The organism is Vibrio sp. Vb0304 (assembly GCF_033338995.1).
Taxonomy (GTDB): domain Bacteria; phylum Pseudomonadota; class Gammaproteobacteria; order Enterobacterales; family Vibrionaceae; genus Vibrio; species Vibrio alginolyticus.
On the sequence record NZ_JAWOTT010000001.1, the window covers coordinates 1,107,049 to 1,164,719 of the forward strand.

A 57,671-nucleotide genomic window follows, 5' to 3' on the forward strand; every position below is an offset into this window, starting at 1 on the left:
ACGTGCGTTGCAGAAAACCAAGGCGTATCACCGCTCAACAATCCCGATGGCAAGACAGTTTTGAACTTAATCGGCTGCGTATAAAGTGTGCCTGACACCTTCTCGCCATCCGGCGCCGACACCTGAACGCCCACAGCGACAGGTGGAATCACAAAATCACCAGATGCTTGTGGATACAAAGTCACTTCCCAGCGTTGACGCGACCAAGTTTGTCCCTCTTTTTGCTCAGTAAAGTTGGTTGCTAGTTGATTACGCTGTTTGGCGATAACATTGGGTATTTCAATATTGCCAATTCTCGTACCACCCGTAAACCAACGCGGCGTTGCCACTTCGATGGTTAAAATAACTTGCTCATTGACGCTAAAACTTGGTGTTTTACGCTTCTCTCCAGCCGTTGGTTGTTTACCAACCCACGCTTGTAACTCAACACCATGCTCTCGTTGAACGTCACGAATATCTTGAGCCAACACACTACTGCTCAGGAGGAAACCGAAACAGATAACTAACCACAAGGGTAAAGCAAAGGGCGTAAAACGGTGGCTTTTCATCATTGCACCGCCTCCTCTGTATTTTCGTTCGCAGTAGAAGTTGATTCTCCGGTTTCTATTGAACGCAATTGAATCTGAAACTTCGCATTTAAGAAGTATTTAGGATCCGCTTCGACTCGCTTTAACCATTTGTCGGCTAATTCTTGGCTACCTAAGATGTCGTCTGCACTTAACGTCTCTTTAATCATCAACTCCGCTGACGTTTTTTCATCCGCCCCTTCTGCGGTTTGAGGGTTATCGCCTAGCTCGGTTGATGCTTCTTGCTCCGTTCCTGCCTGACTCTCACTCATCCGGTTGATGTCCTCTACAATACCACCAATCACTTTCAAGTTATGCTCAACATCCGGTCTTAGCCTCTCGCTTAATGTTGGCTTGTTGGCTAGGGATTTTAACAAGTCACGTGCAGCCAAATATTCACGCTGACGCGCCAATGCACTCGCCGCATTATAAAGACCGTAATCTCGAACCTCTTCGGACGGGTCGTTTTGCATTTCCAAAAACGCACTGTGGGCGAGTTCAAACTCGCTAGCGTAGTAGTACGCCGTCCCTTTGCGTAATGGATCGACAAAGTGTTTCGCGGCTTCTAAATACGCTTGTTGGTTGAACAAACGCTGTCCTTGTTGATCTGGCGTTAGCCACAAATCCCACCACCATTGCGTCACCTTGTCGAAAGCCGTCACTTTTTGCACAACTTGTGGCTGCTCGGCTTTAACTGAAATGTTCTCGGCCAATGCACTTGTTGGCATCAATAACGTGCCGCTCACCATTACAATCACGCACCACTGCACTAACCACCCTTTTCTAAACCACAGCATCATGATCAGCGCGATTGGGAACAGAAGTTGATACCCCATGTCTTTCCAAGGCATTGAAGATTCGCCATTAAGCTGCATATTGCGCTCAACGTATCGATTCAGTTGCTCGATATCACTATTATCGACGGTCACTTCCACCAATCGACCGTTAGTCTGACTAGCCAGTTTTTGTAGAGAATCCAAATCCATTGGGTTGTTACTCACAATGTCAGCATTCCCTGCCGCAAGAATTAACAGTTGATAAGGTTTGCCCGAGAAATACGCTTGGTATTGCTCAATCGTGGCTGGATTAACGCCATCACTCACCAACAGAACAGTGGAGCCTGGTTGACCTTGCAATTGTTGGTCAATTAACGGCAATGCTTTTTCGGCAAGCTTACCTTGCACGGGCATAATTTCTGGCGTAATGGCCGCCAAAAACGGGTCAAATACTTTGCTGTCTTGAGTTATAGGCATCGCGACATGAGCACTGCCCGCGAACACGACTAAACCCGTTTTTCCGCCTTTTCGCGCGGCTAGCAAATCGCGTATTTTCTGTTTGGAACGCTCAAGGCGGCTTGGTGGGAGATCTTTTTGCAGCATCGATTCGCTGTTATCAAGCACCACCAGCAGAGAGGCTTTATCTTCGCCAAAGGGGGAAGATTCACGTTGCCACGTTGGGCCTGCACAAATCACAATGGCGATGAACACAATCAGCATCAAGAGCTTAAGCGGCAGTTGCTTACGCCAACCTCGCTCACCTATCGTCAAAGCATTGCGTAAATGTTCGGGCAGAATATCCTTCCAGCTTGGCTTGCTTTCTTCTCGCCAGCGTAACCACACCAAGAAAAACATGGGGACCAAAGCCAGTAACCACAGTGGTCGAATAAAATGAAACTGCGTAAAGAATTGCGTCCAACTAAGAGAATCAAACATCGCTCTCTCCTAATGATGATCGTGTAACAGCCCTTCTTTTGAGTGTTGCGACGCTGAACGCGAGCAAATGCATGATGACCACTAACGCCATCAAGTAATGATGAAGGCTTTGTTTTGGGCGGTATGTAGTGCTTTCGTAAAGTTGAGGTTCCAGTTTGCCAATTTCGTCGTAGGCAGCCGATAGTTCATCACGGTTGAGTGCTTCAAACGCTTCACCGCCGGATTCTTTCGCAATGCGATGAATTGTGTCCATATCCAACGCGGTTTCACCTATCGTTTCCGGATCACCCATCGCAATCACGTGCACTCTCACGCCTTTGGCTTTCGCAACTTTCGCCGCATCAATCGGTTCAACAAAACTGCCCGTGTCGTTACCATCGGTTAATACAATCGCGACTTTTTCACGGTTTTGGTCTTGTTCTAAAGCACCACGCGACTTATCGCTTTGCTCAAAAACTTTAATCGCTAAGCCAATCGCATCACCAAGATGGGTACTCTGCCCTGCCATTGCCACATCGGTTTGGTTAAGCAGTTCGAGCCACACTTTTTGGTCTGCGGTAAATGGCGTTTGCACGAAAGCAGCATCACCAAAAAGCACCAAGCCTAATCGGTCACCTTTACGAGACTGAACAAACTCCGACAGCACTTCTTTTGCCGCATCAAGACGAGAAATTTTTTCGCCTGTACGTGAGGTGAAATCTGGCTCGGCCATGGAGCCCGAAAGATCCACCACCACCATCACATCGCGACCTAAACTCTCGCGAACTTGAGGCTCGCCTAACACGGTGGGTTTTGCCATCGCACACACCACCAAAAGCCATGAGAGAATTAACGTTGCTCGTTGCCACCAACTCGGGGTCAACTGGCTTGCACCTTCTGATGGCGTCTCGCCAATCGCTTCCACCAGCTGACTAAAAAACGGCACTTTGATCGCCATTTGCTTAGTGCGATATGCAGGCACCAAGTAGTACACCACCAACGGCAAGGGCAAAACCAGAAACCACATTGGGTGAGCAAATTCAAAACCAGACAAACCAGTTATCGATGCAAGAAGATCATTCATGTTGACCTCCCTGATGTGATTTGCGTTTCAATCGTGGTGATTTCTTTGCCGCGCTTTTTTGAGCATCACCACGGTGTTCACTCACCCAGTTTTTCGCACGAGCAATTAGCGTTAGACGATCTTCGTTGGTTAGCATAACGCTTGGGTCGACAATACTTTGTAGCCAGCGCTTTGAAAGCTCATCGTTAAAGACCACAAGCGAGTTTGCTTGAGAATCTTCGGTTTGCGGATACAGCGCATCGAGCTTGCGCAGAAAGGCGGTATCAAACAATTTCGCGTTGCGGCTATCAATATGAATCAGCACTACTTTAAGCACAGAGAACAATACTTTTGGCATGTCTTTGTCGCTCGATTTGATTTGCGAAATCGCCAGTAGAGCTTCTTTTCGGTAACGATTATGCCACCATTGCCGAGCCAATCGATATACGACATACACCAATGCAATGAGCACAACCGCCGCTAAAATTTTCCAGCCAATAGTTTGCGGGTACCAACTCACGCTGGGTGGTACAGCCACATCATGCAGCTCTCTGAGTATGTAGGTACTCGGAGGCGTAGGAAGATCACTCATTTAACGCCCTCCTACCAGTTTTTGGAATTGTTTAATGTGCTCACCTGTCGTATCGAGTTCGATGTGCGGAAGGTGTTTCATCGCCATAAGTTGAGAGAGTGATTGACGCTGTAAGCTAGTTCGAGCCTCAAGCTTTGCGCTCGCAGCTTCTACCTTTGCTTTGCTGTCTAAATTGAGTTGATACTGCCCATCACCAACCACCCATTTCGATTTTGCCAAATCGTCTGGTAACGTTTGTTCTAATGGGTCACTAACCATCACTGCGAGAACATCATTGTGCTGTTGCAGCTGTTTAAGGTGATCAAGATGGTGCTCCTCGCAGTCGCTCCAGTCGCTGATAAAAATCAAAGTGGATTGCTTGAGCTTCATGCGTTTAATAAGCTCAATCCATTGACTGAACGTTACTTTTTCGGAATTGCGGGAGTCCACATTGAGCGATTGATTGGCTTTAGCGAGACGTTTAAGTTGCGCCAGAAGATCGTTTTGCGAACGCTGTGCCTTGCTGTGAAACAACGCCTGCTGGGATGCGATGACAAAACCGACTCGGTCGCCATCTTTTAATACTCGCCACCCACACATCGCTGCGATCTCTGCCGCGACAACTGATTTCATTACTTGCGTCGAAGCAAAAAACATTGTGCTTCTCTGGTCGACACACACGATTACGTTGCGATCTTTTTCTTCTGTATAGCTGCGCACGTGCGGCTTACCTGTACGCATCGTAACTTTCCAATCAAGGTTACGAATATCGTCACCCAATTGGTAATGGCGCAGCTCTTCGAAGTTCAATCCACGACCGCGAAACAACGAATTGTGTCGGCCAGAGAGTACGCTACCCGCTTTTAGATGAGGAAGTAAACTGAACGATTCTGCTTGTGCTTGCAGACATACTAAACGAGCATAATCGCAGTACAAACGGGGATCCATCCCCTGTGATGTTGGCGCAAGAGTTGGCTTAGCCATAATGCCTCCCACTTACCCAATTTCTACACAATCTAGCAGCTCTTGTACGACTCGTTGATGATCGACCCCATCTGCCAGTGCATCGTAGGTCAAAGAAAAACGGTGGCCCAATACAGACGGAACCATGGCACGCACATCGTCAGGAGTAACGTGGTCACGTCCTTGCATCCACGCATACGCACGAGCGCATTTGTCGAGTGCGATGGAAGCACGAGGACTAGAGCCAATCTCAATCCATTTTGCTAAGTTTGAATCGGCATAACGCTCTGGCTTACGAGTCGCCATCACTAACGCAACGATGTAGTTTTCCACTAGGTCTGATACCACGATGTTTGGTAACTGACGACGCGCTTCTAGCACCACGTCTGGCTCGATGTGTTTTGGCGTAATAATTTCGCTGCTGGTTTCCGCCCCCAATTCTTCACTGCGCACCAAACGAATGATGTCACGTTCGGCGTCATCTTCTGGATAATCGACGGTAACCTTCATGATAAAGCGGTCCATTTGCGCTTCTGGCAGCGGGTACGTGCCCTCTTGCTCTACAGGGTTTTGCGTTGCAAGCACCATAAATAAGTCTGGCAATACGTGAGTTTTATCGCCTACCGTGATTGTGCCTTCGGCCATGGCTTCAAGCAGTGCCGCTTGTACTTTGGCTGGTGCACGGTTGACCTCATCAGCAAGTACAATGCTGTTAAAAATTGGCCCTGGCTGAAAGTGTAGTTGCGGCTTGCCATCCAGCTCTTGATAAACCTCAGTGCCCGTCACATCAGATGGTAAAAGATCCGGCGTAAACTGGATTCGACCAAAACTGGTGTTTAACAAGTTCGCCAACGATTTTACGGAACGTGTTTTTGCCGTTCCCGGTAAACCTTCTAGCAGAATATGCCCATTTGTTAATAACCCGATGACTAAAGCTCGAACCACGTGGCTTTGTCCAATGACGCTTTTTTCTGTTTGTTCGATGAGTTCTTTTATCGCTTGTTGTGCGTGGTTCATAGGATACCTTTTCAATGGTTTAAGCCGTCTTTTCGATAGTTAAGTATAAGAACAAATGAAATAACTTAAGGTTATATTCACTATGTTATCTTTGCGGTTCTTGAGATTGGAGAAGTTGTGCAAGACCAACCAACATCGGTAACGCATAATCAAAGAACATTTTGACTCCCGAACACAAATAGTTTAGACCACTCTCACCATTCGGCGTTTTGATCAAACGGTTTTTTGGGCACTCACCCCAACAATAAGGCAAGTAAGGGCATTGCTTACAATACGTCGGCAATGAATCGCGTTTTGCCATGCCAAAAGTATATTGTCTTGTAGAGAAGGCCATTTCATTCAGTGAGTGTTCATGAATGTTGGCGAGTTTGTATTCTGGATACACATAGTGGTCGCAACTGAACACGTCGCCATTGTGCTCAATCGCCAACCCTTTGCCACAAAACTCCGCCGTCACGCAAAGCTGAGACGGTTTCCCCATTACTTGCGCCACCGCGGTTTCAAACAGATTAACCAGCACACGGCCAAGATCGTTATTCACCCACTCTTCAAAGGTCGCCATTAAAAAGCGTCCCCAGTCTTCAGGATCGACTGACCAATCCGTTACAATCGACATTGGATGCCCCGGTTTAGCCAGATCACTGCCTTTGGTTGGGATCATCTGTTCGTTCCAAAACTGCGGCGCGGTTGTTTGGAAGTTGTTGGCTTCTACCACCGGCGCAAACTGAATATAAGTCACACCCAATTCTTGGGTTAAAAATCGATATACTTCGAGCGGGTATTTCGCATTGTGACGATTCACCGTGACCAACGCGTTGAATTTCACGCCATGCGCTTTGAGCTTATCTACCGCTTTCATCACGAGATCAAACGTTGGCTTACCGCTGCGGGTTTTGCGATATTTGTCGTGCAGCTCTCGTGGTCCATCAATCGACAAGCCAACTAGGAAGTTGTGCTCTTTTAAAAACGCACACCACTCATCGTTTAGCAAAATGCCGTTGGTCTGAAGGTCGTTTTCAATGCGAACGCCTTTCGGCTGATATTTCTTTTGCAAAGCTACGACATTGCGGAAATAGTCCAACCCAAGCAGCGTCGGCTCCCCGCCCTGCCATGAGAATACAATTTCTTCGCCATCCTGACTTTCGATATAGCTTTTCACGAACGCTTCCAGTGTTGCGTCGTCCATTTTTGGCTGCTTTTCTTGGTGCAGTAGATTTTCTTTATGCAGATAAAAGCAGTACTGACAATCGATGTTGCACTTTGCTCCACCTGGCTTTGCCATCACATGGAATCGACGGTCATACGCGCCCAGAACAGGCGCTTTAGACGCCGTTTTAAGAGGAACAATAGGCATAGTAGTAGAATGGCGAGGGGAAATCTTACTCATACGTTTCTCACTATTACATATACCCAAATAACCTCGTGAGCGCTGTACAGCAAAAGTGAAGCTATTTGGGTATATAGCGCTCCAAAAAGCGCTATATAATCTTAATTTACTTAGAAGACTTAGGTACGAACGAACCTGCTTCCATACGAGGCGGGAATTCTTTGAATGTACCCATCACCTCTTTCACTGTATCCATTGCTGGCATCATTAAGAATGAACGCTCGTACATCCAACGAGAATAACCCATGCCTTGATCGCCTCGTTCAAATGGATCAATGCTCAAGTCAAAGATCAGTGGCACACGAAGTTTAGTGAACGGCTTACGCCATACATCCATACCCGTTTCATTCTCTTGAATCATAAAGTGGAACTTGTACTTTCCTTGGCGCAATGCCACAAGATCGCCGTCGTCGCTCCAGTAAACGAACTCATTTCGTGCGGATTTGTCTGACTTACCCGTTAAATATGGCAGTTGGTTGTAACCGTCTAGGTGAACTTTGTAGTCCATATCGCCAACTTTTTTGCCTTTTAGCAGTTCGTCTTTAACTTTGGTATCACCTGCCGCAGCAACTAGTGTCGGGAAAAAGTCCTCTAATGACATCATGCCGTTGAATGTTTTACCTGCCTCAATTTTTCCAGGCCATTTAATCAACATTGGCACACGGAAACTCCCTTCCCAGCCAGTGTTTTTCTCTGAGCGGAACGGTGTCATCCCTGCATCCGGCCACAAATCAACCATAGGGCCGTTGTCAGTGGTGTAAACAATGATTGTATTGTCATCCACACCTAACTCTTTGATCTTGTTAAGTAGCTGACCGATTTGGTCATCGTGCTGCTTAACACCATCCGCGTAGAAACCGGCACCTGTTTTACCTTGGTATTCTTCAGGAACATGTGTGAAGTTGTGCATGCGAGTGGTGTTAAACCAAGTAAAGAACGGCTTGTCCGCTTTTACTTGCTTTTCTATGAAGCTCTCTGCGGCATCAAGAAACTCACCATCAACATTTTCCATACGCTTACGCGTTAGTGGACCGGTATCTTCGATTTTGCCGTCAGCGTAAGAATGGATAACGCCACGAGGGCCAAATTTCTTCTTGAACTCCGGATCTTTAGGGTAATCCACGTTCTCTGGCTCTTCTTCTGCGTTCAAGTGGTATAGGTTGCCGAAGAATTCATCAAAACCGTGGTTGGTAGGAAGATGCTCGTCTCGGTCACCTAAATGGTTCTTACCAAATTGTCCGGTTGCGTAACCCATTTGTTTAAGCACGGTTGCAATCGTCGGATCTTTTTCCGAGATACCTTCCGGAGCGCCTGGTAAGCCCACTTTTGATAGACCTGTACGTTTTGGCATTTGACCAGTGATGAATGCAGAACGGCCTGCTGTCGAGCTTTGCTGTGCGTAGAAGTTAGTGAACTTCGCACCTTCTTTAGCAATGCTATCGATGTTTGGCGTGTTGTACGCCATCATGCCTTGGTTATAGGTACTAAGGTTCCAGTAACCAACATCATCACCAAAGATGACAAGAATGTTGGGTTTGTCCGCTGCATGTGCAACTGCAGATGCAGCGCCCAAAGCTAACGTACATGCGTTAAGTACGAGTTTTTTACTGCTCGTTTTGGTCGCATTTTTCATATTATCTCCAAGAGTTCGCTAGTGCGTAAAAAACGGTATTCGCTTTTCAATACCATTGTTGATATAAGATAAAGCACTAATTTCAGGCGATAAATGCAGTCAAAATTAGTTAACCTATAAATTAAATTTATGAGTGACGTTATGGACTTGAATTTGATCCAAACTTTTCTTGTTGTTGCGGAGTTTCAATCTTATACAAAAGCCGCGGAACAATTAGGGCTTACACAACCTGCTGTGAGCGCTGCAATAAAGCGTTTAGAGCAAGTCGTAGATAAGCAATTATTCGTTAAAAAAGGACGAGGTATCGCACTAACCTCCACCGCTTATCAATTACTGCCGCAATTCCAGCAAGCGGTTAGTATTATTGACAATGCGATATCTGATAGAAATCATTTTGAAGTGTGTTGTTCGGAAATTTTGTTGCACATTATGGACCCGATAAAGAACACTATTTTTTATGAATCACCACCCGAAAAATTCCTATTATTTGAGCTGTTAAGACAACAAAAAGTCGATCTAGTAATCGATACGGTGATCACGAAAGATGCAGCGTTTATTATTGAAGATGCCTATGAGGAAGAAGCCGTGGTTATCTGTCGTGAGAACCATCCCCGTGTACACGGCACGCTCACAAAAGAGCAATTTTATGAGGAAACTCACTGTTTATTTTCAGGAAAATGGAACAACATGTCGGGGTTCGAGCAACTAGCAAAGGAAACAATTCAAGAAAGAAAAGTCGACTTGATCACATCTTCGCTAGCGGGCATGGCGCTGTATGTCGCCCAAAGAGACAGTTTAGGGATCGTTTCTCAATCTTTTGCAAACAAGTGGAGCAAAGCGCTCAAACTTCAAATTTTGCCCTGCCCCATTTCGATACGCTCTATCCCTTACAAGTTCGTTTACCATAAGCGAGAGGTAAACAACCCAGCCCACATCGCTCTACGTGAAAAAATCAAAGCCAACTTAACGGCAGCCCACTACGAACCAATTTGTTTATAACTCTTGTCAATTGAAGCGTTAGGCGTTTTCGTCATCAAGCTTTCTACAAACCTGAATAGATAGAATTTTACAGATAAAAAAGAGGCTCACGTTAATGAGCCTCTTTCTATATGTGATACTTCACTTAGCTTTTCCTACTTATTTGGGTTCTCTTTTAGTTTCTCCATCACTTGATCGAGCGAGAAGCTTGCTGCTTTTTGCCTTGGTGGGAACTCTTTAAACGTTTCAAGGAATCTGCCTACGTAAGCTTGCGCAGGAACAAGCATGTAAGCACGGTCTAGCATCCAATCGTAGTAAGTGTTAGAAGTGATATCAGCCACTTCGTAAGGATCCATACGCAAGTTGAAGATCTTAGGAACACGAAGTGTGGTGAATGGTTCAGCCCAAATACGCAACGTGCCTTTTGCTCGTTGCTCCATAAAGACCAGCTTCCATTTGTTATAGCGAAGTGCAGTTAAGTCTCCATCATCTGAGAAGTAAAAAATTTCTTCTCGTGGGGCCTTATCCTCTTTACCAGTCAAATATGGTAGGAAGTTATAGCCGTCTAGGTGAACTTTGAATTTCTTACCATTCGCACTATAACCTTTGAGCAATTTCTCTTTGATATTGTCATCACCCGCGGCAGCAACAAACGTTGGCATCCAGTCCATGTGATGCATGATATCATTCGAAACAGAGCCAGCTTTAATTTTACCTGGCCAACGTACCATCGCAGGAACTCGGTACGCACCTTCCCAGTTGGTATTTTTCTCTCCACGGAATGGCGTTGTACCTGCATCTGGCCACGAGTTCATGTGTGGGCCATTATCGGTGGAGTAAAAGACGATTGTGTTGTCTTTAATACCCAAATCATCCACTTTTTTCAGTAGCTGACCTACATGGTTATCATGCTCGACCATACCATCTGCATACTCGCTGATACCTGTTTTTCCAGAGTTCTCTTCTTTCACATGAGTACGGAAGTGCATACGAGTTGCGTTCCACCAGACAAAGAAAGGTTTTTCAGCCTTGACGGCACGATCCATAAAGTCGAGTGCCGCATCTAACGTCTCTTCATCCACGGTTTCCATGCGCTTGCGAGTTAGAGGCCCTGTATCTTCAATTTTGCCATCAGCGTACGAACGGATAACGCCGCGCGGACCGAACTTTTTACGAAACTCAGGATCTTTAGGATAATCGACGTTTTCTGGCTCCTCCTCGGCGTTCAAGTGATAAAGGTTGCCAAAAAATTCATCGAAGCCGTGATTAGTAGGAAGGTGCTCATCTTTATCACCTAAGTGGTTTTTACCAAATTGCCCTGTCATATAGCCCATCGGCTTCAGCATTTCGGCAATGGTTGCGTCCTCTTCCTTCAAGCCAAGATCAGCACCTGGAAGCCCCACTTTACTCAAACCTGTTCTAAGAACGGTTTGGCCCGTAATGAAAGTAGAACGGCCCGCTGTACAAGATTGCTCACCGTAATAGTCAGTGAACATCATGCCTTCTTTGGCGATACTGTCTATATTTGGTGTTTTGTACCCCATCAAGCCAAACGTGTAAGCACTGAGATTGGACTGGCCAATATCATCACCCCAAATGACGAGAATATTTGGTTTCTCTGCTGCGATACTGCTACTTGTCGCACCGATTAAAGCGGCGGCAAGAATCGCTAATCGGCGTTTAACGCCATATTTCGCTGTCATATAAACCTCTGTGTGTATTAGAAAAGTGCTTCCTGCAACAGAATGTATAGTTCACAAATAGCGGATAAGCGAATTTACTAAATGAGAATTCTTTCTATCTTTGCCTAACATTACACCGTTATTTGTAGCTAATACGCACTCCAATAGCACTTTAGTTCAGAGCGCCATCGCACCATTCATCACTACTGTTAATCTCAAGTATTAAGATTGTCTACGCATATCACAGTGCTCATAAAGTACCTGATTGCTTTTACATAAATATTAATGATAATACGTTTTACTACTATTAATAATTAAGGTATCCGTGTGCTTGACTCCAAGGTTTCAAATGGAAAAACTTCCCAATGCCAACACAACGGCGTTCACCATAATGATGAAGAGCTATTACTAGATAAGCGCACTCACTCTGTGGTACTCAATTACTTGCCAAACAAGAAATCTGTTCAGTTAACAAGCATTCAATTTAAGCTGCTGCAAACTCTCACTCACCATCAAGATCAAGTACTTAGTAAGCATTTTCTTTACGAAACAGTACTAAAACGTGAATTTACTGAACATGATCGAGCACTCGATATGCACATGAGCAGAATGAGAAAGCGTCTAGTTCACGAAGGCGTTCCAACAGACAGAATTCAGACAGTCCACCGCCAGGGTTACATTTTCAAGCGCTCAGACAATCAACAGAAAAATTAACGCTAATTGACCCAACTTTTGGTAATTGACCGCTTATTTTGCTTTAATTAATGCAAATTCTAATCACGTAAAATAACTCAATGAATTTGCGCTTAATTTTTACACTTTGCATTGCTACTTTGTTTGCCGGCTGTGCAACCTATGCTGGTCTTAACTATGACCAACTGTTTGGTCCACAGCTCGTGCGTGAACGCACAGTTGACGTGGAAACCCCTCAAGCAAACTTCTTCCAAAGCGAAGTTAAACCCATTATGGATAACCGCTGTGTCGTCTGCCACGCGTGCTACGATGCACCATGTCAACTTAAGCTCTCTTCTGTTGAGGGCATTGACCGTGGTGCGAGTAAAGCACTGGTATATGAAGGAACAAGACTCACAGCCGCAGCACCAACACGCTTATTCGAAGATGCAGAAACAACCCAAGAGTGGCGCGATGCGGGTTTTCATCCGGTTCTCAACGAACGTGATCAAAGCATGGCAGCCAACATTGATGCAGGCCTTATCGCACGTTTGCTACAACAAAAAGAGCGCCACCCATTGCCTGACCAAGTCCAGTTAGAAGGCTTTGACTTTTCGATAGACCGAGAGCAAACCTGTCCGACGATTGAAGAATACGAGCAATACGAAAAGGATAACCCGACCTGGGGAATGCCTTTTGGTATGCCAAACCTATCAAACAGTGAATACCACACACTCATGACTTGGTTGGAAAACGGCGCAATAATGAACGTTCACCGACCTGTTAGTGAGAAAGAGCAAGCGCAAATAGATAAGTACGAAGCATTACTTAACCACTCTGATTTGAAAAATCAGCTGATGGCTAGGTATATATATGAGCATTTATTTTTATCTCATCTCTACTTTTCGGAACTCGATGAAGATCCCCGATTCTTCACGCTCGTCCGCTCTGCTACACCACCAGGACAGCCCGTCAAACGTATTTCAACGCGTCGCCCGTACGATGATCCAGGGGTTGAACGTGTGTTTTATCGAATTATTCCAGAGCAAGGGACCATAGTAGATAAAACTCACATGCCATTCGCGTTAAACAAGCAACGCATAGAGAACTGGAAAACTTGGTTTATTGATGCTGATTACATGGTTAGTCAGCTACCGAGTTATGAACCAGAAGTTGCTGCAAACCCGATGACATCATTCATCGACCTTCCAGTGAAGTCGCGCTTTAAGTTCATGCTAGATAATGCACAAAATACAATAATGGCATACATCAAAGGCCCAGTTTGTCGTGGCCAACTGGCATTGAATGTTATCAATGATCGCTTTTGGGTGTTTTTCCTTGATCCAGATAAAGCAGACATCCCAGAAGTAAATGAGTTTTACCGATCTCAGGCTGATAATCTAAAACTACCGGCAGAGCAAGAAAGTAACACGCTACCTGTTACCAACTGGGTCAAGTACGCGCGTCAACAAGCTCGCTACCTAGAGGCTAAATCTGAGTTCACTAATAACTGGTTTAAAGAAGGTGAAAACCTATCCACCGATGTAATTTGGGATGGTAATGGCACCAACCATAATGCGGCATTAACGATATTCCGCCATTTTGATAGTGCTTCTGTTGTTCAAGGGTTAGTTGGTGAGCAGCCTAAAACAGTGTGGATTCTTGACTACGCGCTACTAGAGCGTATCCACTATTTGCTTGTTGCTGGGTTTGACGTTTACGGTAACTTCGGCCATCAGCTCATGACACGAATGTTTATGGACTTCTTGCGTCTAGAAGGCGAAAGTAACTTTATCTCTTTGTTACCCGCCGATATGCGCCATGAACTTCAATCTAGCTGGTATAAAGATCAAAGCCCGCAGTTGAGTGACTTTTTACAACGAAATGTGAAGCCGTTTAACCAACCAACCAGCGTTCAGTATAAGAGTGACGATCCAAAAACGGAGTTGGTGGAGTTGTTGAGAGAACATGTCTCAGGTGTGCTTCTGCCTCGCTACGAAATTCAAGATACGGCTCTTTCTGCGAGTAATGAAAAACAACTAAAACGCATTGACCACGTTCGTGGTGAAGGCCTGAAAACCGTTCCGCAAATCACTATGCTTATGGTGAGAAGTCAATCAGGGGAAGATGAACTGTTCACCTTACTTCACAACAATGCACACACAAACATCTCTAGCTTGTTTGATGAAGAAAGTAACCGTGACTTTGCTAACGATGACATGACCATTGTACGCGGCGTTGTGGGAAGCTATCCTGCGGCATTTTTCTCGATCAACGAAAACCAAGTAAAAGATTTTGTCGATCAATTTAGTGCCATCCAAAACGAGTCCGATTACGTTAAGTTATTGGATAATTTTGCGATTCGTAGAAGCTCAGAAAAATTCTGGTCATTTAGCGATCGTTTACACAATTGGTACCGTACAAAACAACCGATCGAATTTGGATTACTTGACTATAATCGTTTTGAGAATCGATGATGATTTAAGGGGGTTCTCATGGGTATCCGAGATAACATTGCCGCTCTTGAACAACAGATTTACGTTGCTTGTTCTGAGGGAGACTACGAAACGGTCAATATGCTTGAGCATCAACTCGAATACTTGCGTGGCAAAGTGGAACATCCTTTTGATGATGACCCTTATGCCCTAGACACTCGATTCGAGTGGGAAGATGACATGACCGAATAGAAAAAACCTCCGGAAAGCCGGAGGTTTTTTTATTTTCAATGCTCGATGGATTACTTCGCCATTAACTCATCCAGAGCTTGAATTGATGCAGACACTTGAGAAACTAAATCATCTTTAGTCGCATTATAGGTATCTAAAGGTTGAGCCGCGGCTTCAATTGCTTGGCAAGCGTTCATTAATGCAGTTAGTCCTAAACTTCCCGCGCTGCCCTTTAATTTATGGGCAAGGTTCTTTACTTCTTTACTATCATTGTCCTCAGCAGACGCTTGCAGTTTGCTTAATACATCAGTGCTGGTGGATCTAAACAGATTAATAATGTGCAACATCTTATCTCTGCCCAAGATTTTCATATCGGACTCAATCACGCTCGGATTAATGATAACCACATCGGGTTCCTTTTTTTGGGGCGCTTGAACGACCTTTGATTGTAGCTCTTGTTCTTGAGGCGAAATTTGATCAAACGGGGTACAGTCGGCATTTTGTGGCAACAACAACGGCTTTCCGTCTAGCACATCCTGAATCAATGCCGCGAGTGCCTCTTTTGCCAATGGCTTAGGCAAGTATCCGTCAAAACCAGCGGCTAGATAGCGCTCAACTTCTTCCGCAAAAACGTGCGCAGACACTGCAATCATTGGCGTGACGGCAAGCGCTTTATTGGCCGGCTTATCACACTCAATCCGCTTTAAGCGTTGGATCAACTCAGTTCCATCACAATCAGGGAGGTTGATGTCGACTAAAGCGATATCAAAATCCTGTGTGCTGATCAGTTGCTCTGCTTGTGAGCCGTTTTCCGCCATCACGACTTGATGCCCCATGCTTTCTAGAAAACCTTCCGCGACCACTCGGTTGACTTCATTATCTTCTACCAGCAAGACCTTTGCTTTCACTTTGCAACGTGCGGTTGCCACGGTTCCTGTTTCAACAGGTTCGCTTTCCTCTAACGGAATAGAGAACCAGAATCGGCTACCATTTCCCTCTTCGGAATCGATTTCTAAAACACCGCCCATCGCTTCAATGATTCGCTTACTGATGGCAAGTCCAAGCCCCGTACCTCCAGTTTGGCTCATCCCACCTTCAGCTTGCGTGAAGGCATCAAACAACGTTCTCTGGTATTTTTTGGCAATTCCTATTCCAGTGTCTGATACTTCAAACAGGACTTGCGACTCGTCCTCAGGGTTCAGGCTAACGTAGATATCAATTTCTCCTTCGTCAGTGAACTTAATCGCGTTACCAACAAGATTGTTCAGCACCTGACTGATTCTGGTGACATCCCCTTTCCAGTAGCGACTAACATCACTTTCAATATGGTAGGAGAACAGCAGCTTCTTCTCTTGTGCTCGACTGTTCATTAACTGGAAAGTGTCCTCCACCATTTGGTGTAAATCAAAGCCCATGTGACGAATTTCTAAATGCCCCGCTTCAATCTTGGAGTAATCCAGTACATCATTAAGGATCGCGAGCAACGTTTTACCACTACGATTAATGATTTCCGCATAACGCTTTTGAATTGGGTTGAGGCCTGAGTCAATCAACAAGCGTGCTGTCCCCAACACTCCGTTCATTGGCGTTCTTATCTCATGGCTCATCGTCGCCAAGAATGCCGATTTTGCTCGGCTCGCTTGCTCTGCTTGCTTGCGAGCTTTAGCGTGATTCAAAACCTCTTCATTCAAACGGCGGTTTGCTTGTTTTAACTGCGAAGTGCGCTGCTCAACGAGCTCTTCTAAATGCTCTTTATGCTCCTCAAGCTCTCGCTTGGCTTGAGCTTCACCCTCTGCTACCACTTTTAGTGCTTGCGCGGTATTACGAGCCGTGATGATGGCCTGCCCCATATGCGCCAACTCATCTTTGCCTTTCACTTCCAACTCAACCGCTAAGTTACCCTGCGCCACAGACAGCAACGCAGCGGAATATTCCGCTAACCGCTTCACAACAGAAAGGTACACCACACGCCATAAAATCAGCACCAATACAATCAAACCAACAATTGAAATAACGGTTAGAGACCACTGAGCGAATTTCAATGTGCTGGTCAATTGGTCTACAGCGACGGTAGTGGTTTTGTTTGAATCATCAACCAATTTGTTGACCGTGCCATTAAGCTCTGAGAACAACTCTAATGTCTTTTGCATCAGCTGTTGTGACTGTTCGTTATTCTCGTATTGCTGCATCAGTATAGAAAATACGACCTGACGCTTACCAAGCTCTATGAGCAGTTGGCTCATTTGCTTAGAGCGCGTAGGATCTTCCACAGCGAGTACACGGCGTTGCATGATTTTGAGGTTGCTATCGAAATCACTTTGAACCTGTTGAATTCGCTCAATATTCGTTAATGTCCGAGCCTCTTCAATCTGATTCAACATTTTAAAGGCCAACAAGTGCAGTTCATGCAATCGCTCAGTCAGATCAAGATCGACCTCCACCAGTGCATCTAGCGCCTGATAAACTTGCGATTTTTTATTCGATTCTAATAAGTCATAAATATGCGTGACGTTAGCAACAGCAATGGTGCTTGTATTCTGAACTTGCGTACGAGTTAGTTGTTCTAGCTCTTCACTGAGCAGACGCATTTCTTCAACACGAGTATCTATCTCTTTTGCAAGCCACAGCTTTTTTTCAACCGAAACACCGAGTTCTGCCAAATTGTCGATAACGTTCTGGACGTTATTCTCTAAAGCTTCTAACAATTGAGAATCGAACGACTCACTCCCGAGCTCCTTGATGTGAGTGAGTAAAGACTCGAGCTGTTCGAACAGCACTCGCCCTGACTCCTTTCTTTCCTGCTCGTTTCTTGCGTTCGACAACATTTGTACAGACGAAATAATACGAGTACTCAACTCAGATACTTGCCTCGCCTCAATCATGGCGGGAATCGCAGAATCCACGACATTTCTTTCGGTTTTGGCAACCAAAGAAAATCCAGACACACCAATAAGTGCCGATAACATGACCAGTATTGCCATCGCAATGAAAGACAACAAAAGTTTACGACCGATGCTTGCAGTTGCTAGCAGCATATTTTCATGACCTTAATGTTCGTGTTCAGCGACATATTACGTTATATTTTGCAGTGTTTACTTAATCTATGCCAACGAACTTCATTTCATGGTTAAAAATCAACACGCATTTCGCACATTTTTCAAACATTCTGCAGCCACTTTAACCCTCGTTGCTTCTTTGCCAGCGGTTGCCGCAGAGAAAATATGTGCAATATACCCTCACCTAAAGGATTCATACTGGTTGTCAGTAAACTATGGAATGGTGTCCGAAGCGAAAAGAGAAGGTGTCGAGCTACGAGTCCTTGAAGCGGGCGGCTACCCAAACAAAACCCGTCAAGAACAACAACTCGCACTGTGTAACCAATGGGGAGCAGATGCGGTTATCCTTGGGACCGTGGACCCACAGGCTTACGAGCATTCACTTAAAAATTGGGTAGGGAATACTCCCGTTTTTGCTACTGTGAACCAACTCGACTTGGATGAAGAACAAAGTGAGTTGCTAAAAGGGACTGTCGGTGTTGACTGGCATTGGATGGGATACGAAGCGGGTCAATATTTGGCAGCTCGCCATCCAAAAGGGTCAGGAAAAACCAACATTGCCTTACTTTTGGGGCCGCGAACTCGTGGTGGTACGAAACCCGTTACTGCCGGATTTTATGAAGCGATACAAGGAAGTGATATCAACATTGTTGACTCATTTTGGGCAGACAACGACAAGGAGTTACAACGTAACCTGGTTCAACGTGTGATCGATATGGGAAATATAGATTACATTGTTGGCAGTGCAGTGGCGATTGAAGCGGCCATCAGTGAGCTGCGCAGTGCAGGCAAAGCTGAGGAGATCGGTTTAGTTTCTGTGTACTTAAGTCATGGTGTATATCGAGGCCTGTTACGTAACAAAGTGCTCTTCGCACCAACAGATAAAATGGTGCAGCAAGGTCGGCTTTCCGTGATGCAAGCAACGCATTACTTAAGAGGTGAAGCTTATGACAAACATGCCTCACCAACCATCAAACCACTGACTCCGAAGACGCTTCATGGTGACACGATCGAAGAATCGTTATCTCCGTCAGAATATAGGCCGACATTCCGTGTTAAGGCTGTTGATTGAAAGACCAAAAACGTGTTCTATTGAGTCACAACAATTTTAAAATCATACAAACGGAAACATCTTGATGCAAAAAACCATTCGTACCATGCCAACCCATAAACATGTGGCTTTGGTCGCTCACGACAACTGCAAACCTGAGCTACTTCGCTGGGTAAAAGAAAACAAAGAAAAGCTACAGAGTCACTTCCTTTACGCAACTGGCACGACAGGACACATGCTGAGTAAAGAAACTGGACTTGCGATCAAGAGCATGATCAGTGGTCCGATGGGCGGTGATCAACAACTAGGCGCTCTCATTTCAGAAGGCAAAATCGACGTTCTCGTTTTCTTTTGGGATCCACTGAATGCCGTACCTCACGACCCAGATGTTAAAGCGCTTCTTCGTATTGCTAGTGTTTGGAATATTCCTGTAGCAACGAACCGAGCCACCGCTAAGTTCCTGTTTAACTCCCCTCTTCTTGAGCAAGAAGTAGACATCGAAGTTCCGGATTACGAAGCCTATCTTGCTGAGCGCATGTAAGCTTTGATGCCAACCAAATAAAGCAAAGGCGATACCAAGTATCGCCTTTGCTGTTTTTAACATTCTAAACGTTGCATTTAACGGGAAGTCACGATGGGATAATCACCATTAACGAGCTCTTGAACGAATGCAGATCCCGCGCCAGTATGCGTGATCCAAACCTTCTCTTTCGCACGTGTAATCGCCACGTAAAATAGCCTGCGCTCTTCTGCGTAAGGGAATTTGTCTTTGGATTCCGTCAACGCACCATCAATGTGAATTTGCTTCTTCTTAGCGGGGAATTGCCCCTCATCCACAGAAAGAATAATCACAAAGTCAGCTTCGCGTCCTTTACTCGCATGGCAAGTCATAAAGCGAATATCGAGATTAGGGAAACGTCGCAACCAATCGTCGAACAAATCGGGCTTATGATAATGGTTACGTCCTAGCAATAAAACTGACTTGGTTTGCTTGGCTTGTTGATTCAAGTGATCCAAGATCTTTTCCACTTGATTGCTCGGCGCGGTATGTACGCTCTTCTGCTTGCGTTGTATGTGGCTGTTTAGTGTTTTCGGCAACTGCGATGGGTTTTGCTGCACGAATGTATTCGCTACATCACCAATCTGATTGTTGAAACGATAAGTTGTATCTAAGTGATGAACGGTTGAGTGAGCAAAGCGTTCTTTAAAACCAGTGATAAGATCGACATCCGCTCCTGCAAACTGATAGATAGCTTGCCAATCGTCGCCAACAGCAAATAACGTCGCACCTGCTTGTTTCTGAGTGGATTCACACAGTGCTTCAATCAATGCCAGACGGTCTGGAGAGATATCTTGATACTCATCGACCATAATAAAGCGCCATGGCGAGACAAACTTTCCTTTATTCACATAATCTGTCGCACGACTGATCATGGTTGGGAAATCCACTTGGTTGCTTTCTTTAAGCATTTTCTGCCACGCTGTAAAACATGGCCAGCATAAGGCGAGTTCACTATTTAAACGCGTATAGTCTTGGTGGTTTACGAGCTTTTCTTGTACTTGCTTTTTGGTCAACCCTACCGCCGCTAAATGAGACAGCTGCGAATCTAGCCAAGCGATCAGTTTTGGATTTTCTGAATGGCTTCCTAACTCATCATCCCCTTTTAGGTACGCAATCGGCCATTTGTCTAAATGTTTTTGCCAACGTTTAAAGTTGGTGGGTGTCATCCAATGTTTTTTCAACCAGTCTACACACCATGCCGTTCGTTGATTTTCGTCCAACGCTAAAGGGCTAATTTCGACAGGTTGCTGTTCGACTTGTTTAAGAATATACAAGCCCAACTGATGGAATGTGTTGACGCGCACACCGTCTGCCGCCATGCCCACTTTATCTACTAAGCGTTCTTTCATTTCAGTCGCCGCATCACGACCGAACGCTAACATGAGAAGCTCTTCTGCTTGAGCCTGATGGCTTTGCAACAAATAGGCAACTCGTGCGGTTAAAACGCTGGTTTTGCCCGAGCCGGCACCAGCAAGAACTAAGTTGTGGTCGTCGTTGAGTAATACCGCATATTGCTGGGATAAATTCAAAGGAGAGGATTCAATTTGATTAAACAGCACTTCCCAATTTGGACGTTCTGCTTCTAGCCAATCGCGATTACGCTCACCAAGCGCCTCAGAGGTATCAATGAGCCAAGGCTCTATTTGCGACATACGATTCGGCATTCGCATTTTGGCTTCTTCTAGGGTGGTTTTCATCTCGCTTAACTCTTGGTTAAGACTTTCAACCCAGGAGACCACTTGAGAATGCGATAAGTAAGCAGGCAAGTGCTTTAGTTTGTAAAGCTCTTCTTCCCACTTAGGTAGATACTCAGCCAGTTTTCGGCACTGAGTGTTGTGCCACTCTTGATATTGACGAACGGCCTCAAGCGCGAACTTTCGGCATTGTGGCCACGGTAAACCTTGGACTAGCCAGCTTTGTTGTTTGCCTTCGTGTTCATGAGCAAAAAACTGTAAAGAGCTCCATAATAACCCACGCTTTACGCTAACTTTGCCATTCCAGATCGTAAAAGGAATATGTTCTTCACTGCCTATCGAGCTTAATAAAACACTGTTCTCTTTTATTTCGACGTGATGGTACTCATTTTGAATAAAAAACTGTGCTTTGCTAGTGGCAGTAAGCTGCATGAAACGTGCGCCTTTTAGTTTAGAAGTTGTCGATTTATATCATTTTAAGGCGCTAAATTGTAGCAACGGCGAGCACCTAAGTAAGCTTCTTCTTCTATTCTTTAATAAAATTCACATTACTGTCGATTTAATAACCTAAAGCTGAGGTTATTTGAAGCTGGCTTTACAATCCTCAATACATGACCTGGCAGTTTTAATATAAGTCAATGACATCCCTGCTGATTTTATCAGCAACCACGAATTTTTCTTAAAGTAAATCATAAACGCGCTATAGTGGGTCTGGTAGTATTCCCCCTGTTCTTCATCGGAAACATAAGGCGCATTGTGCAAGCAACTTCTAAATTTCGGCTATATTGGGCAAACAAGACGATAAATTACAGCGTTCTTATCCTCATTACCTTACTGGGTGTGGTTATCCCAACTTGGTACTTCGAGCAAAACACGCTGATAACGCCATTAATATTAGGCGTTATTGCTGCTGCTTTGGCTGAAAGTGATGACAGTTTCACTGGACGCATCAAGGCTCTGATTCTCACCGTTCTCTGTTTTGCGCTTGCTGCTTTTTCAATTGAAATCTTGTTCGATACCCCATGGGCGTTTGCGTTGGGATTATTTATCTCAACCTTCGGCTTCATCATTCTTGGGGCGATAGGTCCTAAGTACGCGAGTATTGCTTTTGGTTCGTTGCTGATCGCTATTTATACTATGCTTGGCGCACATGAAAGCACCAACATTTGGTTTCAGCCACTACTGCTTTTGACTGGTGCCGCCTGGTATTACTTCATGTCCATGATTTGGCAGATATTTTGGCCTCTTCAACCGGTGCAACAAAGCTTAGCCAATGTGTTCTTCCAAATGGCGAATTATCTTGATGCGAAAGCCAAGCTTTTTCACCCTGTGACCAACTTGACGCCACAACCGCTGCGGATTGAAGCTGCAAAATGCAATGCTGCCACGGTTACGGCACTAAACGCTTGTAAAACCACATTACTTAACCGATCGAAACGGGGTCACATTGATGGGCCTAGTGACCGATTTTTAAATATTTATTTCATCGCTCAAGACATTCACGAACGCGTCAGTTCTAGCCATTATCGCTATCAGGATTTAGCGACCGAATTTGAACGTTCTGATGTGCTGTTTCGTTTTAAATATCTTTTGGAGTCTCAAGCCCAAGCGTGTCGTGATATTGCACTAGCCATTCAGCTAGGAAATGAATACTCCCATACCGATCAATCTATTCTGGCATTAGCTGAAGTACAAAACTCTCTTGCTTATCTAGAAGAACAAAAGCAAGGGCACTGGAAACGTCTGCTGATGCAGTTAACATATTTATTCAATAACTTAGCGACGGTAGAAAAACAACTTAATAACATTAACAACCCAGATGTTGAAGGCCTCGAAGAAGATACCCTCGCCGATACCAACCCACACACGCTAAAAGCGATGTGGCAGCGTATATCAGCAAATTTACACAAAGATTCGATGCTGTTTCGGCATGCATTACGTATGTCAATTGCCTTAACGATTGGCTATGGAATCATTCAAATATTCAACATCGACCGAGGTTACTGGATACTCTTAACCACTTTATTCGTATGCCAACCGAACTACAGTGCCACTCGCCAAAAATTGACGGCGCGAGTAATAGGTACATTAGCTGGTTTGTTGATTGGTGTACCATTGCTGACTTTTTTCCCTTCTCAAGAAAGCCAGTTAGTATTTATCGTTATCTCTGGTGTGATGTTTTTCGCCTTCCGGATGAACAACTATGGGTACGCGACTGGTTTTATTACACTGCTCGTCCTCTTCTTATTTAATCAACTAGGTGAAGGTTACGCAGTTGTCCTTCCTAGACTAGCAGATACCCTCATCGGGTGTGTGCTTGCAGTAGGAGCTGTATTAGTTATTTTGCCCGACTGGCAGTCGAGAAGGCTTCACAAAGTTATGTCGGATGCGATAGAGGCGAACAAGCAGTATCTCGATCAGATCATTGGTCAGTATAGAATCGGCAAGAAAGACAATTTGAGTTACCGTATCGCTCGCCGCCAGGCCCACAATAATGATGCCTCACTCTCTTCTGCGATTAGTACGATGCTGGCGGAGCCTGGCAAATATCGCGCAGCTGTTGATGAAAGTTTTCGCTTCCTAACGTTAAATCACGCAATGTTGAACTATATTTCTGCATTAGGCGCGCACAGAACTCGCATCGAAGATGAGTCAATTCATAAACTCGTTTTAGATGCTCACCGTTGTATTCATCAGCATCTGGATGTACTTCATAAACAGCTTCACCAGCATTGTGAGGAGTGTGACCTATCTAATATTGATGATGCTGGACTCGAGCAACGCTTAAACGAATGGCGCGATGAAGACGACAGCTCTGCCCGCATGGTATTGCAGCAACTTCATCTTATCTATCGCATGCTCCCAGAGCTTCATTCACTTGCTAGTAAGTTTGCCGTCAGGGTAAGTTAGTAACATTCAAACCATATGTAAGAGGGAAGCGCTATATCGCTTCCCTTTTTCTTTTTACGTTTCCATCTACCCCAAAGTGGGTAATTATGTACCTTCTTAGGAAAGATCTGACGTATCACTTAACACACCTTGACAATATTCGGACAAAAAGCAATCGATCAAATTCTAATCTATTTTGGTTGAATAAATATGTTGTATCCAAAGGATGAAGAATTTCGGGCAACGACGGATAAACCGAATCACGACGAAGGTATTGAGATGAACGCACAACAATTTAATGAACTTAAGCAAAAGCTCAGTGATTTAACGGCAAGTCAGTTAAAGTCATTACAAGGTGAGATCAGCGTGAAACTAAATAAAGCGCAAAAACCGGTTCTATCTGGTGAAGAAAGAGAAATGCTTGCCAAACTGTTTGCCTAATCAAGTCATTGATATAAAACACTTGAACGTTTTATAAACTCCACCTATGCTCTCACTATCATAATGTTGGGAGTAGTGATATGCCTGTATCGGGAATTCAATCTGGATACCACATCGTTCAGATGTCACAACAAATGGCCGAGAAAGCTGCACATGGCATTAGCAATAATGTAAGTAAGGTAAAAGAAAAGCTTTCTGATCACAACATCGATTTAGCTGCGGTTGCGGATGTCGCAATAACAGCCTCAACACCTAGCCTTCCCTCTCAAAAAGTTGAATCTCTCAGCAACCTCGCACAAGCCGCTGGTTATAACCGAGTTGGCGCGTCTGTCATAGAGAAAAACAATGAAATCATTGGCAGCTTGCTAGACATCCACGTTTAGGCGATTTAACGTCAAATTATCGCTATTTTAATTTCCAACTATCACTATAACGTCGTAACAAGATAACCCCTTTGCTTCGCTCTTTATTTCTATTTCGATTCAAATACTCCTGTTTAAAATCAAGCTTTCCCGAAAAAAATGGGCGGCTTATCAGAGCCGCCCATTTTTGTGTTGTATACAGGTTTATCCGTTATCAATAACACCGTTGTTGAGCAATGACTCTACAATCTCGTTGGAGCTAAGACCGTTGAAGTCGATTGAAGTACCTAAGTTTTCCACGACAATAGTCTGTTGAACATTTGCATCCGTCGTAATGTTCAGAGAAACACTTTCCGTCGATGCATCGTAGTCTGCCGAAATGTGACCAAGCAGATCATCCATGTCGATCATTGAGTTATTGAGATCAGAGATAACTTCACGTAAATCGATACTGTCTTCGTTAACAGTGAAGTCAGTAATGGTATCCACTGCCCCTTCATCAACGGAATCTACCGTCCACTTGAAGATATCGCTGCCGTCTCCACCCGTTAAGATATCTGAACCTAAGCCACCGATAAGCACGTCATCACCATCACCACCCAGAATAACGTCGTCACCGTCTCCACCAATCAAGTTGATACCTGTGTCTCCGCCGACTAAATAGCTGTCGTCCACTGCGGTTGACTGGTCAATATCGTCGCTATCACTACTCACATCCAAACTAATTTGGACAGGTGAAGACTGCGCTTCATCGCCATTAGATTCCGTTGATATCGCCGTAAGCGAAATATCGTAAGAACCGACATCAATACCACTGTTAGTATCTGTTGCGACAATTTCTAGCGTATCAATTTCATCGCTTGGTACTGTCCAAGTGGTACCATCGAAGCTAATACCTGATGGAGAAACGCCACTTGTTACCTCAGCACTAGCTGGTACGCCCGTTAGCTCCAAAGACAGCACCTCGTCAATATCAGTAAGCGCCGCCATGATTCCGACAATCGCTAAACCTTGACTGCTCGCGGTTTGGCTAGTCGCAATTTGACGAATGTAATTAAACTGAGGATTGATACTCAATGTAGGTGCATCAGCTACAGGTGTCACATTGATAGTGAAGTCTTGATTCGCTTCCAATGCGGTACCCGATGCATTTTCGAAGTACACGCCGTTGTCTTCGACTTTCACCGATAAAGTGATTGAAGCTGCGTTGACATCTCCTGCATCCACAAATACACCCTCAGAAGCGTCTGTTGCTCCAAGAACGGAGTTAATATTATCTGGTGTGCCCATTAGGGTTATTTCACCAGCCATCCCCGCCCCAACAGTCACACCACTACCTGTTGGCGGCTCGACACGAAGGTCGCCCTCGGTAACTGTAAGAGTCACGGTCATGATTTCATTCGCCTGTGCACCAGTGAAGTCGATGTCACTTACACTAATACCCGTTATTTTCTGGCCATCGGCTTCGTTGATCGTATCCGTTACCGACGTTGCAGTGATTTCAGGTGCGTCATTGGTCGCTTCAACATTCAACACTGCTGTGCCCGCGATTGTAATTGGGTCTGGAGCGCCGTTAGTGGTTCCGTCATCTGTGATTTCATAAGTGAAATCAACGTCACCAAAGAAATCTGCTGCGGGTTCAAACGTCCACTCTGTCGCACTCACTTGAGTCAACGTGCCGGAAGTTGGGTCCACTAACGCAACATTATCGACGGTCAAGTTGTCTGACTCAGGATCACTTGCGTTGCTCAGCAACTCAGTAGCCGTAATAGTTACCGAACCACCATCTTCTTCGGTACTACTCAACGTTACCTCTGATGTTACCGGTGCATCGTTCACCTCAGTGACTTCGAAGGTCGCCGTTCCTGACACCGTTTGAGGATCTGAAACACCGTTCGTTGTACCGTTGTCGGTAATGTCGTAGGTCAGATCGACCTTGCCGTTGTAGCCAGGCGCAGGAGTAAATGACCATGTACCTGTTACGTTGTCGAAATCCAATGTGCCGCTGCTTGGATCAACCAACTGGACATTGCTCACCATCAAGGTGTCGTTTTCAATATCAGACGCATTCGCCAACAAATCAGCTTGGGTAATATCAACCGCCGTACTGTCTTCTGCGATATCAGAAAGTGTCACTTCAGACGTCGTTGGAGCATCATTGACTTCCGTTACGTTGAACGATGCGCTGCCGTTAACCGATTTAGGATCGGATGCACCATTTGTCGTGCCATCATCTGTAATGGTGTACGTGATTTCAACTGGACCGTTGTAATCTGGTGCTGGGGTAAATTCCCACTCTCCCGTGCCACTGTTGAAAGTAATGCTGCCCGAATTCGGATCCGTTAACTGAACATTGCTAACCGTGAGATTATCGTTCTCTACGTCTGTCGCATTCGCAATAAGATCCGCTTCAGAGATGGAGAACACACCACTGTCTTCTTCAATATCCGGTAGCGTCACTGGCGTAGTTTCTGGGGTATCATTCACCGCTGTTACTTCAATATTGAAGCTGCTGCTGTTGGTATTTAGGGTGTCATCTACCCCACCAATTACGATACCTTCATTACCTTGGTCATCGACTGTCACGTCCACCTGAACGTCACCAAAGAAGTTCAGGTCTGGATTAAACTCAATCAGACCGTCTGCAATGGCATTGTTTAGATCGGCCACTGTGCCTTTCAGTTCAACGGAGTCCGTACCATCACCGCTCACGGTTAGGTTGTAAGTAGTGATGAGCGTTGGATTAAGCTCCAAGATACCGCTGTCGACGTTCACATTGAGTACATATTCAGCATTCGGATCATCGAGTACGGCATCAATATCGGTAATGCTGAAACCATCAAGCAGCATTGGCGTATCTTCTGGTGTTTCCACATCCACGGTATTGACGAACTCTGGACGATCGTTCACTGCTTCAACATCAACAGTGACATCAAACTCCTCTGCGGAGCCCAAGCTTTGACTGCCATCGAGCCCAGTATCAACGGCTTGCACTTTGAAATGCAGCGAACCATCCCATGAGTTATCGTTGCGATCCCCAGAATTAAACACCACTTGATCCAAGTCTTGAGCATTGATTTCTAAGACAAAAATGCCACCGCCTTGGTCAGTAAACACTGTCCCATCAGGTAATGAAACACTCGCCCCATCAGGGACATTGGAGACCTCAACTCTCAGCGTCTCTGGATCATTTTCCTGGTAGTTTGCACCATCTCCGATGGACTCTTTGTTATCAACTACTAACGCATTTACATTAATAACAATGTCTTCGCCCTCATTACCTGCAGCCGAAGTGTCGGGGTTCACATCAACATCATCACCAATAGGATTGACAATAAGCGTAAAGTTGTTGTTTCGTTCCGTTGGAACTTGTAGCAACTCCTCTTGAATGAAGACCGTAATACCTATCTCAGCCTCGCCACTAAAGTGTTTTGGCGGTTTAATTTGGATGTCACTCAGGTCAATGGACGTCTGAGTGAGATCTTTTAGTTGAATACTCCATTCGCCCCCACCGTTGTTCTTAACAACATAATCAGAGGAATTGGATTTAACGATAAAGTCATCAGGAAGTCCCGTTAACTTGAGTGAAACGAAACTCTCAGAACCGTCATTATCGTTCAGGCTGATCGAAACACCAGAGCCCGATTGATTCAGCGAAATTAAAGTATCTTCGTCACCAATCACCGTGATTGGCTGCGTCGGATCGGCACCTGTAATGGTAATGTCATCAACGACTGGCGTAACTTCAAATGTGACTTCGTCAGTGAAGGTTCTTACATCTATATTATCGCCAGAGTTATTCAAGATAGACTGATCAAACACAGCTTCATCAGTAATTTCTCCCTCGATATTAATCTTGACGGTATTTTGGCCACCACCTACGGGGTAATTTTCTTTTGGCTTAAACAGAACATTGTCAAGCGCACCAGCTAAAATCTCAGCTTCATTAAACTCAATACTGGTTCCTAAGCTGTTACCATTGGCATCAACAAACTCACCTAATGTTGTGTCATCAAGCTCTAACTTGATGTTCGTTAGTGTTTCTCGACCACCTTGAGTGTTGTTAAATTGATCGGCAAAATCAACACTCAAGTTAAGTTGGATTAAGCCATCTTCGTAACCGACACCATCCGCCGTGGGAACGTCGTTATTTAGATCAGTTACAGGTTGTTTGTTTGCATCCAAGCCGAAAGTACCAACGATATCTACTTTTACATTCGGTGTGACATCGCTATCCAACGGCTGATCCCCGGCTGAACTCGGAACGTCTGCAACCGGTAAAACCTGAACTGGAAACTGGACATTATTTTCTTTTTCATCACCGGACTCAGTGTCTTTAGTGACAAACCGAATTGGTAATTCGAAATCACCTGCGTAATCTTCTGCCAAGTGCATCGTCAAGCCATCAAGGCCAGTAATATTTCCACTCGCATCGATATGGGCTTGGAACACGTATTTACCATTGACAAAATCAACATCCGTCCCCGTGATCACCAAACCAGGAGGAATGCCAGGAGCTGTCGGGTCGACGATAATAGTTAAGACATCTTCCACACCATCTGCATTAATCGCATCGACTTTCGACGTCAACTGAGCACCAAGGTTAATAGAATTGTCTTCCAACGCTTGAATTTGGACATCATCAGCCACCTGAATCTCTGCCGCTACACTCATTTTCGGTGTGAGGACGGTTGGAAACTCTAGTGTCACATCCGTTTGACGCACGACCGTCGCATCTTTTTCGTTGCCCAAATCTTCGCCCAAATCATTCACTTCTGCGTAAATGGTTAAGCCAATTTGAGAGAGACCACCGTTATCGCCATCGTCACTGTCATCGTTTGGTGTTAAATCAAGTCCAGACGGCGCTTTAATTGAGAAGTTGTCTTCATTAGTTACTGTCCAACGACCTCCACCTTCATTTAGTGCACCGACGATAACCAATTGGTTGAGGATCTCAGGGTCCACATTGTGAAATTGAACAACAAGTTGAGTCACCACTTCATCTGAAGACGCATCAAACTCTTGGTATTTAATGATATGAGCGCCAGATTCGCCCCCCATAGAAGTGTTGATCGTAAAGTCAATGTTACCTTGATCATCTGACTTCACGATATCGGTAGCACCACCACCACTTTCAGTGACAAGCAGACGGGTTTGGTCATCTATTGCCCCCGTATTATCCTCTGGCTCAACGATTGGATTAACTTGGACATTCACCGTACCATTGATGGTTTTCTCAGCGATACCTTCACCGGGATTCGAAGCGTCAACATATTCATGGTCAATCTCTTTCACAGTGACGGTCGTGGTCAAGTCAAAGTCAGTACTTGAATCCTGCTCCAACTGGACTTGAACATAGCCACTTTGAGAGATTTTAGCGGAAAAATCTTGCTCTGATTCACCGGCTTGCGGTGAAAGCGTTAGTGTTCCAGAAACAAGCGCTTGTGCCACACCATCTACATAGACCGTGCTGCCTGGAGGAAATCCCGAGATGGTTACATCACTAAAGAATTCATCGGTATCAGGGCTTTGTACGAGCGTCGGTTTCCAATCGATGTCAAAGCGCGTATCTTCATCTCCCTCCGATCGAACAACGTAGTTATCTTGAGCATCAATAACGGGTTCGACCTTGATCCTTACCTCTCTTTCAATCACACGACTATGACCATCATTCTCGGTAACAATGATCGTCCCTGTAATCGCAATGTTTTCAGTTGAAGAGGCTTCCGGAATAATTTGAATACCGGAATTAAAATTCAGCCCAGTGATGTTTGCTTCGTAAATCGGTTGACCGTTACCATCATAGCCAACAAAAGTGAGGTCAACGCTTGAACCGTCTGAATCTACGACACGAACACCATCGGGGATGTTGGACAGGATAACAGTAATGGCTTCTGAATCATCCTGTGGTCTATCGGCAACTTCACCAGATACAACCGAGAAGTTGAGGTTTACAACACCATTCTCTTCAATAGTCGTCTCTATTCCGGCCACATCTCCGTCTACGAATCGGTTCCAAACGTTCCCCGCGTCAATTAATACCGTGTCTGGTATGTCAGCAACACCTTTTACACCAACGATGACGGTCTTACTGCCCAGTGACAACACATCTTCTGTCGTACCGGTAGACAATGATGCTGTGTCTTTCACAATGCCTTCGACATTGAAAGTAAAGTCATCATTGCTGTGCAAAGGAGGAAGAACTTCGACGTTCGCTAATTCAGACTCTGGAACTTCGTAATAAAGTACATTGCCGCCTGAATCGGTCACTTCTACTATCTGACTTGGGTTTGCTGAGTCCAGCCACACCAAAGTAACCCCATCAATTGAGAAGTTAGAAATGCGCACAAATAACGCTTCAGAACCATCTAAGTCCGCTGATGGTTTCATGGTGATCACTTCACTTAATTGGAGTGGGTCGTGATCAGTGACAGGGTCTACCGTATTTTGAGTTCGAGCATTATCCTCAAACACATTAATTCGGTTTACAGTAAAACTACCTTTATCCGCAACTGGGTTTACATCAATAATGATGGTTTCGGTTTCTGAGCGAGCGGTATCTTTCCCAAGCAGTGGATTGTTGTTTTCCGTCGTAATAGCGGTGACATCAATTCTGATTTCGCCCGAGAAGTTATCTATCGGATCAACTTGAACTTCATCAATTCGGCTTGCATCCACCAGATAAACACCACCGGATTTTGGTATCGCACTACCATCTGAATAGACTAACTCTGCGTTACCTTCTCCTTGTGTAAAGACAAGCTCGTACACAATGCCTTCAGGGTTACTAGTGTCTTGGGTTTCAGCCGTGATGTTAAGTGCGACATTGTTTCCATCTTCGTCAACCGAGTAGTTAAATTCGCTGCTTGCCGTCCACGTTGCAATATCTGCGACGGCAGCAACTTCAATGTCTAAACGACCATTAATCGTATGATCTGGCGTACCATTGTTAAGAATTTCCACGCGGATACGAGGATCGATACCAGAAGCATCGGTTGATGTATGACGATCTGGTACGAAGTACAAGTTATCTAGCGAGACAAGCTCACCATTGAATGACTGCTCCACATTCGATGCGTCGAGAACAACCGTATTGCCCACAGATGTTAATTCAATGTAGTTGCCACTGCCGTCTCTGTAGTAGAACGTACCGTTGTGAGTATCAGCATCTCGAATAGTGATGTCACCTAAGCTCTCGTTACGGTCGATATCGTGTAAATTGATAACCAAGTCGACTTTCGCAGGGCTAACATCCAGCGTCGACAAGTTGTCCTGAGTATTTGCAGAGTCAACGCCCACAACGACACCATCACGCCCTTGGTCTTCGAACGCAGTAACGGTAGACGTGTCAATTTGCGCATTGCGGTCTCTTATCGAGATATCCACATCGGCATCTGCGATATCGCCATCACCATCGGTTGCAACAACGTTGATGGTGAAATAAATCGAGTCGGTTTCGGTATGGTCAAGGTCGTCATTCGGACGGAATGACACACTGCCATCGGTTCGAACAACCAAACGACCGATTTCAGTATCCACTCCGTCAAGAACCTTGTGAACAAATACGACTTGGTCGCTGCCGTTCAAATCGACAGAATCAGAATCAACACCATTTTGCTTAAAGTAAATGCCTGAATCATCAGCCGAGAATGAAGTCACTTGTGCGCCGTCAGCACCAAGGTCATCATCCCCCTCTACAGGGTCTCGGAATAAACGAACCGTGCGGCTGCCTTGCCCCTCAACACGCGAAATAGATGCATCGTGCAAGGTTGGAACATCATCGGTAATCGTCACTGGTAAGTTAATACCTGCCGTATCACCATCGACATCGGTCGCAAAGACTGGGAGATCAAGTATGAGTGTATCTTCGCCTTGAGTTGAGTGATCTAGCGCACCCTCAAGCGTAAACTTGTAAGAGCCGTCAGCGTTCAAAACTAGTGTGAACACTGAGTTACCATCAGGTGTTTGACCTTGATAAGTAAAGTTGTTGTTGCTTACCGCGGTTTGAACTAACGTCACCGCAAAACCACCTGAAGTTACTCCTGGTATCGGGTTAGAAGTAAGATCCAGCTGATAAGAGACAACGGTATCTGCCCCTTCCACCGTATCGAAATTGCCCGTTGCTTCTAGGCTGTCTTTGTTGGTTGCCTGAGAGCCGTTGGCAAGGTCATCCTCATCAACAGCCAAAGCATCTGCTGATTTAATTTCGGGAATGTCATCAACTACGGTAATTGGAAGATTCAGTGATGATGACGTGTCACCATCAAAGTCTGTTACTGTAATTGGAATATCAATGACAAGGTTGTTTTCACCTTGAACAGCGTCATGGTCGATTGGTCCCAACAGCTCAAATTGGTAGCTGTCATTATTCGCATCAAGAGACAGCGTGAAGATCTTAGTTGATGTGCCAGTAATAACCGCTTCGTAACTGGTTACTCCACCATTCGTGCTTACTAGATTCAACTCGATGCTGCTGCCGTTCGACGTTAAACCAGACACGACTGCATCGAGGTCTGAAACTTGGTAGCTGACAATCTTGTCTGCACCAGCAACGACCTCAAATCCGCCGTTCAATACCGTTGAATCACTACTTGTCGTGTCAGAGCCACCGGAAAGATCATCTTCATCAACGGTTTGTTGGCTAGAGTCTGTCACTTTCACAATAGCTGGGACATCGTCCACCACGGTGATCGGCAAGGTGATGTTATTGGACACATCGCCATCAAAATCAGTCGCGTTGACTGGGAAGTTAATGACCAACGAGTTTTCATCGTTACCCGCAGGATGATCAAGTGCACCCAACAGTTCAAATTCATAACTGTCTGCTGAACCATTTAGCGTCAGTTTAAAGACGGTGTCCGTCGTACCTTGTACATAAGCTCGGTACTCAATCACACCGTTTGAATTTGAAAACTCAACCAACTCAAGCGGTTGACCACCTGAGGTAAGGCCAGAAACAGGCGATGTTAAACTATCCAACTGGAAGCTAACGATAGAGTCGGCACCATCAGTAACGTCAAAGTTGCCACCAATGATATTGGATTCTGGCGTGTCGTCCGAACCTTGGCTTGGAATATCATCCTCATCCACAGACAAGGTACTACCAGAGCTAATAGCATCAATGGTTGGTTTGTCATCTACGATCGTAACTGGCAAGGTCGCAGTGATGGTATCGTTGTCGCCATCCGTGATCTTCACAGGTAGATTCAACAAAATCTCATCAGAGTTAACCGCGTGATCTAACTGACCAGATAACTCAAAGTCGTATTTACCATCTTGATGAAGTGTCAACGTGAAGACCGTCACTCCACCCGGTGTTTGTCCCACGTAAACAAGCGCGTCAGCAGTTGAAGCGCCAACGTCTTGAGAAAGTGTTACCTCTTCTCCACCCGATTTCAGATTCGGGATAGGATTTGAGCTTAGATCCAATTCGAAAGCATCAATACCATCTGCGCTAGTGACTTCGAACTCACCTGATACCGTTAATGGCTCTTTCGTTCCATCAGAACCAAGAGGTAAGTCATCTTCGTCGACACGTAGACTTTCAATATTGGTAACAACTGGAACATCGTCCACAACGGTAATTGGCAATGTGAAGGCTGGTGAAGTATCACCATCATTATCTGTCGCCGTCACAGGGAGGTTAATAACAATCTCGTTTTGCTGATTACCATCGGGATGATCAAGCGGCTTCTGTAAATCGAACTCGTAGGTGTTGTTCGTTGCATCCAACGTCAGTTCGAACACCACTTCAGCAGGATTGCCTGCGACACCTTGGTATACGTTCACGCCGTTTGCGCTAGAAGACAGAACTAAGGTGATAGCTTCACCATCTGAAGTCAGTGACGCAACAGGCGTGGTCAGGTCACTCAGCTGAATAGAAGCAACTTGGTCAGCACCTTCGGTGATATCAAAAGTACCTGAAATAACAGTATCTTCTGCACTTGCAGCATCCGTACCTGCTGGTAGGTCATCTTCATCAACGGTTTGTTCGCTGCCTGCTAGTAAACCGTCAATGGTCGGAACATCATCCACAACCGTAATTGGTAAGGTGATGTTGTTCGACACGTCTCCATCAAAGTCAGTCGCGTTTATCGGTAAATTGATGACCAGTTCATTTTGGCCATCAGCATTTGGATGATCGAGAGGAGCAAGCAAATCGAAAGTGTAGCTATCATCAGAAGCATCGAGAGTCACACGGAATACTGGTGTCGTCGTGCCATCAATACGAGCTTCGTAAACTGAAACGCCACCTGCGTTTGATACTTCAACCATAACCAGAGATTGACCACCAGAGGTCAGGCCTTGTACTGGCGTGGTTAGGTCAGAAACGCTGTACTCCACAATGCCATCAGAGCCATCAGTCGCGATGAAGTTACCTGCAATGCTGTTCGACTGCGTACCATCAGATCCGACTGTTGGGATATCGTCCTCGTCAACCGTTTGCACACTTGTTGCTTCGATGCCACCAAGTGTCGGTTTGTCATCAACGATCTTGACAGGAATTGTCTCAGCAGACGTGTCGCCATCAAAGTCGGTTGCGATGATTGGGAAGTTCAGTGTCAGCTCGTCACTATCTACCGCGTGGTCGATTGGACCTTCTAGCGTGAAGTTATAAGAGCCATCGGTATTCACTGTCAGCGTAAAGACCGCTTCAGTCCCCGCTGCCGCTTGGTAAGTAAAGCTACCATCGCCGTTTGCGGTTTCCGTCAGTGTGACTGCCACGCCTTGTGATGTGAGTCCAGCTACAGGTGTTGCAGAAGCATCGAGCTGATAGCTCACCACTCGGTCCGAGCCTTGTGTGGTGGTAAAGTTACCATCGATTGAAATCGGGTCAGTTTGGTCTGAGCCAATCGTACTTAAGTCATCTTCATCAACGGTAATGGCATCGACATCAGTAATGGTCGGTTTATCATCCACGATGGTGACTGGGATCGTTTCTGTGGTGGTATCACCATCAAAATCCGTTGCGATGATTGGGAAGTTCAGCGTCAGCTCATCACTGTCTACCGCATGGTCGATTGGCCCTTGCAGCGTGAAGTTGTATGAGCCATCCGTGTTTACTGTTAGCGTAAATACGGCTTCAGTTCCTGCTGTCGCTTCATAAGTGTAGCTACCGTCGCCGTTTGCGGTTTCAGTCAGCGTGACGGCCACACCTTGTGATGTTAGACCGTCAACAGGCGTTGCAGCAGCATCCAATTGGTAGCTTACTACCCCATCAGAGCCTTGCGTTGTAGTGAAGTTGCCATCGATTGAAATTGGATCTGAGCCGTCGGAGCCAATCGTCGCTAAGTCATCTTCATCCACGCGGATTGCGTCTACGTCAGTGATGGTTGGTTTATCATCAACGATGGTGACAGGTAACGTCTTCGATGAGGTGTCGCCATCAAAGTCTGTTGCGATAATCGGGAAGTCGATTTGCAGACTGTCGCTATTCACCGCATGGTCTAGTGGGCCCTGCAGAGTAAAGGTGTAGCTGCCATCTGGCTTCACCACCAGTTCAAATACGGCATTGCCATCTGCTGTGGCAGTGTAAGTAAAGCTGCCATCACCATTTGTTGTCTCAGCAAGTACGACAGGCTCACCATGAGAGGTTAACCCTGCTACTGGATCTGCTGTTGCATCAAGCTGGTATTTAACAACGCTGTCCGAGCCTTCAGTTGTGCTGAAAGACCCCGACATAAACGCATCATCGTTTTGGTCTGAGCCAATTGAAGCGAGATCATCTTCGTCCACCGTGAGTGGAACAACGTTGTCAATGGTTGGAACGTCATCAGTAATCGTAACTGGAATGGTCGCGGTCGTCGTATCGCCATCAAAGTCTGTTGCAATGATTGGGAAGTTCAGTACTAGCTCATCGTTGTTTAACGCGTGATCGATTGGCCCTTCTAGACGGAAGTTGTATGTGCCGTCTGCATTCACATTCATGGTGAAAACCGGATTGCCATCCGCGGTAGCCACGTAAGTGAAGCTGCCATCGGCATTCGCAGTCTCTACCAAAGTAACAGGCTCACCTTGAGAAGTTAAACCTGAAACAGGATCAGCCGTTGAATCAAGTTGGTAGCTCACCACACGGTCTGAACCTTGAGTGGTCGTGAACGCGCCTTCAACATAAACAGCGTCAGTTTGGTCTGAGCCAATACCTGATAAATCATCTTCGTCTACTGCAAGAGGCACAACATTATCTATGATTGGTGCATCATCCGTGATCGTGACTGGAATGGTTGCCGAAGTCGTATCACCATCAAAATCGGTGGCAATAATTGGGAAATCAATCGTCAGGCTGTCGCTGTTAGCTGCATGGTCAATCGGACCTTGCAGCGTAAAGTCGTACGTACCATCTGTTGCGACATTCAACGTGAAGACAGGATTGCCGTCAGCGGTCGCAACATAAGTAAAGCTGCCGTCGCCATTCGCGGTTTCCACCAAGGTAATCGCCTCACCTTGAGACGTTAGCCCCGCAACAGGATCAGCCGTTGAATCCAGTTGATAGCTCACCACTCGGTCAGAGCCTTGAGTGGTCGTAAACGCGCCTTCAACGAACAGATCGCCGCCAGGGTCGGAACCCACACCGCTAAGGTCGTCTTCATCGACACTTAACGCATCCACCGCTGTGATGGTCGGTACATCATCAACAATCGTGACTGGAATGGTTTCAGTGACAGTGTCGCCATCAAAGTCGGTTGCGATAATTGGGAAGTTTAGTGTCAACTCGTCACTATCAACCGCGTGATCAATCGGCCCTTCTAGCGTGAAGTTATAAGAGCCATCAGTATTCACAGTCAGCGTAAAGACCGCTTCAGAGCCCGCTGTTGCTTCGTAGGTAAAACTGCCATCACCATTTGCAGTTTCTGTTAGCGTGACAGCCACACCTTGCGAGGTTAAACCGTCAACTGGTGTTGATGTGCCATCGAGTTGGTAGCTCACCACTCGGTCTGAACCTTGCGTGGTGGTGAAGTTACCATCAATAGAAATCGGGTTGCTTTGGTCTGAGCCAATTGACGCTAGATCATCTTCATCAACCGTAATGGAATCCACGTCAGTAATAACTGGCTTATCGTCCACGATCGTCACAGGGATAGTGGCATTTGTGGTGTCGCCATCAAAGTCTGTTGCGATGATTGGGAAGTTGAGTGTCAGCTCATCGCTATCTACCGCGTGGTCGATTGGCCCTTCAAGCGTGAAGTTATAAGAGCCATCAGTGTTCACTGTCAGTGTAAAGACCGACTCGGTGCCTGCTGTTGCTTGATAGGTAAAGCTGCCATCGCCGTTTGCGGTTTCAGTTAGCGTGACTGCCACGCCTTGTGATGTGAGTCCAGCCACTGGTGTTGCAGAAGCATCGAGCTGATAGCTCACTACTCGGTCCGAGCCTTGTGTGGTGGTGAAGTTGCCATCGATTGAAATCGGGCCAGTCTGATCTGAACCAATCGTACCTAAGTCATCTTCATCAACGGTAATCGCATCAACATCGGTAATGGTCGGTTTATCATCCACGATGGTGACTGGGATCGTTTCTGTGGTGGTATCACCATCAAAATCCGTTGCTATGATTGGGAAGTTCAGTGTCAGCTCATCACTGTCTGTCGCATGGTCGATTGGACCTTGCAGCGTGAAGTTGTATGAACCATCCGTATTAACGGTCAGCGTAAATACTGCTTCAGTTCCCGCTGTCGCTTCATAAGTGTAGCTACCGTCGCCGTTTGCGGTTTCAGCCAGCGTGACGGCCATACCTTGTGATGTTAGACCATCAACTGGCGTTGCTGCAGTATCTAATTGGTAGCTTACTACCCCATCAGAACCTTGCGTTGTAGTGAAGTTGCCATCGATTGAAATTGGATCTGAGCCGTCAGAGCCAATCGTCGCTAAGTCATCTTCATCCACACGGATTGCGTCTACGTCAGTGATGGTTGGTTTATCATCAACGATGGTGACAGGTAGTGTTTCTGTCGATGTATCGCCATCAAAGTCTGTTGCGATAATCGGGAAGTCGATTTGCAGGCTGTCGCTATTCACCGCATGGTCTAGTGGGCCCTGCAGAGTAAAGGTGTAGCTGCCGTCTGGCTTCACCACCAATTCAAATACGTCATTGCCATTTGCTGTGGCAGTGTAAGTAAAGCTGCCATCACCATTTGCTGTCTCAGCAAGCACGACAGGCTCACCATGAGAGGTCAACCCTGCTACTGGATCTGCCGTTGCATCAAGCTGGTATTTAACAACGCTGTCTGAGCCTTCAGTTGTGCTGAAAGAGCCCGACATAAACGCATCATCGTTTTGGTCTGAGCCAATTGTAGCGAGATCATCTTCGTCTACTGTCAGTGGAACAACGTTATTAATGGTTGGAACGTCATCAGTAATCGTGACTGGAATGGTCGCGGTCGTCGTATCGCCATCAAAGTCTGTTGCAATGATTGGGAAGTTCAGTACTAGCTCATCGCTGTTTAACGCGTGATCGATTGGCCCTTCCAGACGGAAGTCATATGTACCGTCTGCATTCACGTTCATGGTGAAGACAGGATTGCCATCCGCAGTTGCCACGTAAGTGAAGCTGCCATCGGGATTCGCAGTCTCTACCAAAATAACAGGCTCACCTTGAGAAGTTAAACCTGAAACAGGATCAGAAGTTGAATCAAGTTGGTAGCTCACCACTCGGTCTGAACCTTGAGTGGTCGTAAATGCGCCTGCCACAAACACTGCGTCAGTTTGGTCTGAGCCAATACCTGATAAATCATCTTCGTCTACAGCCAGAGGCACGACATTATCAATGATTGGTGCATCATCCGTAATCGTGACTGGAATGGTTGCCGAAGTCGTATCACCATCAAAATCGGTGGCAATAATTGGGAAATCAATCGTCAGGCTGTCGCTGTTAGCTGCATGGTCAATCGGACCTTGCAGCGTAAAGTCGTACGTACCATCTGTTGCGACATTCAACGTGAAGACAGGATTGCCGTCAGCGGTCGCAACATAAGTAAAGCTGCCGTCGCCATTCGCGGTTTCCACCAAGATAATCGCCTCACCTTGAGAGGTCAGCCCCGCAACAGGATCTGCGGTTGAATCCAGTTGATAGCTCACCACTCGGTCAGAGCCTTGTGTGGTTGTAAACGCCCCTTCAACGAACAGATCGCCGCCTGGGTCTGAACCCACACCGCTAAGGTCGTCTTCGTCGACACTCAACGCATCCACCGCTGTGATGGTCGGTACATCATCAACAATCGTGACTGGAATGGTTTCAGTAACGGTGTCGCCATCAAAGTCGGTTGCGATAATTGGGAAATTCAGTGTCAACTCATCACTATCAACCGCATGATCAATTGGCCCTTCAAGCGTGAAATTGTATGAGCCATCCGTATTTACTGTTAGCGTAAAGACCGCTTCAGAGCCCGCTGTTGCTTCGTAGGTAAAACTGCCATCACCATTTGCAGTTTCTGTTAGCGTGACAGCCACACCTTGCGAGGTTAAACCGTCAACTGGTGTTGATGTGCCATCGAGTTGGTAGCTCACCACTCGGTCTGAACCTTGCGTGGTGGTAAAGTTACCATCAATAGAAATTGGATTGCTTTGGTCTGAACCGATTGACGCTAGGTCATCTTCATCAACCGTAATAGCATCCACGTCAGTAATAACTGGCTTATCGTCCACGATCGTCACTGGGATGGTGGCATTTGTGGTGTCACCATCAAAGTCGGTCGCGATGATTGGGAAGTTGAGCGTTAACTCATCACTATCAACAGCATGATCGATTGGGCCTTCAAGCGTGAAGTTATAAGAGCCATCAGTGTTCACTGTCAGTGTAAAGACCGACTCGGTGCCTGCAGTTGCTTGATAGGTAAAGCTGCCATCACCGTTTGCGGTTTCAGTCAGCGTGACGGCCACGCCTTGCGACGTTAAACCGTCAACTGGTGTTGATGCGCCATCAAGTTGGTAACTCACCACTCGGTCTGAACCTTGTGTGGTGGTGAAGTTACCATCAATAGAAATCGGATTGCTTTGGTCTGAGCCAATTGACGCTAGATCATCTTCATCAACCGTAATGGCGTCGACGTCAGTAATAACCGGCTTATCGTCCACGATGGTAACAGGCAATACGATTTGGCTTGTGTCACCATCGAAGTCTGTAGCAATAACGCTAAAATCAAGGGTTAAGCTGTCGCTATTTGCCGCATGGTCAATTGGACCTTGCAGCTCAAAACTGTACGAGCCGTCGGTATTCAAAATTAATGTGAAAACTGCACTGCCATTTGCCGTTGCGCTGTAGGTGTAACTGCCATCTGCATTTTGCGTTTCGGCAATGGAAACGGTTTGACCTTGAGATTGCAGGCCATTTAAAGAATCAGCGTTTACATCCAACTGATACTGTACGACGCCATCAGAACCCTGAGTCGTCGTGAACTGACCTTCAACCAGCGTTGGCTGTGATTGGTCAGAGCCTACCGAACTTAAGTCATCCTCATCGACGGTAAGAGCAACAACGTCATTAATGGTTGGCACATCATCGGCAATGGTTACCGGTAGAACAAGTGAACTGGTGTCACCGTCAAAGTCCGTTGCGACAATAGTGAAGTCTAGAGTTAAGCTATCGCTACCCACAGCATGATCGATTGGACCTTCAAGGGTAAATGAATAAGAACCGTCAGGGTTCACTTGTAAGGTGAAGATAGCGTCCCCTTCTGCCGTTGCAGAATAGGTAAAGCTGCCATCTGAATTGGTTGTTTCCGTCAGAGAGATAGATCGCCCCTGCGATTCCAACCCATTGAGTGGATCAGTGCCGCTCTCTAATTGATAACTTACAACACGGTCTGAGCCCTGAGTAGTCGTGAAGCTACCTTGCGCGAACACAGAGTCGCTTTGATCGGAGCCAATGCTTGATAAATCGTCTTCATCGACGGCTAGCGCATCAACGCCATCAATCGAAGGAACGTCATCTTGAACTTGAATGACAATTTGCGCAGCTTCTGGTGTGTTCGAACCTTCGGTAATAGAGGAGCGGTCACCATCCGCATCTACCGCGTAAACTGGCAGTGAGAAAGTGAGCGAGTCATCGTTAGCACCCGTATGGTCAAGTTGTTCATACAAGTTGAATTGGTATTCGCCCAATGCAGGTGCATCAATCGCCACATCAAATACGGTAATACGCACACCATCCAGCTCGATGAAGCCTTCGTAAGTACGTACGCCGTTACTCTCGGACGCTAGTTCTAGTTGAACAACCTGCCCTTGAGATTGGAGTTCTCCACCAACATTGAACTCTGTAGGTTCCAACTCATAGTGATCAATGATGTCACTTCCGACCGCTGTCGTGATCGACCCAGTACCACTTGTTACTGCCGCGCCTTCCTGTGAACCTTGGTCAACCCCCGCCTCATCTAAAGACAAGCCCGTCACGTTCTCAATCACTGGGTTATCGCCATCGAGGATGGTCATCGTAAAGGTGTTGCTTGCCGTATCTTGGTCATAGTCGACGATTGTGGTTGGTAAAGAGAGCTCAATCGTATCTTCACCGTTTGTTTGTTCTAACGGCTTAAATTGCTCAAATTGGTAGGTACCATCAGTATTCAGACTGATGGTTAAGACGGTTTCATTCGAGCCAGCAATGGACAAGGTGATAGTACTGCCGTCTTCAGAGAGTACCGCTTCTGTCGCCTGATTATCACTCAGTAGGCCATCGAACTGACTAAGTCCTTCTTGATTAAACGTGACCGTTGCCAATTGATCACTACCAATATCAACAAAGGTGCCAGTAATTGGTGTAGAAGAAGATTCAACGTTTTCAAAAGTAACGTTTTGCGGCGCAGGATCATCGCCATCAATAACGGTTGTCGTAAAATCGATAGGCGCTTGAATGCTGTTACCACCAATATCTGCACCTGTAATATCAAAAGCAATATTGATTTGATCACCGACGATCGATACTTGGCCATCAGCAACAGACGCAACATGGTCAACGCCCTGGCTAATCGTGGTAACGACTTCTAACTCTAAATCACGGCCTAAAGATGTCGCTTCGATCTCGATACGAAGCACTTCGTTACCACCTTGAGTGCCGATAATGGCATTTTGCGCTTCGTCGTAAACAAACGCCACTGGCTGACCACCAGAGGTAATGTCACTATTTAACTCGGTTAACAAAGACTCTAATGAGGACGTTTCAGGTACAAATGAAGCAGTATCAAGTGCGAGATCCCCTGCTTCAACCAGCACACTAGAAGAAATGGTTTGCGGGTAGCTAGATAGAGAAATTGAGCCTTCTGTTACGCTAGATTGCAGTGACTGCCCACCATCAGCAAAAATCGTGACATTCAAACCGTCATCTTCGTCGCGATCATCTTCTCCGCTGCGAGTCGCAGACGTTTCAAAAAAAGTAGAAGCGAGTACTTCCGGGTTATTATATTCAACCGTCACGTAGCCAGCATTAGCCGAGCCTTCAGCACCTGCGCCAGCAGCTGTTGCTTCTAAGATAGCGGTAGGGTCAGCTCCGTCTAAAATAGCTTGCTGGATAGCGGCAATATCGTTGGCGTCGAAGTCAGCACTTCCAATAGCCGTTGGGTCAAAAGTCACTAAGCCATTAACTGGAGATTGTACCAATACTGGTTCTAACGGTTCAGAAGAAGGCACAGGAAGACAAGCAACACAATTTGCATCGACCAGATAAAGCTCATTATTTATCTGTACGTCGAGAGAAGCATTATTTTCTGTGATAATAATCTCGCCAGGTCTTAACTCATCCCCCGCTTTTATGACCTTAACGTTTCCATCCAGGCCCAAAACCAAAACTTCACCTTTGACAGCATTTACAATCGCGCTCTGCGGTACCGTGTGCGTACTCATCTGACCTCCGCTAATGGCTTACGTTTCCCATTAACCTTTTTAGATAATTTCTTATTAATTTAGTGCGGCATACTGCACACCTTTATACGATTAAACTAAGTATTGAATCATTAAACAATCGATAAATACCCTACTACCAAGCAACATAAGTAAAACTTACTCGTAGTCACAGAAATGTGACACATGTGCTGACGCGTAGATATCGAATAATTATATGAAATTGATACCTTATTCTGATTAAGTGTAGTTGTTTTAAGAAAAGAAGAGAGATGAAATCATTCAGCTAAACGCCAGACTGCCGGTTGCGATCAATAATGGAAGAAAAGCAATGAGAATGTTGTATACACCGGAGCGTGATGACAGCTTAATCAATATCGGTGACGAAAAAAACGTAACGATTAAATATTGAACAACATAAATTGCAGGACAAAATGCAACGATAAAAAAGTGGCTTACGATATGAATCCCCGCACACCACGAGTTCGGTTTTGTTCTGATATACAGCAAAAAAAACACGAGCAAGCTAATAATAAAATACATAAACACAGCACTTGAAAATAATTATCATTTTCAATGATATGTAAATATTCCCTTACTTTCAATGGTGTTTGAGCTATTAATGTCATCGTTATTATCAATCAACACAATAAGTAAAATTATCAGTAATTCCAGTCCTAAACGTTTGCGTAATCGCTAACCTTCTCTTAACCTTGATTTGAGGCTTTTATCACGGTTTTTCCATTGATATAGTGCGTCCATACAACAAAAAAAGACCATTCGAGGCATGGAGCTTCCTCATTAATCTCAAGATGAGAAGAATTGGTACCGACAAAATTCGGCAGATTTTAAGAGGGTCAAAAAATGGACATGAATATGGTTGAGATTTTAGGTTATGCAGCGTCAATCATGGTCGCTATTTCGCTAACTATGAAAGATATTGTTAAGCTTCGTATCCTTAACTTTATTGGTTGTGCGCTATTTACCGCTTACGGACTAATGATTGATTCTTGGCCTGTAGTACTAACTAACGGTTTTATTGCTTGCGTTAACATCTACTTCCTAGCAAAAATGCAGCAGGAAAAAAAAAGCCTAGAGCCTGAGAAAGCGCAATAGCATTCAAACAATAAAAGCCCGCAAATCATAAGATTGCGGGCTTTTGCTTTTAACATTCCCTTTCTATCACAGCATCCTTAAACGAGCGCTAACGAACCCAGCTAAGTGCTAGTGTTTCTCGACGAGAAAACATGTCCACATGCGATGAAATGATCGCCTTAACCGTATTCAGTTTCTCTTCTGAATCCGCCTCACAGGTTATAGTTAAGCTAGATGCACAAAGGTTAAACTCAGCTTTTCCCGTCGGAAATGTCACCAAACCGCTATTTTCATTCCAAGTAGCAGGAACTTTTCGTCCAAAATGCCGACAAAGCGTCACTAAGTATTTGTCAGCGTGTTCGCTATCTATTCGGGTGCTTTCTTTAATCATGAACTTACTCGTTACTTTGAAACGTCCTATGAAGAACCTTGTTAGAATTGATAAGCTGCAGAGAGCTTGAAGTTGCGACCCGGCTCGTAGTCATCAAGCGTGAAGCCACGTGCAGTACCAGAACGAGACGCGTGAGAGCTGTACAACTCGTCAAATACATTATCAATACCAAAGGTCACCGACAGTCCATCAATATCAGACGGCACCCATTGAGCGTATAGATTATGTACATCATAACTTGCTTTCTTTGGCTGACCATCAAAGACGTTGTCTTCCTCTAGAACAAACATTGAGTTCCACCCGAAGATCGTTTCTAAAGCGTCTGACTGGTAATCCAAAGTTAGAGCAATGCTATCACCCATATCAATGCTACGCCCATTGCCCCCAGCAACAGGACCACCAGTATTCTTGTTTTTGGTGTCCGACTTAGAGTAAGAAAGTTTGCTGTTAAACTTGTCGTAACCATAAGAAGCACTTGCTTCAAAGCCTTTAATCTCAACATCACCTAAGTTGTAAATCAGGTAAGTTTGAGTCGCGTTTTGATACTGGTCTGCAATGTAATCATCAATTTCCGTTTGGAATACCGTAATATTCGCCCCAAAGAAATGCTTATCAAAGGTTTTATCAAAACGAACACCACCCTGCGTGTTCAATCCCGTTTCTGGCTTTAGCCCATCCTCTAAAAATGCAACGTCTTGGTAAGCAATAAAGGTTTCCATTAGCTCTGGACCTTTAAATAGAGAACGTGCACTCGCAAACAACGTCCAATCTTGAGTCACCGCCCACTCTGCTGCTAGAGCCCAAGTCACATCATCATAATTACTGGTTCCTGTCTCAGCTTTGCGTTTGTAATCATCAAAGCGCATACCTGCGGTAATAAAGAAGGCATCAGAGAAGAAGAACTGATCTTCTACAAACAGTGCGGTTGAAATCGCCGATTCGTCCATAAACTTACGACTACCGTAGTAACTCGAAGACGTTTTATCCATGTAGTCGAAGCCATAAGTGACTCGATTATCAAACTCACCTAACATAACATCTGACTGGAATTTGCCATTCAAACCAAAGTTTTGGTTTTTGGCGGTGTTCTTTGATAAACGGTTCGAGGGCCAACGAGGGGCCATCACCGTTTCGTCACGTTTAATTTCTGTCTCGGTATTATAAAGAGTGACGTTTCCTTGGTGTTGTTCGCCTCGCAACTCGTAACTCAAGGTAACGGTATCGCGGTCATAATCCGTAGGGATAAGTAACTTGCTCGACAGGCTATTATTTGCACTACCAGACATATCAGGACGCGGACTGTAATCTCCACTGTCTCGGTACAGGTCATAAGAGAGCTCAAAACGATGGATGTCATTTAGTTCATACCCCAGCTTAGCCAGAATGTTGTAAACATCACCTGCAGCACCATAGGTTTTATTGCCATCACCATCTTCAAAATCATCACGCGTAACGTAATGGCCATAGACCATCGCATCAATGTTTTCGGACAAAAGTCCGTACAGTGTCAACGAACCTTGCTGGTTGTCGTTAGATGCATAGCCGCCATAAACACGCGCACCAAACTTTTCATCGTAACGAAGTAAGTCACGAGCGTCTTTCGTTTCAAAGTAAACCGAACCGCCTAACCCGTTTTGAGTCACAGAGTTATTACCTACCTGAATGTCCGCAGATTTGAGAATGTCAGGGTTCAGCGTCAAGTTACCAATATGATGGAACATGCTCGCATGCTGAGAAGCACCGTCAAGACGAATGTCCAAATCGGTTTCGCTCAAACCACGAATCGTAATACGTTGATTCACAGAGTGTGTTCCACCAACATCTACACCGGGAATATCGCGCAGTAAATCAGACATATGATCCGCTTGCTTCAGTGACATGTCGTCCGCAAACATCGACTCAGTGTTGCTGGAAACTTTCGTTCCCCATACAACGACCTCTTCAAAATGTGACTCAGTATCTTGAGCTAAAACAGGGGTTGATAGCGCCATTCCCACTGCAAGGCAAAGGCTTGAAAGCTTGATAGGTGAACAAGCAGGGCTTTCCATAACTTAACTCCTAAATATTAATGATAATAATTCTCAGGTATAATAAGCATGAGTTTTATAAATACAAAGGCGATTCGGTTATGCGAAATCGCACAAGTGTTATGAGGAAGTGTCAAATGCAGGAAGTCACAACAAAACGAACTAAAATTGCCAAGATAGCTTTAACCCAAAGACTAGAGGCGACAGAGAAACAATGGATTGTCACGCAAGGCCAACCTTGTCAAACTCAACTGGCCGAAGGTAAGTTCCTATCATATCAGTATAATGATCAAATTTTTGTTCATGGTGGGCGTTGTCTAGAACTTATTGATTCGAATATTGTTTCTACTGCACACGCCTCACTGCTGGTCACTATTCTTTTAGAAGGTAGACTCTCGTTTGGCTACGACGATTTGCAATTTGATTTAGACGCGAGCGACGGCCCTAAGGGTGTAGTGGTGAACTTACTCAAACCTGCAAATTTTCGTCGTTCACTGCTCAAAGATAACCTCATTAATAAGATCAACATATTGGTTAAGCCCCAATGGCTAGAGGCCCGCCTTGAGCAAAATTGTAGTCATCGAGCCTTTTTTAACTCTCATCAGGCGTTTCAACAGTTGGAGCTTAACCAGACGCTATGCGAGCTGGCTGACACGTTAACAAATAGAGAAACACCGCAAGAGTTCCAAGAGAAGCTAGAGGTCGAAAGCTTGATCTATCAAATATTACATCAAGCCACCAAGCAAATTCCTAAGAATTTCAGTGCTAAAATCAGCAGTATTGAACGACACATTGATGGTCGGATTGAGGATATTGTCAGCTATATTGAAACTCACCTTGATCAAGAACTACGCTTGGAAAAGTTGGCGAGCCAATTCTCAATGAGTGTTTCAAACCTGCAGCGCCGATTTAAACAATCACTTAATATGACCATAAACGGCTACATTCGTTTTCGACGTCTTGAGATTGCTAGGCAACATTTGGAACGTGGCCTAGTAACGATAACAGAAGCCGCCTATGAAGCCGGATACCACCACCCTTCTAACTTCACTTATGCCTTCAAAAAGGCATTTGGTGTGCCACCACATGAAGTGATTAAAGAGTAAGGGGACTCTAGGTAACTGACTGTTATTTAGGAGTGTCTTATCCACAACATCGGTATATACTCGCCTTAAACGTTATGGAGGTTAAACATGAATATTGGTGCTGTCGCGAAGCTCACAGGGCTTTCATCTAAGTCGATTCGATTATATGAAGACAAAGGGATCATATCTCCACCAGCGCGTAGCGACTCTGGCTATCGCGAATATTCAGATAATCATATTCAAGAGCTTAACTTGGTATCACGCGCAAAAAGCGCAGGCTTTTCGTTGCAAGAATGCAAAGAGTTCGTACAACTTGCTCATAACCCCAACCGCAAAAGTAGCGAAGTAAAAGCAAGAACCATGGACAAACTGAGAGAGGTTGAAGAAAAAATTGCACACCTCATGGAGATCAAAACGCAACTTGAAGGTTGGGTTTCTTCTTGTCCTGGAGATGCAGAGAGCCGATGCCCAATCATAGACGAGCTCACCAAGTAAGCCCGCCTATCTATTGATCTCGTTAAAAACGAACTAGCTCGCTTAATGATAGGTACACATGCGCTTACCGTTTAACTCTATGATGTTAAATGGCGTTTCATAGATGTCCTCTAGCGTAGATGCTTGAATAACCTCTTCAACCGCACCACTCGCCACAACCTTGCCTTTCTTAAGCGCCAATATGACATCTGAGTAACACGCCGCGAAATTAATATCATGAATCACGACCACCATGGCTTTATTCATGTCATGGGCTAACTGCTGTACAACTTTCATGATCTGAAGAGAGTGTTTGATATCTAAGTTATTAAGAGGTTCATCAAGAAAGACATAATCTGTATCTTGTGCAATCACCATAGCAATAAATGCAAGCTGTCGCTGACCACCACTTAATTCATCCAAGTATTTGTCTTGAATATCTTGCAAATCTAAGTAGTCGATCGCTTGTTCTATGACCTCATGATCTTCTTTAGTCAGATTTCCTTTAGAGTATGGGAAACGACCAAAAGAGACTAACTCTTTTACGGTAAACCGCATTGTAATCGAGTTAGCTTGGCGAAGTACTGCCAGTTTTTTCGCTAGCTCTTTTGTGTCCCATTCCGCGATTTCCTTGCAATCAATGATAACACTACCGCCATCTCGCTCCGTTAAGCGCGAGGCCATAGATAACAGCGTGCTCTTTCCCGCGCCATTTGGACCGATAATCGATGTTACCTTGCCCTTTTCAAACTGAGTATTGGCCTCGTCTACGACTTTGTTTGAACCAAAAGCCTTCGTTAATTTGTCTATTACTATCATATTTATACAACTTTGTTTTTCAGCAGCAGGTATAAGAAATACGCACCGCCGATAAAGTTAATTACGACACTCAACGTCGTCTCAAAACTGAACACGTTTTCAATTATCCATTGCCCAGCAAGTAGTGAACTGATGGATAGAAACGAACATCCGACCAATAGCGTTTTATGTTGGTAACTTCGGAACATTTCTCGGCTTAAGTTGGTCACTAGTAAACCAAAGAACATGATTGGCCCTACCAAAGCCGTAGAAATAGCAATCAAAACCGCCGAGATAATAAACACATTTCTCGTCACTTTAGGTACATCAACACCCAAGCTTTTCGCATTGTCTTGGTCGAGCCAAAACACATCTAAAGTGCGATGCATCCTAAACAACAACCAACATGCAAACATCAAAGCCGGAGCACTAAAGTAAACCAAGTTCACTTTGACATTATTGAAACTGGCGTACAGTTTCGACTGAACAATTGCATATGTGTTTGGGTCCATCAGCAAAGAAAAGAATGACGCCGCATTGGAAAATAGCTGACCAAAGATCAAGCCGACCAATAGCAACGTAATCAAGTTCTTGCTTCCTTTTGAAAAGTAAAACCCAAACAGCAGTAGCGAAAACGACACCATTACAATTACTGCAATCGCGAAATTGACGTACAAGTTAAGAACTAAGGTACTCAACCCACCAAAAATCAACACGATCAAAATTTGGGTTAACACATACAGCGCATCAAAACCCATGATACTTGGCGTTAAAATTCGGTTGTGCGTAATGGTTTGAAATACAAGTGAAGACTGAGCAATGGCCACACCCGCTAGCACTATCGCCAATACTTTAGGAACTCTACGAGACAAAAAATATTGGTAGTTGTCAGCCGTTAGCCCAATACCAATAAACAAACACGCGAAAAGAATCGCAATGCCACCTAGCAGCAGGATTTTCGTTGAATCACGCATGTTGCTTACCTCGCAACAACATAGCGATGAATACCATGCCACCCAATATGCTAATCACGATAGAGATTGGCATTTCATGAGGGAAAATAATTAAACGACTCACCAAGTCGCAACACAACACTAAAATGGCCCCATACATGGCCGTAAGCGGAATGTTCTTTTTGAGGTTATCGCCATAAAAGTGACTCACGAGATTAGGCACAATCAGCCCTAAGAATGGCAACTGGCCAACAATCATCACGACACTTGCTGACATGATGGATACCAATAGCACGCCAATCGTCACAACCTGCTGATAATTTAAACCCAAGTTTATCGCGAAATCTTTTCCGATACCTACGGCAGAGATCCTTGCGGCAAAAAGATAGCTGAGGATAACCATTGGTACCGCGATGTACAGCAGTTCAAAATCACCACGCAAGATGTTGGCGAAGTTTGCTACTGTCCAAGCATTCAGACTTTGAAGTGCATCATATTTGTAAGCGATAAACGTAGTCATGGATTGGATGACATTGCCGAAAATAATCCCGACAAGAGGCACAAAAACCACGCTCTTAAATTGAATGCGCTGAATAAAGAAAACAAACGCTAGCGTCCCAAATACCGAGATGCCGAATACGAGCCAAAGGTGATTGTCGTTACCAAAGAAAACCACGCTCAGTACGTAGCCCAGCATGGCACATTCGATCGTACCAGTTGTAGAAGGTGCAGCAAATCGGTTCTGGCTGATTTGCTGCATGACAAGACCCGCAATACTCAAGCCAGCACCAGCAAGCAGTATGGCAAATAAACGTGGTATACGGCTGGTAAAGAAAAGCTCTAATGCTTTCTCATCACCTGAAAAGAGTTGTTGGGGCGTCATGTTTGCCACCCCAACAAATAACGAAACCGTGCTTAAAACCACAAGGGTTAGCAATAACTTCTTCAAAGTTAACCTCTGCTATCTTGGATTACAGTTCAACGGTTTGCTTTATCTCACTGACCATTTTTTCTGTTGCTGTCACACCAGACATCGACAAATACCACGCGTCCACATCTAAATAAGTGATTTTGTGATTTTTATATGCTGCGGTCGCTTTGACTAAGTCGTTATCCATGGATTTACGAATATCGTTATCCGGCGTACCTGTCAGAGAATTTCGGTCAACCACGAGAATATTTTTCGGGTTAGCTTCACGAATAAACTCATAAGAAATGACATCTCCGTGAGTGCCCGTTTTCACGTGCTCAACCGTTTCCAAGAAGCCAAAGTCGTTATAAATGACGCCAAATCGCGACTGGGCACCAAACGCGCTGATGTTGTCACCCATGCTCAAAATCGTTAGTGCATCATTTTTGTTCGATTGGTTGTAGTCACGGATTGCTTTGAATTGAGCATCTAGCGCTTCAATTTTCTGCTCTACTTTTTCTTCGATATTGAAGATCTTACCAATATTGCGCCATTGCGCTTGCGTGCCTTCCCAATAGCCTTGGTTCTCTTCCGCCGCAAAAACAACTGTAGGGGCAATTTCACTCAGCTCTTCATATTTCGCAGACGCTCGCGGACCAACCAAAATCAAATCCGGTTTTTGCATGTAGATGGTTTCAAAATCAGGTTCAAACAAACTACCCGCAGAGGTGTAGTTATCTTTGCTGTATTTTGAAAGGTAACTAGGAAGATTAGACGAGTTAGATACTGCAACAGGATCGATACCAAAGTTGTCCAGCGCATCTAGCGGGCCAAAGCCAATCACAACCACACGCTCTGGGGATTGTTCTAGCTCTGTTTGACCCATGTAGTGGTCAATCACAACTTTAGCAGCGAAAGAAGGAGAAACAGTAAATAACGACAGCATAGCCGCACCGACGAATTTTTTCATTTTGTTAAGCCTTAATGAGATCTATTATCATACGCGTTCGCAATATAACGCTACTCTTTAATGCATTCAACAAAATTTAAGGTACTTTACATTAGTTACGTTTACTCAAGACTTAGATATATCAAAGACTTATAAAACCCATCAGTTTCAATACCTGGGCGTATCATTCATGCGCTTCAATAAACGCTTTGAGTGCCAGCTCATCAATAATCTCCAAACCGTTGTCCGTTTTTGTAATCAATCCCTTTTCAATCAAGTCCTTAACTGCACGTCGATAGACTCGGCCTGAGGTGCCAAACCGCTCAGCCTCTTGGTTCACTTTATCAAAGCCACCAAGGAGCTTATCCGTCTGATTACGGACGAGAAGATCATAGGCAATGTTGTAAGTAATGGGATGCAACAAACGACTAGTGTAGATATCCATGGAGTCTTGATAATCCTCAGCCAATGCTGAAGCGAAGAACACCATCATTTGGGGATAATTTTGCAGTGCTTCGGTTAGTTTTTGGATACAGATAACATCAACCTGCATATGTTCATCTGCTATCACATTCCATTGACAAGGAGTCCGAGTGAAGAACTCCATTTCACCATAAATATGATAGTCGCAGTTAGCTTCCCCTAATTGAAAACGTCGTCCATTTGCGGCCAATATGTTCATCGAGACTCGACCTACTGGCACAACATACAAGTACTGAAGTTGCTCACCTTGGCGGAGAATTGCTTCCCCAGCATCAAAGTAACGCGAATTTATTTGGCATTGATAAATCAAATCGCGAAAGGTGGCACTCTTTTCTTCAAGGTATGTTTTGAAGCGACCAGTCGGATAAGGGCTGATTTTCATTTTCTGCTCTCTCAGAAAAAGTTACGGACAACTATTTAAGGTGGATTGTACCCCGTAACTCCAAATAAAAAAGCGACAGTGACCTGTCGCTTTACATCTATTCTGTTTATGTGACTTACTGAGATAAAGACTGGCTAACGCTGAGCAACCAAGGCTTCTAATGCCGTAATCGCGGCGCTCTTCTCACCTTGCATCATTACTTTGGCTTCATCAACGTACTGACCAACACCTTCTTTCACATCTTGTTGATACAGCACCACGTTGTTTAATATCGAAGCCACATGAAGGCCTCGTAGTCGACCGACCGTAAACAGCGCAGAGGTTTCCATATCGGCACCTAAGATGCCTTTTTTGTTCCAATGTTGGCATATTGCATCTTCGTCATCGGTATAGAAACTGTCGTGAGAACGCACCACACCAAAATGATAATGCACTTTTTGCATCGACAAGTAACGCTCAACTTCCTTTAACAGTGAAAAGCTTGCGTAGGCTGGATAAGACGAATCGACATACGCTTTAGAGCCGCCCTCATCTCTTACCGCGCCTTCGGCAATGATCAACTCGCCAAGATGAATGCCTGATTGCATTGCCCCCGCCGATCCAACGCGTACCACATGAGTCACACTGCACTGTTTTAGCTCTTCCACTGCGATGATCATCGATGGCGCACCTATACCTGTACTACATACTGAAACAGGCTTGCCTTTGTAGTTGCCGGTAAACACACGGTACTCGCGGTTTTCCGACACCATTTCTGCATCATCAAATAATGCCGCGATACGATTCGCTCGATCTGGCTCGCCGCATACAATAACGAAGGGAGCGATTTGTGTTTCATCCACTCCGATATGAGGTTGTTTGGCCATTCTTCGTTCCTTACGCAGCAGCGTGCGCTAAGGTTTTATCGCCATTGCGCTTAGCGCTACGAGCCCATTCACGCGTGCCATTGGCAGCGATGAACATAAGAATCGCGTACTGAACAGACATTGCGTAAACACCTTGCGTCGCGTAGATACCCACACTGATAATGTTAATCACGACCCATAGAATCCAGTTTTCGACGTATTTACGTGTCATCAGAATTTGTGCAACAACAGAAAGTACTGTCATGGTTGCATCCCAGAACGGAAACGCGTCAGGTTCAAGCACCGGTTCAGCCAAGCCAGCACCAAAGAGATTCAAGCTATCAACAGCAATGTTTGCTAGCGCAAAGAAAAATGGGTCGATATAGATCGTTAATAATGCGATACATGCAACGCTAATAGAGGCAGTAGTAATAAGTTTCTGTTTATTTAACCAGCGAACTTCCAGCGTTTCACCTTGTGCGTTTGGACGGGTCCACGCATACCAGCCGTAAATGTTCGCACAGAAGAAAAACAATTGAAGAAGCAATAATCCGTATAACTGAATTTGAAAAAAGATAACGGCAAAAAGCGTGACATTCAGCAAACCGAATAAGTAGTTGATGGTTTTTTCTTGGCTGGCAAACCAAATGCAAAGCAGTCCAAAAACTGTACCGAAAGCTTCGATCCAACTCATTGCGTAGCCGTCGCCGATCGGAATGTTAACGAGAGTATTATTAATATCGAGTAAGGCAAAGAGGTCCATAACATGTCCTTTATTATTTTGTTTGGAATACGCTTATATTAGAGCGTGATCCCCAACAAAAAGGAGGACATTTGTCCTCCTCTTGATGCACTCGATCATAATTCAGTTCAATGTTTACTTGAAAGCAATAAATGATGCTATTGAACGATGTTGGAAATAGACGTGCCTATGAATCCAAGCCTAGATAGCGTTTTTTGAATGCAGAAGCTGATGCAAATAAAGCTGACGCCAAAAGTGTAATAATAAAGCCAATTGCGTACTCAAATGCTTCATTAACCAGTAGCTGATAGCAGCTCACAAAAAAAATCAATACAACTGTAATAACATTAACTCGGTGAAACCAAGGGTGTTTTACAGACAACTTAGCGTAACCTTTTGATAACATTTAACTAATCCGCCAGACAACAATTAATAGTTTTATTTATAATCAACGACGATAGTAAGGCTTTATCGTATAAAGAGAAACGACTTTTTTAATTTTTTAGCTCAACATCACACGTCATTCAGTGACGTTTGACTTTAACCTCTTGACGCTTTTTCGTTCCACTAGAGTCGGTTCTAATTGTACGACCTGTGCCTCTGCTGACTTTTCATCCAACTTTCGGACAAGAGTCTCAACGGCAGCCTGCCCCAAACGGTACTTAGGCTGATGAATGGTAGTTAGCGATGGCGACATAAATTTCGCGATATGGATGTCATCGTAACCAATAATGGATAGGTCGTCCGGCACTTTAATACCGAGCTCATTTGCGGCGTTAATCACACCCATCGCCATCATATCGTTAGAGACGAAAATCGAGCTGGGTAATGCGCCACGCTGAGCCATTTTTTTGAACGCTTGATACCCACCCTCACATTCGAAGTCCGATTCAATGATCCAATTGGCATTAAATTCCAAGCCCGCTTCGTTCATTGCTCGCTTATAACCTTCGTATCGCATTTGCGCTTGGTGTTTAATCAAAGGGCCAGTGATGCACCCAATTTCGGTATGGCCGCAATCAATTAAGTATTTCGCCGCTAAGTAACCGCCACGAAGTGAGTTGTCTTGGATTTTATCGCTTGTAAATAGCATCGGCCCCCAGTCCATTACCACAACTGGGATATCTGGGTAACGCTCAAATACATCGATACGCTCTCCTTCTAGCGACGAGCACATCAAGATCAAACCATCGACACGCTTTTGCAATAGCGTATTAATGGATTGACGCATACGTTCGTTATCACCCTCGGTGTTACATAAAATGAGGCTGTAGCCTTTTTGGTAGCAGCTGCGTTCGACGCCTTTTACGACTTCGCCAAAGAATGGGTTGGTTGAGGTTGTCACGAGCATACCAATGGTTTTGGTACGATTAACTTTGAGGCTACGCGCCAACGCAGAGGGCGCGTAGTAGTTAAGCTCTTTTGCGGCATTGTTAACGCGTTCAGAGATCTCTTCGCTCACAAAACGCGTCTTGTTAATAACATGGCTCACTGTTGAAGTGGAAACCCCTGCCAGTTTTGCGATGTCTTTCATCGTCGCCATGTTACTACTCCTATTTTAATGAGGCGTTGTGCGCCTCATTGTTCAGCGAGAAACGCGTCCACCTCTTCGCGGGTTGGAATCGACGTTTGCGCGCCAAAGCGGGTCACAGAAATTGCAGCCGCCGCATGTGCAAACTTAATCGCTGATTCTAAAGGTAAATCTTCTAGGAGACCAGTGACGAATGCCCCATTAAATGTATCGCCCGCTGCGGTAGTATCCGTCGCTTCAACGCGGAAACCCGAGATGATTTCGCCTCGACCGTTTTGGCTTAACCAAACGCCTTTTGCACCGAGTGTGATCATGACAATTTCTATACCTTTACCATGTAGCACATTCGCCGCTTCTTGCGCGCTTTCGTTGTCTGTTACAGTAATACCTGTCAGAACTTCAGCTTCCGTTTCATTTGGTGTAATCACGTCAATGCAAGACAGTAATTCATCTGACAGTTCGCGAGCTGGCGCTGGGTTCAGAATGACATTGGTTTTGGCATTTTTCGCGATTCGCGCAGCTTTCTCAATGCCGCACATCGGCGTTTCCAATTGCATTAGCAAGTAATCTGCTTGGCGAATACGCTCTAAATCTGGCTCAATCGCTTCTGCTGTCAGTTTGGCGTTCGCTTCAGCTGAAATGCAAATACTGTTCTCACCACTGTCCGACACTTGAATCATCGCGATACCTGTCGGGCAATTTGGCTGCATCTTCACACCAGTGATATCGATGCCGTCCATTTTGAAGTTTTCGCGAATGTTAATGCCGAATGAGTCGTCGCCCACACAAGCGATAAAACCTATGTCTGCATTTAATCGCGCCGCCGCGACGGCTTGGTTGGCACCTTTGCCACCTGGGATAACTTGATAGTTGCGACCATGCAGCGTCTCGCCTGGGCGAGGGAAAGAAGGCACTTGAAGAACATGGTCAGCGTTTACACTACCTAACACCACTAACTTATTCATACGGTTATCCTCGGTTCTGAATGAACCCTTTTTAAAAACTGTTTAGGAAAATACATTAGATGACTTTAACTTCTCTTCCTGACGAAGGAGTCTCGATAAAAAGCCAAAGGCATCTATACCCCACACTTTGCAGTATTTTGGGTAAGTTTGCCCTCACCTCCTAAACGACAGATATAAACGGAGGAGAGAGCAAAAATTAGGATGATTTATTGGAACTTGAAACTTACTTAGTGACTACTTTTAGTGGTACTGGGATGTACTCTTCTACTTCTTCA

General features: G+C 45.1%; 36 protein-coding genes (2 of these 36 only partly in view). 12 read left to right on the plus strand and 24 right to left on the minus strand.

Annotated elements, in window-relative coordinates; all coding sequences use genetic code 11:
- The 8 genes from R7P35_RS04915 to R7P35_RS04950 all read right to left on the minus strand — a co-directional run.
- On the minus strand, window positions 1–551 hold the start of the coding sequence (locus tag R7P35_RS04915) for a BatD family protein (RefSeq protein ID WP_025767853.1). The gene continues 751 nt to the left of window position 1, outside the view; 551 of the gene's 1,302 nt are visible here — the first part of the coding sequence; the start codon lies at window positions 549–551; its stop codon lies off the left edge, out of view.
- Window positions 548–2,278, minus strand: coding sequence for a vWA domain-containing protein (locus R7P35_RS04920; RefSeq protein WP_213904456.1), 1,731 nt, complete (start codon window positions 2,276–2,278; stop codon window positions 548–550). Before R7P35_RS04920 ends, R7P35_RS04915 begins: the two co-directional genes overlap by 4 nt.
- Window positions 2,271–3,341 carry a vWA domain-containing protein gene (locus R7P35_RS04925; RefSeq protein WP_025767855.1) on the minus strand — a complete coding sequence of 357 codons (1,071 nt, stop codon included), beginning with the start codon at window positions 3,339–3,341 and terminating at the stop codon, window positions 2,271–2,273. The genes R7P35_RS04920 and R7P35_RS04925 overlap by 8 nt, the downstream gene beginning before the upstream one ends.
- Window positions 3,334–3,912, minus strand: coding sequence for a DUF4381 domain-containing protein (locus R7P35_RS04930; RefSeq protein WP_318091762.1), 579 nt, complete (start codon window positions 3,910–3,912; stop codon window positions 3,334–3,336). The genes R7P35_RS04925 and R7P35_RS04930 overlap by 8 nt, the downstream gene beginning before the upstream one ends.
- On the minus strand, window positions 3,913–4,875 hold the full coding sequence (locus tag R7P35_RS04935) for a DUF58 domain-containing protein (RefSeq protein WP_025767857.1): 963 nt from the start codon (window positions 4,873–4,875) through the stop codon (window positions 3,913–3,915).
- 12 nt (window positions 4,876–4,887) lie between these two features.
- A complete protein-coding gene (locus R7P35_RS04940) occupies window positions 4,888–5,871 on the minus strand; it encodes an AAA family ATPase (protein WP_005376549.1) in 984 nt (327 codons plus the stop codon).
- Between the two features lie 85 nt (window positions 5,872–5,956).
- Window positions 5,957–7,258 carry an anaerobic sulfatase maturase gene (locus R7P35_RS04945; protein ID WP_025767858.1) on the minus strand — a complete coding sequence of 434 codons (1,302 nt, stop codon included), beginning with the start codon at window positions 7,256–7,258 and terminating at the stop codon, window positions 5,957–5,959.
- A gap of 106 nt (window positions 7,259–7,364) precedes the next feature.
- A complete protein-coding gene (locus R7P35_RS04950; protein WP_017635363.1) occupies window positions 7,365–8,891 on the minus strand; it encodes an arylsulfatase in 1,527 nt (508 codons plus the stop codon).
- 141 nt (window positions 8,892–9,032) lie between these two features.
- On the opposite strand from R7P35_RS04950, the gene R7P35_RS04955 reads away from it, so the two are divergent.
- Window positions 9,033–9,890 (plus strand): LysR family transcriptional regulator, encoded by an 858-nt coding sequence (locus R7P35_RS04955; protein WP_005376559.1) that lies wholly within the window; start codon window positions 9,033–9,035, stop codon window positions 9,888–9,890.
- 134 nt (window positions 9,891–10,024) lie between these two features.
- On the opposite strand, the gene R7P35_RS04960 is transcribed toward R7P35_RS04955, so the two are convergent.
- Window positions 10,025–11,572: an arylsulfatase gene (locus R7P35_RS04960; RefSeq protein ID WP_005376560.1), complete on the minus strand. Its 1,548-nt coding sequence runs from the start codon at window positions 11,570–11,572 to the stop codon at window positions 10,025–10,027.
- 306 nt (window positions 11,573–11,878) lie between these two features.
- Here R7P35_RS04960 and R7P35_RS04965 point away from each other — a divergent pair, with 306 nt between their 5' ends.
- From R7P35_RS04965 to R7P35_RS04975, 3 genes are all read left to right on the plus strand, one after another.
- Complete coding sequence (locus R7P35_RS04965) at window positions 11,879–12,265, plus strand: winged helix-turn-helix domain-containing protein (RefSeq protein WP_005376561.1); 387 nt, start codon at window positions 11,879–11,881, stop codon at window positions 12,263–12,265.
- Between the two features lie 80 nt (window positions 12,266–12,345).
- Window positions 12,346–14,700 (plus strand): fatty acid cis/trans isomerase, encoded by a 2,355-nt coding sequence (locus R7P35_RS04970; protein WP_042520719.1) that lies wholly within the window; start codon window positions 12,346–12,348, stop codon window positions 14,698–14,700.
- Window positions 14,701–14,718: 18 nt separating this feature from the next.
- Entirely contained in the window at window positions 14,719–14,910 is a 192-nt protein-coding gene (locus tag R7P35_RS04975) for a hypothetical protein (RefSeq protein ID WP_005376565.1), read from the plus strand.
- Window positions 14,911–14,960: 50 nt separating this feature from the next.
- Here R7P35_RS04975 and torS read toward each other — a convergent pair whose 3' ends face one another.
- Window positions 14,961–17,924, minus strand: a complete 2,964-nt coding sequence (torS, locus tag R7P35_RS04980) for a TMAO reductase system sensor histidine kinase/response regulator TorS (protein ID WP_318091766.1) — start codon at window positions 17,922–17,924, stop codon at window positions 14,961–14,963.
- A gap of 43 nt (window positions 17,925–17,967) precedes the next feature.
- Here torS and torT point away from each other — a divergent pair, with 43 nt between their 5' ends.
- Both torT and R7P35_RS04990 read left to right on the plus strand, forming a co-directional pair.
- Window positions 17,968–19,017 carry a TMAO reductase system periplasmic protein TorT gene (gene torT / locus R7P35_RS04985; protein WP_258458599.1) on the plus strand — a complete coding sequence of 350 codons (1,050 nt, stop codon included), beginning with the start codon at window positions 17,968–17,970 and terminating at the stop codon, window positions 19,015–19,017.
- Window positions 19,018–19,081: 64 nt separating this feature from the next.
- Entirely contained in the window at window positions 19,082–19,537 is a 456-nt protein-coding gene (locus R7P35_RS04990; RefSeq protein WP_005376571.1) for a methylglyoxal synthase, read from the plus strand.
- A 77-nt stretch (window positions 19,538–19,614) separates the two neighbouring features.
- Here the strand turns inward: R7P35_RS04990 and helD are convergent, their stop codons facing one another.
- A complete protein-coding gene (gene helD, locus R7P35_RS04995; protein WP_138940154.1) occupies window positions 19,615–21,684 on the minus strand; it encodes a DNA helicase IV in 2,070 nt (689 codons plus the stop codon).
- Window positions 21,685–22,008: 324 nt separating this feature from the next.
- On the opposite strand from helD, the gene yccS reads away from it, so the two are divergent.
- From yccS to R7P35_RS05010, 3 genes are all read left to right on the plus strand, one after another.
- Window positions 22,009–24,162 (plus strand): YccS family putative transporter, encoded by a 2,154-nt coding sequence (yccS, locus tag R7P35_RS05000; protein WP_042520714.1) that lies wholly within the window; start codon window positions 22,009–22,011, stop codon window positions 24,160–24,162.
- 189 nt (window positions 24,163–24,351) lie between these two features.
- Window positions 24,352–24,582: a hypothetical protein gene (locus R7P35_RS05005; protein WP_005376575.1), complete on the plus strand. Its 231-nt coding sequence runs from the start codon at window positions 24,352–24,354 to the stop codon at window positions 24,580–24,582.
- A gap of 80 nt (window positions 24,583–24,662) precedes the next feature.
- The gene (locus tag R7P35_RS05010; RefSeq protein WP_042520711.1) at window positions 24,663–24,965 is read left to right on the plus strand and encodes a hypothetical protein; all 303 of its coding nucleotides are present in this window, start codon (window positions 24,663–24,665) and stop codon (window positions 24,963–24,965) included.
- A gap of 183 nt (window positions 24,966–25,148) precedes the next feature.
- On the opposite strand, the gene R7P35_RS05015 is transcribed toward R7P35_RS05010, so the two are convergent.
- Window positions 25,149–43,769 carry a retention module-containing protein gene (locus tag R7P35_RS05015; RefSeq protein WP_318091769.1) on the minus strand — a complete coding sequence of 6,207 codons (18,621 nt, stop codon included), beginning with the start codon at window positions 43,767–43,769 and terminating at the stop codon, window positions 25,149–25,151.
- An 861-nt stretch (window positions 43,770–44,630) separates the two neighbouring features.
- Between R7P35_RS05015 and R7P35_RS05020 the strand changes: the two genes are divergently transcribed.
- Entirely contained in the window at window positions 44,631–44,882 is a 252-nt protein-coding gene (locus R7P35_RS05020) for a YgjV family protein (protein ID WP_005376619.1), read from the plus strand.
- Window positions 44,883–44,970: 88 nt separating this feature from the next.
- On the opposite strand, the gene R7P35_RS05025 is transcribed toward R7P35_RS05020, so the two are convergent.
- Window positions 44,971–45,252: a DUF2218 domain-containing protein gene (locus R7P35_RS05025; protein WP_005376622.1), complete on the minus strand. Its 282-nt coding sequence runs from the start codon at window positions 45,250–45,252 to the stop codon at window positions 44,971–44,973.
- A 41-nt stretch (window positions 45,253–45,293) separates the two neighbouring features.
- Complete coding sequence (locus R7P35_RS05030) at window positions 45,294–47,300, minus strand: TonB-dependent siderophore receptor (protein ID WP_213904453.1); 2,007 nt, start codon at window positions 47,298–47,300, stop codon at window positions 45,294–45,296.
- Between the two features lie 116 nt (window positions 47,301–47,416).
- Between R7P35_RS05030 and R7P35_RS05035 the strand changes: the two genes are divergently transcribed.
- Together R7P35_RS05035 and cueR are read left to right on the plus strand one after the other, a co-directional pair.
- Window positions 47,417–48,385, plus strand: coding sequence for a helix-turn-helix domain-containing protein (locus R7P35_RS05035; protein WP_213904452.1), 969 nt, complete (start codon window positions 47,417–47,419; stop codon window positions 48,383–48,385).
- Between the two features lie 87 nt (window positions 48,386–48,472).
- Window positions 48,473–48,859 carry a Cu(I)-responsive transcriptional regulator gene (gene cueR / locus R7P35_RS05040; RefSeq protein ID WP_005376627.1) on the plus strand — a complete coding sequence of 129 codons (387 nt, stop codon included), beginning with the start codon at window positions 48,473–48,475 and terminating at the stop codon, window positions 48,857–48,859.
- Between the two features lie 42 nt (window positions 48,860–48,901).
- On the opposite strand, the gene vctC is transcribed toward cueR, so the two are convergent.
- The 10 genes from vctC to rbsB all read right to left on the minus strand — a co-directional run.
- A complete protein-coding gene (vctC, locus tag R7P35_RS05045) occupies window positions 48,902–49,657 on the minus strand; it encodes an iron chelate ABC transporter ATP-binding protein VctC (protein WP_017635379.1) in 756 nt (251 codons plus the stop codon).
- A 2-nt stretch (window positions 49,658–49,659) separates the two neighbouring features.
- Window positions 49,660–50,610, minus strand: coding sequence for an iron chelate uptake ABC transporter permease subunit VctG (vctG, locus tag R7P35_RS05050; protein ID WP_005376631.1), 951 nt, complete (start codon window positions 50,608–50,610; stop codon window positions 49,660–49,662).
- A complete protein-coding gene (gene vctD / locus R7P35_RS05055) occupies window positions 50,603–51,538 on the minus strand; it encodes an iron chelate uptake ABC transporter permease subunit VctD (RefSeq protein WP_130546284.1) in 936 nt (311 codons plus the stop codon). Before vctD ends, vctG begins: the two co-directional genes overlap by 8 nt.
- A 22-nt stretch (window positions 51,539–51,560) precedes the next feature.
- On the minus strand, window positions 51,561–52,469 hold the full coding sequence (locus R7P35_RS05060) for a siderophore ABC transporter substrate-binding protein (RefSeq protein WP_213904451.1): 909 nt from the start codon (window positions 52,467–52,469) through the stop codon (window positions 51,561–51,563).
- 163 nt (window positions 52,470–52,632) lie between these two features.
- Window positions 52,633–53,313, minus strand: coding sequence for a Crp/Fnr family transcriptional regulator (locus tag R7P35_RS05065; protein WP_213904450.1), 681 nt, complete (start codon window positions 53,311–53,313; stop codon window positions 52,633–52,635).
- Window positions 53,314–53,447: 134 nt separating this feature from the next.
- Window positions 53,448–54,179: a nucleoside phosphorylase gene (locus R7P35_RS05070; RefSeq protein ID WP_213904449.1), complete on the minus strand. Its 732-nt coding sequence runs from the start codon at window positions 54,177–54,179 to the stop codon at window positions 53,448–53,450.
- Window positions 54,180–54,189: 10 nt separating this feature from the next.
- Window positions 54,190–54,921 carry a nicotinamide riboside transporter PnuC gene (gene pnuC / locus R7P35_RS05075; RefSeq protein ID WP_025767870.1) on the minus strand — a complete coding sequence of 244 codons (732 nt, stop codon included), beginning with the start codon at window positions 54,919–54,921 and terminating at the stop codon, window positions 54,190–54,192.
- Between the two features lie 499 nt (window positions 54,922–55,420).
- Window positions 55,421–56,443: a substrate-binding domain-containing protein gene (locus R7P35_RS05080; RefSeq protein WP_262656110.1), complete on the minus strand. Its 1,023-nt coding sequence runs from the start codon at window positions 56,441–56,443 to the stop codon at window positions 55,421–55,423.
- A 35-nt stretch (window positions 56,444–56,478) separates the two neighbouring features.
- Window positions 56,479–57,396 (minus strand): ribokinase, encoded by a 918-nt coding sequence (gene rbsK / locus R7P35_RS05085; protein WP_213960652.1) that lies wholly within the window; start codon window positions 57,394–57,396, stop codon window positions 56,479–56,481.
- Window positions 57,397–57,619: 223 nt separating this feature from the next.
- Window positions 57,620–57,671, minus strand: the final stretch of a protein-coding gene (gene rbsB / locus R7P35_RS05090) for a ribose ABC transporter substrate-binding protein RbsB (protein ID WP_213960653.1). 827 nt of this gene lie beyond the right edge of the window; 52 of the gene's 879 nt are visible here — the last part of the coding sequence; its start codon lies off the right edge, out of view — the gene reads right to left on this strand; its stop codon occupies window positions 57,620–57,622.

Excerpts from the sequence above, each read along its gene's own strand:
- R7P35_RS05005 (WP_005376575.1), top strand. The coding sequence starts at position 24,352 with ATGTTGTATCCAAAGGATGAAGAATTTCGGGCAACGACGGATAAACCG.
- R7P35_RS05030 (WP_213904453.1), bottom strand. The coding sequence starts at position 47,300 with ATGGAAAGCCCTGCTTGTTCACCTATCAAGCTTTCAAGCCTTTGCCTT.
- R7P35_RS05015 (WP_318091769.1), bottom strand. The coding sequence starts at position 43,769 with ATGAGTACGCACACGGTACCGCAGAGCGCGATTGTAAATGCTGTCAAA.
- R7P35_RS04990 (WP_005376571.1), top strand. The coding sequence starts at position 19,082 with ATGCAAAAAACCATTCGTACCATGCCAACCCATAAACATGTGGCTTTG.
- R7P35_RS04925 (WP_025767855.1), bottom strand. The coding sequence starts at position 3,341 with ATGAATGATCTTCTTGCATCGATAACTGGTTTGTCTGGTTTTGAATTT.
- R7P35_RS04945 (WP_025767858.1), bottom strand. The coding sequence starts at position 7,258 with ATGAGTAAGATTTCCCCTCGCCATTCTACTACTATGCCTATTGTTCCT.
- R7P35_RS05080 (WP_262656110.1), bottom strand. The coding sequence starts at position 56,443 with ATGGCGACGATGAAAGACATCGCAAAACTGGCAGGGGTTTCCACTTCA.
- R7P35_RS05065 (WP_213904450.1), bottom strand. The coding sequence starts at position 53,313 with ATGAAAATCAGCCCTTATCCGACTGGTCGCTTCAAAACATACCTTGAA.
- R7P35_RS04950 (WP_017635363.1), bottom strand. The coding sequence starts at position 8,891 with ATGAAAAATGCGACCAAAACGAGCAGTAAAAAACTCGTACTTAACGCA.
- R7P35_RS04960 (WP_005376560.1), bottom strand. The coding sequence starts at position 11,572 with ATGACAGCGAAATATGGCGTTAAACGCCGATTAGCGATTCTTGCCGCC.
- R7P35_RS04970 (WP_042520719.1), top strand. The coding sequence starts at position 12,346 with ATGAATTTGCGCTTAATTTTTACACTTTGCATTGCTACTTTGTTTGCC.
- pnuC (WP_025767870.1), bottom strand. The coding sequence starts at position 54,921 with ATGGACCTCTTTGCCTTACTCGATATTAATAATACTCTCGTTAACATT.
- R7P35_RS04940 (WP_005376549.1), bottom strand. The coding sequence starts at position 5,871 with ATGAACCACGCACAACAAGCGATAAAAGAACTCATCGAACAAACAGAA.
- rbsK (WP_213960652.1), bottom strand. The coding sequence starts at position 57,396 with ATGAATAAGTTAGTGGTGTTAGGTAGTGTAAACGCTGACCATGTTCTT.
- vctC (WP_017635379.1), bottom strand. The coding sequence starts at position 49,657 with ATGATAGTAATAGACAAATTAACGAAGGCTTTTGGTTCAAACAAAGTC.
- cueR (WP_005376627.1), top strand. The coding sequence starts at position 48,473 with ATGAATATTGGTGCTGTCGCGAAGCTCACAGGGCTTTCATCTAAGTCG.
- R7P35_RS05060 (WP_213904451.1), bottom strand. The coding sequence starts at position 52,469 with ATGAAAAAATTCGTCGGTGCGGCTATGCTGTCGTTATTTACTGTTTCT.
- helD (WP_138940154.1), bottom strand. The coding sequence starts at position 21,684 with ATGCAGCTTACTGCCACTAGCAAAGCACAGTTTTTTATTCAAAATGAG.
- R7P35_RS05070 (WP_213904449.1), bottom strand. The coding sequence starts at position 54,179 with ATGGCCAAACAACCTCATATCGGAGTGGATGAAACACAAATCGCTCCC.
- R7P35_RS05020 (WP_005376619.1), top strand. The coding sequence starts at position 44,631 with ATGGACATGAATATGGTTGAGATTTTAGGTTATGCAGCGTCAATCATG.
- R7P35_RS04955 (WP_005376559.1), top strand. The coding sequence starts at position 9,033 with ATGGACTTGAATTTGATCCAAACTTTTCTTGTTGTTGCGGAGTTTCAA.
- R7P35_RS05025 (WP_005376622.1), bottom strand. The coding sequence starts at position 45,252 with ATGATTAAAGAAAGCACCCGAATAGATAGCGAACACGCTGACAAATAC.
- R7P35_RS04930 (WP_318091762.1), bottom strand. The coding sequence starts at position 3,912 with ATGAGTGATCTTCCTACGCCTCCGAGTACCTACATACTCAGAGAGCTG.
- R7P35_RS05010 (WP_042520711.1), top strand. The coding sequence starts at position 24,663 with ATGCCTGTATCGGGAATTCAATCTGGATACCACATCGTTCAGATGTCA.
- R7P35_RS05035 (WP_213904452.1), top strand. The coding sequence starts at position 47,417 with ATGCAGGAAGTCACAACAAAACGAACTAAAATTGCCAAGATAGCTTTA.
- R7P35_RS04920 (WP_213904456.1), bottom strand. The coding sequence starts at position 2,278 with ATGTTTGATTCTCTTAGTTGGACGCAATTCTTTACGCAGTTTCATTTT.
- torS (WP_318091766.1), bottom strand. The coding sequence starts at position 17,924 with ATGCTGCTAGCAACTGCAAGCATCGGTCGTAAACTTTTGTTGTCTTTC.
- R7P35_RS04975 (WP_005376565.1), top strand. The coding sequence starts at position 14,719 with ATGGGTATCCGAGATAACATTGCCGCTCTTGAACAACAGATTTACGTT.
- R7P35_RS04935 (WP_025767857.1), bottom strand. The coding sequence starts at position 4,875 with ATGGCTAAGCCAACTCTTGCGCCAACATCACAGGGGATGGATCCCCGT.
- vctG (WP_005376631.1), bottom strand. The coding sequence starts at position 50,610 with ATGCGTGATTCAACGAAAATCCTGCTGCTAGGTGGCATTGCGATTCTT.